Raw genomic sequence first — 57,671 nt, forward strand, 5'->3', positions numbered from 1 at the left:
CCGGTCCCGGCTTTCAGCCGCAGACCGAAGCGCTGATCGCGATCCGGCGCTTCGTGGATGATCTGGCTGGTGGCGGGTCTACCGCCGCGATCGTCTCTCATGTGCTCTCGCTCGGACAAAGGAAGGCCGCGTGACCGAAATCGTCGATGCCCATCATCATATCTGGCGTCAGGCCGACCTGCCCTGGCTGATCGGCCCGATGCAGCCGCGCATTTTTGGCCCCTACGAGCCGATCCGGCGCGACTACCCGATCCAGGAATATCTCGGCGACCTCGCAGGCTCCGGCGTGACGCGCTCGGTCTATGTGCAGACCAACTGGGCCAATGATCGGTTCGAGGACGAAACGGCCTGGGTGCAGGAAACCGCAAAGGACCACGGATGGCCCCACGCCATCGTCTCCTATGCCGATTTCAACGTCGACGACGTCCGCCCGCAACTCGATCGCTTAGCGCACTATCCGCTGGTGCGCGGCGTGCGCATGCAGTTGCACTGGCACGAAAACCCGCTCTATCGCTTTGCGGCCCGACCGGACCTCTGCGCTGATCCGAAAATCCGGCGCAATATTGCCCGGCTCGCCGATTATGGCTTCAGCTTCGATCTGCAGGTATTCGCACCGCAGATGGCCGACGCCGCCGGGCTCGCCGAAGCCTGTCCCGATGTGACCTTCATCCTGCAGCACGCCGGCATGCTGGAAGATCTTTCGCCAGAGGGGCGCACGGCCTGGCGTGCCGGCATGAGCCGGCTCGCGGCCTGCCCAAACGTCGTGTCAAAACTGTCCGGCCTCGGCACCTTCATCCACCGCAACGACCCCGCGCATGTATCCGATGTTCTCACCGAGACGGTCGCGATCTTCGGCGCCGAGCGCTGCCTGTTTGGCTCCAATTTTCCAATCGAAAAACTTTGGACCAGCTATCGCGAACTGGTCGATGCCTATCTCGCCGCAACCGCCTCGCTTCAAGCGGATCAGCGCGATGCCATTCTGCGAACGACCGCCTTGCGCGTCTACCGGCTTGACCGATGACGGCGCGCGGAACCGCCGATTAAGAGAATGTGGGAGGGAATACATGCCGCTTGAAATCAAGATCCTGGACTATGGGGATATCGAACTGGAATCGAGCTTTCTCGTGCTCGGCCGCGATTGCGGCCGCACCCGCCGTGTCCTGACGCTCGGCTTCCTGATCGTTGGCGGCCCCTATCCGGTCGTAGTCGACACCGGCTACCGCTCCAACCAGATCATGGAAACGCTGGGCATGCGCGGGCTTCAGTTCCACGAGAACATGATCGAGAACCAACTCGCGCGCCATGGCGTGCGCATGGGCGATGTCCGCTATGTCTGCCATACCCATCTGCATATCGACCACGCCGGCAAGGACGATCTGTTTCCCATGAACACCACGGTCGTGCTCAATCGCAAGGAGCTGGAATATTCCGTCTCCGGTTTGATGCATCCGCAATATCCGGCGCCCGACATCAAGCACTTGATCGACCGTCTGCACACCAAGAGCGCGCTGCGCTTCCTCGATCTCGAAGTGACCGGTCCGATCGAACTGATGCCGGGCGTCTATTGCGAGGCCGCCAACGCCCACACCGAAGGCTCGATGAACATCCACGTTCATACCGCCGACGGTATCGCCACCATCTGCGGCGACGTGATCTACGATATCAACGACCAGATCGTTACGCCCTTCAACGAGATTCACGATTCCGAGCCGCGCACCACAGGCAATCACGGCACCAGCAAGCGCGCCGAAAAGGCGGCGATCAAAAAACTCCTGAGCAACTCGCGCTATTTGCTCCCGGTCCACGACCGGCCAGCCAAGGTCGAAGGCGGCATGGTGGTCGGCCGGCTGCACGATCAGGTGCCCGGCCCGGTGGTTCAGAGCCTGCCCCAGCGCCACTGGTTTCCGGCCTGAGCGCTGAAAGGACCGAACGATGACGCACGTCACGCTGCGCCCGGAATTCGAGACTTTGATCGACCCCTACGCGCCGATCGGCCAGGTCGGCACCGGCTTCGAATTCACGGAAGGGCCGATATGGCACCCCATCCATCATTATCTATTGTTTTCGGACATGCCGGCCGACGTGCGCCGGCGATGGGATGCCAAGCGCGGCGTCGTCGAGGTCAAGCGCCCCTCGAACAAATGCAACGGCATGACCTACGACGCCGAGCTCAATTTGATCGTCTGCGAGCATGCGACCTCGTCCTTGATGCGCGAACGCCCCGACGGAAGGCGCGAGGTCATCGCCTCGCATTTCGAGAATCAGGAGCTCAACAGCCCGAACGATGTCTGCGTGCATTCGAGCGGCGCGATCTACTTCAGCGATCCCTGGTATGGCCGCATGCCGGTCTATGGCGTCGAACGGCCGCGCCAGCTCGGCTTCCAGGGCGTCTACCGCGTCCCATCAGGCGGCGGGCCACCAAAACTCATCGTCGATCGCCATCTGTTCGACCAGCCCAACGGGCTCTGCTTCTCGCCCGACGAGCGCTTTCTTTACGTCAACGACACCACGCAGGCGCTGATCCGAGTTTTCGACGTCGAAGCCGACGGCTCGCTCGCCAATGCGCGCGTCTTTGCCAGCGGCATCCGTTCCGAGCTCGAGCCCGGCCTGCCCGACGGCATGAAGTGCGATCAGCGCGGCAATCTCTGGGTCACGGCGCCCGGCGGCGTCTGGGTCTATTCGCCATCAGGCGAATTGCTCGGCAAGGTGCGCGTTCCCGAACTCGTCGCCAATCTCGCGTGGGGCGGGCCGGATTTTCGCACGCTCTATTTGACTGCGACACATTCGGTCTATGCGATCCCGGTCAAAGCCGGGCCGCGCCACGAACCCTATATGAGCGGCCGCGTTTCGACCGGCCACGATGCAGCCTCCTCCCCGCCTGCCGCACCTCAATTCGCCGGCGGCGACATGCAGCTCGATCCGCGGCGTTGCGCGATGATCATTCAGGATCTGCAGAATGACGTGATCATGGAGGGTGGCGCGTTCGCCGATTCCGGCTCGCCCGGCCATGCACGACAGCAGCGGGTGGTCGACAATGTCCGCCGCCTCTCAGAGGCCGCGCGGGCGCGCGGCGTCGTCATCATCCATGTCTGGTTCATCGTCGAGCCGGGCGCGCCCGGCGTCACGCTCAACGCGCCGCTGTTTGAAGGGCTGGTCGACAGCGGCGCGATGGTGCGCGGAAGCTGGGGCGCCGCGCCGGTGCCAGGGCTCGAGCCGCGCGCCGGCGATTTCGTCGTCGAGAAAATGCGCATGAGCGCCTGGGAAGGCACGAGGCTGGAGACCATCCTGAAAGCGACCGGCCGCGACATGATCATCAACACCGGCGCCTGGACCAACATGTCGATCGAGCACACCGCCCGCACCGGTGCGGACAAAGGTTACTTCATGATCGTCCCTGAAGACTGCTGCTCGACCATGAACGCCGACTGGCATAACGCTTCCATCAACTTCGCGATGCAGAACGTGGCCGTCGTCACCAACGCCGATGCGGTCATCAGGGGACTGGGATGAACAGAGCGCGGCCATGCCCAAGCTCTTTCACCTGAGCTGCTCGCCGCGGGCGGACTCGGAATCCTCCGCCGGCGCGCGGGTCTTTATTGACCGCTTCCGAGAAGCGCGGCCGGACTGGGACATCGACGTGATGAACCTGTGGCGGGATCACCTGCCGGAATTCGAAGGTTATGTACTGGAGGCCAAATATGCCCGCATCAACGGGCGGCCGTTCACGGATTCGCAGCGCGATGCCTTTGCGGTCACCGAGCGCATCGCGCTCCGCTTCGCGCTCGCCGACCGCGTGCTGATTTCGACGCCGATGTGGAATTTTGGTATTCCCTACAGGCTGAAACAATGGATCGACGTCATCACGCAGCCCGGGCTGGCGTTCCGCTACGATCCGGCACAAGGCTATCTGCCGCTGTTCAAGGACAGACCGACCGTCGTGATTCTGGCGAGCGGCAGCGATTTCATCACCGGCATGAATCGCGGCCGCATCGACATGGCGACGCCCTACTTGCGCGAGGCGCTCCGCTTCATCGGCGTCAGCGACGTGCGTTTCGTGCCGATCGGACCGACCACCGGGCCACTCGAACCGATCCGCACCGCACGCGAAGGTGCGCATCGACGGCTGGCCGAGATGGCCGTGCGATTCTAATCCGCAGGATTGGCGGAACCGGAACAATTGCGGCAATATGGCCCTTGCCCGACTGTGCCGAAGGAGAACCCCGTTGAAGTGCTACGAGCTACAGGGACCGAACGGAATCGATGGACTTGCCCTCGTCGACAAGCCCGTGCCGGAGCCTCGTGAAGACGAGGTGCTGGTTCGGCTCAAAGCGGCAACGCTAAACTATCGCGATCTGCTCACCGTGAAGGGCGGTTACGGGTCGCGTCAGAAGTTTCCGTTGGTGCCGGCCTCCGACGGAGCGGGCGTGGTCGAGCGGGTCGGCCCGGACGTGCGGGAATTCGCCGCCGGCGACCGCGTCATCGGCAGTTTCTTCGAAAGCTGGATCGGCGGCGAGCCCAGCGAAGCAAAGATGCGTAGAGCCCTCGGCGGCTCGGTCGACGGCGTCCTTAGCGAGTACAGGATCTTTCCGGAGCACGCGCTGGTCAGAACGCCGGAGCACCTCACCGACATCGAAGCCGCCGCACTGCCCTGCGCCGGGCTCACGGCCTGGAGCGCGGTCGTCAAGCTGGGCGGCATAAGACCCGGCCAGACCGTTCTGACGCAGGGCACCGGCGGGGTATCCCTGTTCGCACTTCAGTTTGCCAAGATGTGCGGTGCGCGCATCATCGCGACCTCATCCAGCGATGCGAAGATCGAACGCCTCAAGCAGCTCGGCGCCGACTTCACCTTGAACTACAGGGCGACACCCGACTGGGGCAAGAAAGCCCGCGAGTGGAGCGGCCACGGCGTCGATCTGGTCGTCGAGGTGGGCGGGGTCGGAACGCTGAACGAATCGATCAGGGCGACCAGAATCGGCGGCACGATCGCCTTTATCGGCGTGCTCGCGGGGCCGCCGCCGTCCGACCTGCGGCTGCCGTTGATGGTCATGCAGCAGCAGCGGCTGCAGGGCGTCACCGTCGGATCGGTCGAGGACCTCCAGGCGATGGTGGATGGCATCGCGGCAAGTCGCATGAAGCCGGTGATCGACAGGATTTTTTCGTTCGACCAGGCGAAACAGGCGTTTGCACATATGGAAAGCGGCGCGCATTTCGGGAAGGTAGCGATCGAGATAGGCTGAACACGACGGTTCCCGCTGCAATGGAGGGTTTTGAGCGCAATCCGGGATCGATAGACGTCCCAAGGGAAGGATACTCGGTGCTCATGGCCACAACTGGCAACACGGAGCATACAACTCCTGCTGGTTCCAGCAATTGCCTCCGTCACTATTAGGCTTTAAATACGTGCCATTCGCCTCGTCGAAAAACGGGTGCCGCCTGGCGCTCGCGAGAGCTTAACGGGATTTACAACCGAGCTGGGGTCGCCGCTTCACTAAGGGCTGGGGGCCGCCCCTGCGACGGCGAGACATATAGACCGGCTGTGAGCGAGGCTACCTGCGCGAGAACGATGCCGCCCGCGCGGAAGTCAGCGAGCAGCCGGATGGAAATAAACAATGACTAAAGACAAGAGCGAATTGCTGAGATCGCTGACCATCGATCGCAGCGCCGGCAAGCCGGAACGGGAACGGTCTGGTCGCCGCTGGCTGCCGATCTCGGCGGCCGTTGTCGCCGGCGTCGTCGTCGCATTCGCCGCCTTTGCCGCTTTTGAATTTTCCAGGCAAGACTCGCCCAAGGAGACCGCATCGCAGACCGCACAGCAGCCCGCCGCACAGCCGCAGACGCCACAGCCCCCTCAGCAGGTTGCAACGAATAACAAGGCGGCCGGCAATCTGGCGGCCTCCGGCTATGTGGTGGCGCGCCGCAAGGCAACCGTTGCGGCCGAGATCACCGGCAAAGTGGTCGAGGTCTTCATCGACGAAGGCATGACGGTGACCGAGGGCCAGATCGTCGCGCGGCTCGATAGCGTGCTTGCCGAAAAGGATTATGAGCTGGCCCGCTCGCGCGCCGAGACTGCTGACGCCGCGATCGCCGCGATCACGGCCGATCTGGAGGACGCGACCCGGATCATGTCGCGCGTACAAACGCTATCGCAGAAGAATTTTGCGACCGAGGCCGACCTGACCAAGGCGCAGGCCCGGGTCGGCGTGCTCAGCGCGCAATTGCGCCAGGCGCAGTCGCAATTCGAGACCGCCAAGATCGACGCCAAGCGCAGCGGCTCGATGCTCGACAAGCATCAGATCCGGGCGCCATTTGCCGGCGTCGTCATCGACCGCAGCGCCCAGCCGGGCGAGATGATTTCACCGATGTCGGTCGGCGGCTACACGCGCACCGGTATCTGCACGATCGTCGACATGGATTCGATCGAAATCGAAGTCGACGTCAACGAAGCCTTCATCGGCCGGGTCACCCCCGGAGGCGCCGTCAACGCGATGCTGGATGCCTATCCGGACTGGACCATTCCCGCCTCGGTGATCGCCATCGTGCCGACTGCGAACCGCGAGAAGGCCACGGTCAAGGTTCGCATCCGCTTCGACAAGAAGGACCCGCGCATTCTGCCCGACATGGCGGTGAAGGTGAACTTTCTGCGCGATGCCAAGGCAAATGGCGCCGCTGAAGCCACCGCCGCGAAATAGCCTACAGCCGGAAGCCTTAGAGGAGACAAGCGTGACAGCCGAGCATCCGATCGTTCGCCTTACCGGCGTAGCTAAGCGTTTCACCAAGGGGAAGGAGACGATCTCGATCTTCGATCATCTCGATCTTGCGATTCCCCGCGGCGATTTCATTGCCGTCATGGGACCGTCCGGTTCGGGCAAGACCACGCTGCTCAATCTGCTCGGGGGCATCGACCGCGCCGACGCCGGCGAGATTGCGGTCGCGGACCAGCGCATCGACGGCCTCTCCGAGGGCGAACTTGCCGCCTGGCGGGCCGCCAATATCGGCTTCATCTTCCAGTTCTATAATCTGATGCCGATGCTGACAGCGGCGCAGAACGTGGAGCTGCCGTTGCTGCTGACCAAATTGCGCAGCAAGGAGCGCGCCGAGCGCGTTCACACCGCGCTTTCCGTGGTCGGGCTCGCCGATCGCACCAAGCACCGTCCGCGGGAAATGTCGGGCGGCCAGCAGCAGCGCGTTGCGATTGCACGCGCCATCGTGTCGGACCCGAACCTGCTGCTGTGCGACGAACCGACCGGCGATCTCGATCGGCAATCCGCCGACGAGATCCTTACGATCCTGCAACTGCTCAATGGCGAACTCGGCAAGACCATCGTGATGGTGACGCACGATCCTGCGGCGGCAAACTACGCCAAGCGCGTGCTGCATCTCGACAAGGGCCGGTTCGTCGAACGGGAGCTTGCGGCGTGAACGACTTCGACCTGGTCCGGAAAAACCTGTTCCGCCGCAAACTGCGCGCGGTGCTGATGATCGTGTCGATCCTGATCGCCTTCATGATCTTCGGCGTGCTCGCCGGATTCTACCGCGCCTTCACGGCCGGCGAGGATGCCGCCGCCGCTGATAGGATGATCACCGTCAACAAGATCAACTTTACCCAGCCGATGCCGATCGCCTACTTCACTCGCGTGCGCGCGGTGGAAGGGGTACGGCAGGTGACCTTCGCCAACTGGTTCGGCGGCTATTATCAGGACCCGAAGAACTTCATCATGGCGCTCGCGATCGAGCCGAACACCTATTTCGACGTGTATCGCAGCGAATTCGAAGTCCCGCCCGAACAGCTTCAGGCCTTCATGCGTGACCGCGGCAGCGCGGTGGTCGGCGAAAGCCTGGCGCAGAAGTGGGGCTGGAAGATCGGTGATCGCATTCCTCTCAATAGCAACATCTTCAGCCAGAAGAGCGGCGGCCACACTTGGGATCTCACCATTGCCGGCATCGTCAAGGGCAAGGCCGAGCACGTCGACACCAACTTTCTCCTGTTCCAGTACCCCTATTTCGACGAAACCCGCAGTTTCGGCAAGGACACCATCGGCTGGATGATCCTGCAGACCACTTCGCCCGAAAACAACGATCGCGTGGCAAAGGCGATCGACGCGATGTTCGCCAATTCCACCGCAGAGACCTCGACCGACACCGAAAAGGCATTCGGCAAGGCGTTCGCGGCGCAGTTCGGCAATATCGCCCTGATCGTGCTGCTGGTGGTTGGCGCCGCCTTCGTCACGATCCTGATGATCGTCGGCAATACCATGGCGCTGTCGATCCGGGAGCGAACGCGTGAGATCGGCGTGCTGAAGACGCTCGGCTTTTCGGGCCCGCGGATCCTCACGATGGTGCTCGGCGAATCCGTGTTGCTGGCGCTGCTCGGCGGCATTCCCGGACTGGCGATCGCGGCGCTGATCGCGATGGCGCTCCGCAACAGCCTGGCCAACGTCGCGCCCGCCTTTTCGGTATCGTCGACCATCGTCCTGCAGGGGTTGGCGCTGATGATCGCGCTGGGGCTGATCACGGGCATCATTCCCGCGCTCAACGCCATGCGGCTCAAAATTGCAACCGCGCTCGGACGGGGATAAGCATGCGCTCGCTTTGGCTTCAAGTCGCGGCGGTCACCGCCATCAATCTCAAAAGCATTGGACAGCGGCGCTGGCTGTCGCTTTCGACCGTGATCGCGATCGCGCTGGTGGTGATCGTGCTGCTCGCATTCCTGGCGATGGCCAACGGCTTCCAGCGCACCATCGCAGGCTCCGGAGCCGATGACATCGCGATCGTGCTGCGGGCCGGCTCGCAGGCCGAAATCAACAGCACGGTGAGCCGCGATCAGGTGCGGCTGATCGAGGACGGGCCCGGCATCGCGCGCGGCAACGACGGCAAGCCCCTGATCTCGCCGGAACTCTATCTTGTGGTCGACGGCATCAAGCGTTCGACCAAAACCAAGGCCAATCTGCCGCTGCGCGGGATCGGCGAACAGGGCAGCGAGTTGCGCAAGGGCATCACCATCACCGCCGGCCGCATGTTCAATCGCGGCAGCAATGAGGTGGTGGTCGGCAAAGCCCTGCTGCGCGAGTTCGAAGGGCTGGACCTCGGCTCTACCGTATCGTTCGGCGCCACGCGCTGGAACGTCGTCGGCGTGTTCGAGTCCGGCGGCAGCGTGTTCGAATCCGAGATCTGGGCCGATCTCAACGTGGTGCAGAGCCTGTTCAACCGCAACAACATCGTCCAGACCGTGCGCGCACGCCTCACCGGGCCGGCCGCACTGGATGAGCTCAAAAGCTATAGCGACAACGATCCGCGGTTGAAGCTCGATGTCAAATCCGAAGCAGCCTACTTTGCCGAACAGGCGTCGCAGACCTCCGATCTGATTCAGAAGCTCGGCTGGCCGCTCGCGATCGCGATGGCGCTGGGGGCGGTCGCCGGCGCGCTCAACACCATGTATTCGTCGGTCGCAGCGCGCGCGACGGAAATCGCAACGCTGCGCGCCATCGGCTTCGGCGGCTTCCCCGCTTTTGTCGGGACGCTGGCCGAATCGCTGTTGCTCGCCGTCATCGGCGGCCTGTTAGGGGCTGCCGCCACCTACCTGATTTTCGATGGCGTCACGGCTTCGACCCTTGGCGGCAACTTCACGCAGGTGGTGTTCGACTTCAAGCTCAGCCCCTGGCTGATCGCCGAGGGTGTGGCGCTTGCGCTGATCGTAGGCCTGATCGGCGGACTGTTTCCGGCACTGCGGGCTGCGCGATTGCCGATCGTCGAAGGCCTGTATGCGAACTGAGCTTGCTATTCTTCCACGCGCGATGCCGGCAAACACGTTTCGCGGGGCTTTCCGATCGGGCACGCCGTCGATGACTATCCAACACGCTGGCCCGCGCGCCAACCCATTTCCCAGAAATCTGCCTCGAGCCGGGTAGCTTCCTTGAACATTGCGATCAACTCGGCCTCGCGGGTCGGCGTAACGTAGCGACCGGCGAGATCATCCAGGTGCGCCCGCGCCTTCGCCGCGACCTCCTGATATGGCGCACCGGCATACTCGGCGATCCAGACATGATAGGGATTCGTCGCGGCGGTTGCATTGGGCTTTGAGGCGAGCCGCGTCGCGATCTCCGCGTAGCCGATCACGCAAGGAGCCAGCGCGACCTTGAGCGCCAGCAGATCGCCTCGCATCCCCGCGTCGAGCACGTAGCGTGTATAGGCCAGCATCTCGACCGCCGGAGGGGCCCGTTCGAGATCGTCCGGCGACAGGCCCCAGCCGGCGCAAAGCTTCACATGCAGATTCATCTCGACGTCGAGGATCGCCGAGAGGCCCGCCGCCGCTTCACGCATGTCGGCGAGCCCAGGCGACTTGTAGACGGCGAGCGCGTAGGCGCGGGCAAACTCGATCAGGAACAGGTAGTCCTGAACGAGGTAGTGACGAAACGCCGCCTCAGTGAGCGAGCCGTCCGCCAGCCCTTCCGTGAAGGGATGTTCGGTGTAGGCCCGCCACTCCGCGGACGCTTCTGTCTTTAGGCGCTCAAAGAAACTCACGATCTCTCGCCGGGCCCGCCTTCCAGAGTATCTACCCGTTACTACCAATAGTCGCTCGATATGGGCTTGGCCACTGCAGTCTCTGTGACAATTCAAAGATAGCTGTTCCGGCCGTCACTTCGCCATTGCGGATAGCACGAAGATCGCCCTAAAGTTGCATGGAACTTCAACTTGAGGTATCAGCTAATGTCTGAATTTCAGGTCACGGGAAGCAACGCCGACGCGCTCTTTACGCTCAAGATTCGCCGCGGCGATGGCATGGCTCTGGTCGCCATGGATTGGAAGGACGATGAGCCGCCGCTCGATTTTGTCGGCTTCGCAATCGAATACAAGGAGCCGGACGGCACGAGGTTCTTTAGCTTGAAGAACCGGATCGCGTTTCCCGGCACGGACGGAAAGACCAATCCAAATCGGCTGACCACGATGCAATCGCCCATACAGAAATTTCGCTGGGTGCATTTTCCTCGAAACGCCGAATTGGCGGGAGAATTCGTCTACCGGGTCACCCCGGTTTTCATGAACAAGCAGGACGAGCTCAGTTTTGGCGAGCCGCAGGAGGCGGCCATTGAACTGCGCCGTGAAACCTATCCGGATCAGCTCAATGTCACTTACACGCGCGGGTTCGTATTGTCGCAAGCATTCGTCGACAGGTATGAGACGATTTCCAAGCTCCTGCCTGCAAAAGCCAAAGACGGTCTCAAGTTCAAACCCACCCATCCCAAGAAGGATGAGGCGCTCGCCTGGATGGGCTTTGAAGCCCGCCACGCAATTCTCGAGGTTCTGGATCAGGCGATCGAGGATGAAGACGCTGAGGTTCGGGTTGTTGCATACGATCTAAGCGAAATTGAAGTGGTGTCCCGATTGGAGAAGCTGGGCTCTCGCCTGAAAATCATCATCGACAATGCGGGCGAACACGGACCTGCGGAATCGGGAGAGTCGCAGGCCGCAAAGCGACTGATGAAAACAGCCGGAGAAGACAACGTGAAGCGCCAGAAAATGGGCGCGCTCCAACATAACAAGACGATCGTTGTCAATGGACCAAATCTGAAGAAAGCCGTCTGCGGCTCGACGAATTTCTCGTGGCGCGGGTTCTATGTTCAATCCAACAACGCCGTCATCCTGACCGGCGAGTCCGCCATCAAGCCCTTTCTTGATGCGTTCGAGAGTTACTGGGATAACGACAAGGCTTCTGACTTCGGTGCCACCAGATCAGCCGAGTGGAGCAGTCTTGGGTTCGACAATATCGACGCAGAAATTGCCTTCTCTCCGCATATCAGCGACAACGCACTGCTCGACAGCATTGCGGAAGACATGCAGTCGGCGGAATCGAGCGTGCTGTTCTCCCTGGCATTTCTGTATCAAACAGAAGGACCTATTCGCGAGGCGGTCAAGAAACTGGCCAAGGCCGAAGGTATCTTTCTCTACGGCATCTCCGACAAAAAAGTCGGAGGCCTGGATTTTCAAAAGCCGGATGGCAAGGTCAAGCCGGTCTTTCCAGCGGCACTTTCGAAAAACGTGCCAGAGCCCTTCAAGTCCGAGCCAAAAGGAGGCGGGGGAAATCGAATGCACCACAAGTTCGTGGTGATTGATTTCGACAAACCGACCGCGCGAGTTTACTTCGGCTCCTACAATTTTTCGCCTCCGGCCGACACATCGAATGGCGAGAATCTTCTTTTGATAAAGGACCGGCGTATTGCCGTGTCCTATATGATCGAAGCGCTCAGAATCTTCGATCACTACCATTTCCGTGTTGCGCAAACCGAAGCCAGGACGGCCAGAAAGAAACTGCAACTGGCCAAGCCGCCGCAAAAGCGCGGCGAGAAGGCGTGGTGGAGCGAGTATTATACTGACGAACGAAAGATTCGTGACCGCAAATTATTCTCGTAACATTCGCCATGCTGAGAGCATCTTGCGCTCGATTTCAGCCCGAACTGGACGGCCGGCGGAAGCGAGCGCTGCCGCGCGAGCGAACGACGCAAGCGCGTATAGCGGAGCGAACGAGCGCGCAGCACACTTATCGTCGTCCCTGCGAACGCAGGGACCCATACCGCGTGATCTCTCGATTTGGCAGCATGGCAGACGACTTTCGCAAAACCTCCGCCGGTGGTTATGGGTCCCTGCGTTCGCAGGGACGACGCCGAGAGCGCGGAGCATCGCGGATAAGTCGCTGCTTCATATGGCGTAACTTGCCTATTCTCCCTTGAGGCCCGCCGCCCGGATCACCTCGCCCCATTTGCGGGTCTCGTCGTCGATGAATTTGCCGAACTCGGCGGCGGTGCCGGGTCGCGCCTCCAGTCCCTGGGCGAGCAGCTTCTGCTTCACTTCGGGGTCGGCAAGCGCGCGATTGATCTCTTGCTGCATCCGCTCGACGATCGGCTGCGGCGTGGCTGATGGCGCCATGAAACCGAACCAGCCCGAAGCAACCACGTTTGGAAAGCCCTGCTCGCGCAAGGTCGGAGCCGCGGGATAGATGTCGCTGCGGGCCGCGGAAGCCACGCCGAGCACGCGAAAATCGCCGCTCTGGATATGCGGCAACGCTGTGCTGATCGCGGTCAGGGTGGCGTCGACGCGGCCGGCGAGCAACTCGGTGTAGGCCATCGCATCGCCGCGGTACTGGACATTGAGGCCCTTGACTCCGGCGTCCCTCAGCAGCAGTTCAGCCGCGAGATGCGGCTGCGAGCCGGCGCCCGGAGAGGCGAAGGTCAGGCCGTCGGGCTGTGCCTTGCCGTAGGCGATCAGCTCCTGCAGATTCTTGAAGCTCGCCTTGGCGTTGACGATCAGAAAGAGCGGCGCCATGACGGCCATCGCCGCCGGCTGCAGATCCTTGCGCTCGTATTTCAGTTTTCCGTACAGGGCTTCGGCGGTGGCAAAGGGTGCGGCCGCGTAGAGGAAAGTGTATCCGTCCGGCGCCGCGCGTGCGACCAGTTCGTTGGCAATGCGCGTGCCCGCCCCCGGCTCGTTCTCGACGATGAACTGCTGGCCAAAGCTGCGCCCGAGCTGCTCGGCCAGGATACGCAACGAGATATCGTTTGCCCCGCCGGCCCCGTAGGGTGACACCAGGCGCACGAGCCGCGACGGCCAATCGCTCTCGGCAAACGCAGGAAAGCCTGGAGCGGCCGAGAAGCAGGCGGCGATGGTCCCCAGCAGGGTTCGGCGTGTGACTTTCATGGATGCCTCTTGGGAATAAAGGGCCGCGTGAAAAGCGCTGCAGCCCGGCGCGTCCGTCCCATTTTTATCGAGCCGCGTTGGCGCGATCGCATTGCTGGATCGCTTGGCCCTTCGTCTTATCGAGACCGCAACGATAGAGACGCGCCTTCTATCGAACAATGTGTATTTTTTGACCAATTGATAAGCGTAGCCTATGAATGCGGAAAGCGGCGAAAGCTCGGAGGCGCGGCATGGCGATGGACGTTACACTGCGGCAGTTGCGCGCCTATGTGGCCGTGCTGGAGGCCGCGAGCTTTTCGGAAGCCGCCAAGGCCATGCACCTGTCGCAGGCCGCGCTCTCAGGATTGATCAAGGAACTGGAGAGCCGCGTCGGCGTCCGCCTGCTGGACCGCACGACCCGCAAGGTTTCTGCCTCTAGCGTCGGCGAGACCTTTGCACCGATGGCCCGGCGCGTGCTCTCGAACCTGGACGAGGCGCTCGACAACCTGACCAATCTCAAAGAGCTGCGCCGTGGACTGGTGCGCGTCGCGGCGCCCGAAACGCTATCCTGCACGCTGCTGCCGGAGCTCATCGCCGGCTACAACGACAGCCATCCGGGCGTTGACGTCCGCTTCGACGATGTGCCGATCCAGGAGGTGCTGGGGGGCCTACAGAACGGCTCTACCGACATCGGCTTCGGACCGGCCGGCGTTGTTCCGGATTATCAGGTGGAAGCGCATGTGATTTGCGCCGACCCGCTCTTTGTAGCGTTGCGCGGCGACGATCCGCTGGCAAAAGCCAAGTCGGTCAGTTGGAAGGATTTGCGCGAGCGGCCGCTGCTCAATTACATGCCCAACATCGCCATCAACGTGTTGAGCAACGTGCCGCCCCGGCATCACCCCAGGGAATTGGTGCCGGTGCACCGGGTGAACACCGCGCTGTCGATGCTGCGGGTGAGACAGGGCGCCGTGATCTGCCCCTCGATGGCGGAGCCGCTGGTACGCGGCTTCGGACTGACTTTCCTGCCGCTGCTGCAGCCGGCCGTCAAATGGAAGATCGCGATGTTCGTACGAAACAGCGCATCACTCTCGCCGGCGGTCGAGAGCTTTCGCGACTTCACGCTCGCTTTCAGCCCGAACTGGGCGGCCGGCGGAAGCGAGCGCCGCCGCGCGAGTGAGCGGCGCAAGCGCGTTTAGCGAACGAGCGCGCAGCACACTCAGTGTCGTCCCTGCCTAGTGCGCAATTGCGCACGGGGCGCAGGGACCCATAACCACCGGCGGAAGTTTTACGAGAGGTGTCTGCCACGCTGCCATATCGAGAGACCACGCGGTATCGCGATGAGCGCAGTGCGCTCACGCGGGGGTCCCTGCGTTCGCAGGGACGACGTCGAGAGAGCGCAGAGCATCGCGGGTAAGTCGCTGCTTCGCACGGACAAATTGGTGAAATCGTAGATCGGACGCCTCGAGTGGGCGTGCCTGCAATGAACATCCAACGATTGTATTGCCCTAATGACAAACCGGGCACGCGGCAGTAGCCTACCCCAAAATATAAAACGCACGGGAGGAGTTGCATGCCAGACGCAGCGGTCGCAGCACGTTCTTCTGAATCGACGAACAGCGGTACGACGCAACAGGTCGATGTCGCCGTGGTCGGCGCCGGATTTGCCGGCCTCTATCTCCTGCATCGCTTACGCAAGGCCGGCTTCTCGGCTGTCGTGATCGAGGAAGCCGGCGACGTCGGCGGCACCTGGTACTGGAACCGCTATCCCGGCGCACGCTGCGACATCCAGACCATCGACTACAGCTACACGTTCGATCCGAAGCTGGAGAGCGCGTGGCAATGGTCGGAGAAATACGCGACCCAGCCTGAAATCCTGCGCTACCTCGGCTTCGTCGCCGACCGATACGACCTGCGCCGCGATATCCGCTTTCGCACCAAGGTCACGGCGGCGAAGTGGGATCAGACGGAGGAGCGCTGGCGGCTCACGACAGACAATGGCGCGAGCATTTCCTGCCGCTACTACATCATGGCGACCGGCTGTCTCTCCGCACCAAAACCGCCGGAGATCGACGGCGTCAAGGACTTCAAGGGCGAGATCTATTTCACCGGCCGCTGGCCGCATGACGAGGTCAAGCTCGCCGGCAAGCGCATCGCGGTCATCGGCACCGGATCATCGGGCATCCAGTCGATCCCGTTGATTGCGGAGCAGGCTGAGCATCTCACCGTGTTCCAGCGCACCCCGAACTTCGCCCTGCCCGCCCATAATGGTGCTGCGCCGGCGGACCGCCTCGCTATGTTCGAAGGCGACCGCGCCGGTTACCGCGAACGGGCGCGCTGGTCGCTCGCAGGCGTCCCCTATCCGCAACAGATGGCGGTGAGCTGGCAATTGAGTGACGCCGAGCGGCGCGAGCGTTTCGAGCAGGCATGGGCCACCGGCGATCTCGTCTACATCCTGACGCAGCTTTGGGCCGACCAGGGCGTCGACGTTGACGGCAACGCACTGCTCGCCGACCTGATCCGTGAGAAAATCCGCGACATCGTCACGGACCCGGAGATGGCCGAAGCGCTGACCCCGCACGACCATCCGTTCGGCGCCAAGCGCCCCTGCCTCGATACCAACTACTACGCCACCTACAACCGCCCCAACGTCACGCTGGTGAACCTGCGGCAGGAGCCGATCACAGAGATCACGGCCACCGGCATCACGACCGACAAGCGCACGTTCGATGTCGACTTGATTGTGTTCGCCACCGGCTTTGACGCCATGACCGGCGCCATCACGGCGGTGCATCCGATCACGGGCCGCGATGGCAAATCGCTGTCCGACGTCTGGGCCAACGGCCCACAGACCTATCTCGGGCTCACCGTCGCGGGCTTCCCCAATCTGTTCATGATCACGGGCCCGGGCAGCCCGTCGGTGCTGTCGAACATGGCGGTCTCGATCGAGCAGCATGTCGACTGGGTCGTCGACCGGCTGGCGGCGATGCGCGAGGCCGGCTTCACGACGATTGACGCGACCGAGACGGCGCAGGCCGGCTGGGCGCAGCACATGGCGGACTGCTCAATGCTCACGCTGCATCGGCTCGCCAATACCTGGTACACGGGCGCCAACGTTCCCGGCAAGGCGCAGGGCGTGATGCCGTATACCGGCGGCGTCGGCCCCTATCGCAGCATCTGCAACGAGGTCGTCGGCCGCGGCATGCTCGGCTTCAGGCTGAAGGGTCCGAACGTTTCAGAGCAATGCAACGACGGCGAAGTCGTTCGCCTGCAGCCGGACGTGCGGCTGGTGCTGGGTATGCTGGCGGAAATGAACCTGCCGCAAATCGAATCACTTGGAGCGCAGGGCGCGCGCGACTTCCTCACCGAATTCAACAAGGGCCGTCCCGCCGGGCGCCCGGTCGGCGAGGTTGGCGACGGCGTGCTGCACGGTGCCGATGGTCTGTTGCCCTACCGCCTCTATCGGCCGGCAACGCCGGGGCCGCACCCTATCGTGGTTTATTTCCACGGCGGCGGATGGGTGATCGGCGACGAGCAATCCGACGATCCGTTCTGCCGCGACATCTGCCGTCGCAGCGGGATGATCGTCGTCAGCGTCGGCTACCGCCACGCGCCCGAGCATCGCTTCCCGGCGGCGGCCGAGGATGGCTATGCGGCGACGCGCTGGATCGCCGAGCATGCGGCCGAGCTTGGCGGACGGCCCGGCCCGGTGCTGGTTGCAGGCTGGAGCGCCGGCGCCAACATTGCTGCCGTCACTTGCCAGCTCGCGCGCGACCGCGGCGGGCCTGAGATCGCGGGCCAGCTCCTGGTGTGCCCGGTCACCGATTGCAGGTTCGACCGTCCGTCCTACACCGACAATGCGACCGGATATTTCCTGACGCGATCGCTGATGTTCTGGTTCTGGGACATCTATTGTTCGCCCGCCGATCGCACCGATCCGCGCGTATCGCCGTTGCGCGGCAATCTGACGAACCTGCCCCCGGCGTTCGTGGCAACCTGCGAGTTCGATCCGCTGCGCGATGAGGGTATCGAATATGCCCAGGCGCTGGCTGCCGCAGGCGTCCCGGTCGAGCAACTTCAGGCGCGTGGCCACATCCACACGTCCTTGATGATGGTGGATGTCGTGATCACCGGCGTCAGCGGACGCGCGAAGATGGCTGAAGCGCTGCGCGGCTTTGCGGGACTGCCTCGGAAGCTGGAAGAGAGTGGCGAGGACGTCTCGCCGATCGCGGTCAACGCTGCGGCAGAGTAAGCCGCGAGGCAACAATAACCGAGCGGCTCGACGTGCAAGTCTGGCCGATCGGTTGTTGACAGCCCCCCGCGCGTATCACTCCGCGGCCGAGACGCAGCAGGTCGCCGATAGCCGAGCGCCTCACGCGCCGGAGTCGTCATCGATCTGCGCGTGCAATTGAGCGACATAGGGATCCTCGATCCCCAACGCCTGTAGCTGCGCCGCCAGTTGCACCAGATATTCCCTGTTGGTACCGAGGACACCTTTCCCGCCGGCAATCATGTTCGCGGTCTCGGCGAGCGGCAGTTCGCCGACATAGCTCGGGTGCGCGGGGTTCGAGACAAAGGCGAGCGCCGAGATCGGCCCCTGCGGCGTGGTCATCGGCACCATCGCCGGCGCATAGCCGCCGCGCAACATCTCGCGGCGCCACAGGATAGCCGACTCCGCATGCACGGAATCTGCCGCGATGCGAAACGCCAATCCGCGGCAGCATCCCTCGCCCGGCTCCAGCGAAAGCATCAAGGCCGGATGGCTGGGCGATCCGCGCCCGAGATTGATCTTCAGCGTGAAGCGACGCTGATAGTTTTCGACGTCGGCGAGGCGCACTTCGGCGAAATGGAATCCGGGGTCCCACATCAGCGAGCCGTAGGAATAGATCCAGAGGTCGTCGCCCGCCTTGTGATCGCCGAGCACCGCAAGCCGGGACGCCTCGATTGCTTCGTCCGGCAGCCGCCAGCCCGCCGGCCATCCTGCGGCCCGCGCACGCTGCTCCCACATCGAAAACATTTCCGGCGTCAGCCGCAGCAGCGATTTTTCCGGGTGTGTCACCCGCGCTCGAAGATCCGGCAGGTGAATGAATGCGTCCGCGGTCAAGGCCGGCACCCCCTTTGCAGAAGCCTCGTCGTTGCCCAATGTGCCATCATCGGGCCTTGAGAGCCAATTCAAACCGCGAGGTCTTCGCACGTCTTTATGTCATGATCTGACCAATATTTTTTGAGGTAAGACGGTGCTGAGGCATTCGTCGCTGAGGCTTCAGATAGCTATCGCGCGGATCGCCGAACCTACCTGTCACGACTTATTCATTTCGCTGGCCTCAGCCACTCGAAACACCCGCCGATAGTGCGACCGAACGACTTCATCGCATTCGCAGGCCCGCGTCCGCAACTGGCTGATATCGACGATGTGGAGCCGCCCCCGGCTGTAGGAGATCAATCCGGCGCTCTGCAATGCGCCGGCCACGGTCGTCACGCTCGTGCGCCTGACTCCCATCATCCCGGCAAAGAACTCCTGCGTCAGCGGCAGATCGGGACCGGCGAGGTCGTACATGCGCGACAGCCATTTGCAGGTGCGCGCTTCGATATCATGGACGGCATTGCAGGCAGCCGTTTGTTGCACCTGTGAAAGAAAGAATTGCTCGTACTTCATCAGCATCGCTTTGAAATCCGGCAGTTCGCCGGCAAGCGCGCGGAGCCGGTCCGAGCCGATGATCGATGCCTTGCCGCTCATCTGAACCGTCACGCGGTTGAGCATCATCTTGTGATCGAGCGCCTGGCTCGCGCCGAACACGCCATCGCAACCGATCATGGCGGTCTCGATTTCGCAGCCATCGGCCAACTCGACGACGCAGGAGATGATGCCTGAATGCGGGAAATAAACCCGCTGGAGCTGTTGGTGAGGCTCGGCAAGCACTTCTGTGGCGTTCAGGTCAACCACTGATAAGTAAGGCGCAAGCCGCGCGAAGGTCGCTGGTGCAAGCCGGCCAAGCAGCAGGTTGACAGAGTGGGGCATCTATCGTGCTCTTGCCTGGCAACGGCGCCAGTCCCCCAGTCACCGGCGCTTTACGGGGCCGGCGATGATCGACACATTGCGCCGTAGCGGCGATTTTTCAAGCCAAAATTTCGTCAACCGGAAGGGCTTTCTCGGTGCGGTGCTATACTTGAAAAAGCCCAACGGCTTAGCGCCAGGGTTCTTCCTGGGTCGCTGAAATTCGCCTAGAACGGCCATCGACGGGCTGATGTCGATCGATCGCGGCAGCCTCTACAAACATCACAAAAACCAAGGCAAATTTGATGCGCGACCAGTTCTCGAATACCCAAGTGATCCGCAAACCGGCCGTCACCTCCAAAGGCGGCATCGTTGCCGCGCAATCGAGCCGGGCGGCGGAAGTCGGCGCCGAGGTGCTGGCTGCCGGCGGTGACTGCGTCGATGCTGTCATCGCGACGACGTTTGCGCTTGGCGTGCTGGAGCCCTGGATGAGCGGACCCGGCGGCGGCGGCGCGATGGTGCTCTACCGCGCGCGCGAAGACCGCTATGAGGTGATCGACTACGGCATGCGTGCGCCGTTAAGCCTGCGGCCAGCGGATTATCCGCTGACCGGCGGTGGCGCGGCTTCCGATATTTTTCCATGGCCGCGGGTGAAGGACGACCGCAACATTCGTGGCCCCGGCTCGATCGCCGTCCCCGGCGTGGTCGCTGGCATGGAAGAAGCGCATCGCCGCCACGCCAAATTGCCGTGGAAGGAGTTGCTGGCGCCGAGCGTCGAGCTCGCCGGCGAAGGCCTCCTGGTCGACTGGTGGACGACGCTGATGATTTCGAGCGCAGCGGCGGACCTCCGGCGTTATCCCGCGAGCGCCGCGGCCTATCTGCAGGACGGGCTGCCGCCGAATCCGCAATGGGGCATCAAGTCGGTGGTTCGCATGCCGCAGGACCCGCTCAAGGCCACGATGGCGCAGCTCGCCAGCGCCGGCCCGCGCGACTTCTACGAAGGCGATCTGGCGAAGAGTCTCGCCGCCGACATCCAGGCCGCCGGCGGCGCGCTGTCGGTGGAAGACCTCGCGCCGTTTCGCGCGCATCTGCGTGAGCCGCTGGCGATCTCGTATCGTGGCGGCAAGGTGTTCGCGACGCCAGAGCTCACCGCCGGCCCCACGCTGGCGCGCACGCTCGGCCTGCTGCAGGAAAATCTCAAGCCGGCGCGCAGCGGACCGGATGCGGCGGCCTACCTCGCCTATGCATCGGCGCTGCAATCAGCCTATCGCGAGCGCCTGAAGGACATGGGCGACGAAGACGGCAGGCGCGCGCTCGGTGCGGAAGCGCTGGCGCCGGCTTGCACCACGCATTTTTCTGCGGTCGATCGCGACGGCAACATGGCGGCGGTGACGCAGACCCTGCTGTCGACGTTCGGGTCCAAATTCGTATCCAGCCAGACCGGCATCACCATGAACAACGGCATCATGTGGTTCGATCCGACGCCGGGCACGCCGAATTCGCTGGCGCCGGGAAAACGCTGCCTCACCAATTACACGCCGGTGCTGGCGCAGGCGGCCGATGGCCGCCGCGTTGCGGTCGGCGCTTCCGGCGGGCGGCGCATCCTGCCGGCGGTGACGCAGCTTCTGTCATTCGTGATGGATTACGGCATGGACCTCGACGCCGCGATCCATCAGCCGCGCATCGACGCGAGCGAAGGCGCAGTCGTGATCGGCGACAAACGTCTGCCTCAGGCTGCGCGCGAGGCGCTCGGCGCGCGCTTCGATTACGAGGAAGCGCGCATCCAAGCCCTGCCGATGAAGTTCGCCTGCCCCAGCATTGTGCTGCGCGACGGCGAAATCAACAGCGGCGCCACCGAGCCGTTCCACGCCTGGAGCGAGGCGGTGGCGGAGGGCTGAAGCTGCATCTGAAGAAAATGCGGCACGCGTGCCGCACTTTCACTTGCTCGGCGATGATCGGCGTGATGGCGCCGTTTCGCTTCTCTATCGCGTCTGCGGCTCGATCGTTACGGTGCAGTCGCCGCCTTGCATTGCGACCACGATCTGTCCATCGGATGCACCCAATGCAATCGGGTTCGTTGACCCTCCGCCGCCCGGCGCACGAACGGTGACGCTGATCGAATCCTGCGGCGCGGTCGAACCAACGGTTGTGGGCGAGACTTCGGTGACATTGCCCGCAGTATCCCGGCTCATGATACGGCAAGGCGCTCCGCCGGCCTGGGCCATCGCGTCGGCTGCACGTCCACTGCCGGTCTCGCCGCCCGCGGCGCGAATGCGCGATGCGTCACGCGGGATCTGGCTTACGATCCGCTGCGTGCGAGGCTCGACGATCACGATTTCCTCTTCGGTTGTGAAGTAGTCATAACCGCGGTACTGCGGCTCGATCGAGATGATTGCGGCCGGCAGCCGTTGGACCCGCACGTGCCGCGGGATTCGCTCGCCCACCCGGATCGAGACGTTGAGATTGCGCTGAGGCGGCGCCAGCCGCTCACGGGTCAGCGTCTCGGAAATGCGCACCTGCTTGTCGGTCGAGATCCCGGACTGCTGGCTCTGCGTCTGGCTGGTCTGGGTCTGCGTGCGCGTGGTTTCGCTCGCAGTGCCCGGCCGATCCTTGCTCTGCTGAGCGGCATCCTTTGAGGGTTCGCCCCGCTGATCGCGGCCGGGCTCTTTCTGGGTGGTGGTCGTGCCCTCGCGCTCCCTCTTCTGCGTGGCGGCCGTTCCCTCGCGCTCCTTCTGCGACGCCGCGGTTCCCGCCTTGCTCTTCTCGGTCTCGGCGGCGGACTTGCCGCTGTCGCGCTTCATCTCGGCGCCGCCCTTGGCGTCCTTACCTTCTCGACCTCCTTGGCGTGCGTCCTGCGCGCGCGCTGCCGGTCTTGCGTCTTCACCGCGTCCACGCTTGCTGTCATCGCTCGCAGCCGTCGGACGATCGGCCCCAGGTGTCGCAGCCTTGCCCCTTTCCCCGGCCTGCCGGGAACCGGTTCCCCTTTCTTCGCGACCCATCGCGCCTTGAGCCTTCTGCTCCGCGCCGCGTTCTTGCGATGCAGCACCCTTGCCGGCAGCACCCGGCTGCATCTGCTTCGGCTCCTCGCTCCTTCCGCCGGGGGCTTGACCATACGACAGACCCGGCGCCAGCATCAGGCAAATAATTCCCGTCGACAACAATAGCTGCTTGCGCATGTTGACCTCCTCGAATTTGGCCCTGCGCAAGCGAACGTTCGCCGGGGATGGAAGGTTCCGTCCAAGACGAGTGCAATGCCTCTTTGGTCGATCGAAGGTCTGCGGCCGCGCCGCTAGATTCCGAGCCGGTCCCGCACCCGCCCCGCCACGACGGCTGCGGTGACGCCGAGCGGCCAGAACGCATGCAGCGCCATCGGCCTGATGTCCGAGACCGGCATGTCGATCTCAGCGGTTCTGCCACCGATCAAGCGGCGCGCCAGTTGCTGTCCCATCGCGGTCGAGAGCGCGACGCCGCGGCCATTGCAGCCGAGCGAGATCAAAAGATTTTCAGCCGGCTCATGCACATGGGGATAGTGATCGGGCGTGATCGCGAGACGGCTGTTCCAGCCATGGGTCCAACTCACGCCTTTTATCTGCGGCCAAAGCCGTTCCGCGTAGCGCATGAGATAGGCGACGTCGGCAGGCTTCCTGATCCAGCGCATCGGTCCGCGGCCGCCCATCAGCAGGCGATTATGCTGATCGATGCGGTAATAGACCGTGATGTGACCGCTCTCATACAGAACGGACCGCGTCGGCATGATCGTGCGCGCGACTTCTTCGGATAGCGGCGCTGTGGCCGCGATCGAGGAGAAGACCGGCACGATGCTGCGGCGCAGGCCCGGCCAGAGATCACCGGTAAAACCGTTGGTCGCCAGCAGCACTTTTTCCGCACGCACAATCCCGCGCGGCGTCGCGATGCGCCAGTCGGCGCCTTCACGGGACAAGGAAAGCGCCGCCGTTTCGCCATGCACGGCAGCGCCGGCCGCGATCGCCGCGCGCGCCAGCCCGCGCGCATAGCTCAGCGGATGCAGATCACCACCGCGATTGTCCAGCATGGCGCAGAGATAGCGGTCGGTGCCGGTGATCTCGCGCATCTGCTCGCGGTTCAGAAGTTTTACCGGCATGCCGCGGCGGATGCATTGCCTGGCGGTGGTTTCGATTCCTGCCGCGCTTGCTTCATTGTAGGCCGCGCGCAGCGTGCCGTTCTGCCGCGCTTCGCAGGGAATCTGGTAGCGGCGGATCAGGTCGAAGGTGTAGTTGGTGGTGCCGTAGGCAAACGCGATCATGCGGCCGCCGAGCTCGGCGCCGAAATCGGCCTCGATCTGGTCAGGGTCGTGCTTGAGGCCCGGATTGACCTGGCCGCCATTGTTGCCCGATGCGCCCCAGCCCGGCTGTTGCGCCTCCAGCACGATCGCCTCCACGCCCTGCTCGGCCAGATGCAGCGCCGTGGACAGCCCGGTGAAGCCGCCGCCGATGATCGCGACCGCAACATTCTTGTCCGCATCGAGCGGCGGTGTCGGCGTCGGCGCCACCGCAGTATCGGCATAGAGGCTTGGTGGCAGCGGCAGAGTTGCAGGCCCATTCATGGATCGTAACCGGGTGCTTAGAGCGGATGCAGCACGCGCCGCAGAAAGTCCTGCGTACGCGCATGCTGCGGCTGGTTGAGGACGGATTTCGCCGGCCCCTGCTCGACGATCACGCCGCCGTCGATGAACAGCACCCGATCCGCGACGTCCCTAGCAAATCCCATCTCATGGGTGACGACGACCATGGTCATGCCATCATCGGCAAGCTTGCGCATCACCGAGAGTACGTCGCCAACCAGTTCCGGATCGAGCGCCGAGGTCGGCTCGTCAAACAATATCGCCTTCGGCTCCATCGCCAGCGCACGCGCAATCGCGACGCGCTGCTGCTGTCCGCCGGACAGTTGCGGCGGATAGGTCTCGATCTTGTCGGAAAGCCCGACCTGCGCCAGTAGCGCGCGGCCACGCTCCAGCGCCGCGGCGCGCGGCTCCTTCTTCACATAGATCGGCCCTTCAATAACGTTCTCCAGCGCGGTGCGGTGCGGAAACAGGTTGAAGCGCTGGAACACCATCGAGACCTGGGTCCGCACCGCGACGATCGAGGGCGCATTGCGATCGACCTTTGCTCCTTCGACCAGGATGTCGCCGCTGTCATAGCTTTCCAGCCCGTTGATACAGCGCAGGATGGTGGATTTGCCGGAACCCGAGGGGCCGACGATGCAGACCACCTCGCCCTTCTCGACGGAAGCCGTGATGCCCTTCAGCACCTCGACCTTGCCAAAACTCTTGTGAACGTTGGTAAGTTCGATCATTTCTGGCCCGCCCGCTTTTCGAAGTGACGGACCAAAAGGATGAGCGGAATGCTCATGGTCAGATACATCAGCGCAACCAGCGTGAACACGCTGGTGTTCTTGAAGGTCGAGGACGCGATCAGCTTGCCCTGCAGGGCGAGTTCGGCGACCGTGATGGTCGAAGCCTGCGAGGAATCCTTCAGCATCATGATCATGATGTTGCCGTAGGGCGGCAGCACGATCTTGACCGCCTGCGGCAGCACCACGCGGCGCATGGTCTGCCACCAGCCCATGCCGATTGCCTGCGCCGCCTCGATCTGTCCCTTGTCGATGGCCTCGATGCCGGCGCGGAAATTCTCGGCCTGGTAGGCCGAATAGGCGATGCCTAGCCCCAAGATCGCGGCCTGCAGCGCCGTCAGCGTGAGGCCGAGTTCCGGCATCACGAAGTAGAGATAGAACAGCAGCACGATGATCGGGATGCCGCGGATCACGTTGATCAGCCCCGCGCTGAACCCCGTGAGAACACCTACGCCGGATACCCGCATCAGCGCCCAGACGAGGCCGAGCGTGGTCGACAGCAAGAGCGAACCGATCGTGACGATAATCGTCAGCGCCACGCCGCTCATCAAAATCGGCAGGAACTCGACCGTGTCGCGCCAGAACGCCTGCATCAGGTACCCTGCACCTTCAGGCCCCATTTATCGAGGATCTTTTCCACCGTCCCGTTCGCCTTCAGCTTCGCCAGCGACGCGTTGATCTTGGCGAGCAACTCGGTGTCGCCCTTGCGCACGCCGATGCCGACCGAGCCTATGGTCGCAGGCTTGTAGCTCTCGACGATGCGCGCCTCGGGGAAACCGCCCTGCTTGAGGTTGTAAGCGAGGATCGGGTAGTCGGCGAAGCCGGCTTTCAGCCGTCCGGCATTCACGTCGCGCAAAATATCCGGGATCGTGTCGTAGGCCTTGACCTCGCTAAACAGGCCCGACTTCTTCAGCGCGTCGACAAAGGCAGTCCCGACCTGCGCGCCGACCACCTCGCCCTTCAGATCGTCCTGCCTGGTGTAAGTCTTGCTGTCGCTCTTCGGCACCAGCAGTCCTTCGCCATAGCTGTAGAAAGGTTCGGAGAAATCGATCACTTCCTTGCGCGCCGGCGTAACGAACATCGCCGCCGAGATGATGTCGATCTTGTTTGACGTGAGCGAGGCGATCAGCGTCGAGAACTGCATCGGCTCGATCTGCACCTTAAAGCCGGCGTCCTTGCCGATCTCGGTGATGAGATCGACCATGATGCCCTGGATGCTGTTGGTCTTGGTGTCGAGGAAGGTGAAGGGCACGCCGGTCGGCGTCGAACCCACTTTCAACACCTGCTGCGCAGATGCCGGCACCGCGGCAGCAAGAACAAAAGCCGCCGTCGCGACCTGAACGAGACGTTTGAGAGCCATCGCACCACCTCCTGGATTGAATGCCGGTCCGAACTTTCGCTCGCCTTAGACCAAAGAGTTGCGGCGGACGCCGTTCAGGCCTATTTTCACCATTATGAAATTGTGGTCACATCTGCCGCGGCATTGCAAGCGATTTTCATGCACATGAAGGAAGCAGTTTGACGTGAGCGGTGGCAACAGAATGCGAAAACCGGCGCCCAAGGCCAAAGTGAAGGCCGGCAAGGCAAAGGGCAAGCCGAGGACGAAGGCCGCCGCCAGGCCGGCCGAGCCCGCGATGGACCTTGCGGTCGGCCGCCGTATTCGCGATCTGCGCCGCGAACACAGATTGTCGCTGGAGACGATCGCGGCGCGCACTGATCTGTCGATCGGCTTCCTCAGCCAGATCGAGCGCGGCCTGTCGTCGCCTTCGCTTCGCGTGCTGGCGACGCTGGCGGACGTGCTCGGCGTCGGCATCGCCGCGCTGTTCGGCTCGCGGCCAAGCGATGACGCCGCTTCCGGCGGCGTGGTGACGCGTCAGTTGCAGCGCGCCGAACTGAAACTGTGGCGCACCGGCATTTCCAAACAATTGCTGAGCCCGGCCGGAACGGAAAACCGCCTCAACCTGTTTCTCGTGCACATGGAGCCCGGCGGCAACACCGGCGACGAACTCTACACCCATGATGGTGAGGAAGCGGGGCTGGTACTGGAAGGCGAGATGACGCTCACGGTGGACACCGAAACCTGGACGCTCAAGCAAGGCGACAGTTTTCGTTTCGCCAGCCGCCGGCCGCATCGGTTTTCAAATCCTGCCGTCGACGCCAAGGCGGTGGTACTATGGGTGAATTGCGTGACGGCTGCGGGGTGAGAGGCACGCACACGCGCCGTCACACCGCCGTCATTGCGAGGAGCTCTTGCGACGAAGCAATCCATCTATCCCCACGCCGTGAGATGGATTGCTTCGCGGAGCCTGTCATCGGGCACGCATTTGCGCGACCCGTTGGCTCGCGATGACGGGGCAGGTGTTGCGCGACACTACCCAAACCGATGTTCGTACCGGCTCACGCTGAGCTCGCTCACGTCGATATCCGGCTTCCGTCCCGATATCAGGTCCGCCATCACCCGCCCCGAGCCGCAGGCCATGGTCCAGCCGAGCGTGCCGTGGCCGGTGTTGAGGTGCAAATTGCTGTAACCCGTCGCGCCGATCACCGGCGGTCCGTCCGGCGTCATCGGGCGCAGGCCGCTCCAGAACGTGGCCTTGCCGAGATCGCCGCCGCGAGGGAACATGTCGGTCAGCGAATGGTCGAGCGTCGCGCGCCGCGCCGCATCGAGCCGGTTGGAATAGCCCGAGATCTCAGCGGTGCCGCCGACGCGGATGCGATCACCCAGCCGCGTGATCGCGACCTTGTAGCTCTCGTCCATCACGGTCGAGACCGGCGCGCCGTCGGGATCGGTGACGGGGACCGTGATCGAATAGCCCTTCACCGGATAGACCGGAACGGAAATGGCGATCGGTTTCAGCAACCGCGGCGACCAGCTTCCCAGCGCCGCGACATAGGCATCGGCCTGCAGCAGGCCTGCACTGGTAACGACACCAGAGATCTTGCCGCCATCCGCGACCAGCCGCTCGATATCAGTATTGAACCTGAACTGCACGCCGAGCTTTGCGGCTTCCTTGGCGAGCGCCTGCGTAAACATGTGGCAATCGCCGGTTTCGTCCTGCGGCAGCCGTAGCCCGCCGACGAACTTGTCCTTCACGCCCGCGAGCGCCGGCTCCGCACCGATGCAGCCAGTGCGATCGAGCACTTCGTAGGGCACGCCATATTGTTTGAGCACCGCGATATCGTCACCGGTGCCATCGAGCTGCTTCTGCTTGCGAAAGAGCTGCAGCGTGCCGCGACTGCGCTCGTCATACTTGATGCCGATCTCGGCACGCAGCGCGCGCAAGCAGTCGCGGCTGTATTCGGCGATCGGAATCATCCGGCTCTTGTTGACGGCATAGCGCTCTGCCGTGCAGTTGCGCAGCATCTTCAGCCCCCAGATCCACATCACAGGATCGAGCTTGGGCCAGATCACCAGCGGGCCGTGCCGCATCAACAGCCATTTGATGGCCTTCACCGGCACGCCCGGCCCCGCCCAGGGCGAGGAATAGCCGGGCGACACCTCGCCGGCATTGGCAAAGCTGGTTTCCTGCGCAGGCGCAGCCTGACGGTCGACGACCGTTACCTCATGGCCGGCGCGCGCCAGATAATAGGCTGTCGTGACGCCGATGACGCCACTGCCGAGAACGATGACTTTCACGATCCCTCACGCATCCGCCGCGGCAAGGTCGCCGCGGCTTCTGGCGCCCTGCTCCGATTGAAATCGAAACAGGGGTCCAGGTTTTATCTTTGACGCGTTCTCTTCACGCGAACCGGGGTCCACTTCGCTTGAAAACGCTATGCCTTGCGAGCAAGGATCAGGCCACGCGCTTGATCGCGTCGCCGAGGATCGAAACCATGTCGTCGATATGGCTTTTCTCGACGATCAAGGGTGGCGACAGCGCGAAGGAGTCGCCGCTCATGCGCAGGTAAAGCCCACGATTGAAGCAGTCGACCATGACGTCATAGCCGCGCGCGCCAACCCCGTCCTTGCGCGGCGCGACTTCGACCGCGCCCATCAGGCCGATGTTGCGGATATCGACCACGTTCGGCAGGCCCTTCAGCGAATGCAACGCATCGCGCCAGTAGTCCGCCAGCGACGCGCCGCGGGTCAGCAGCCCCTCGTCCTTGTAGATGTCGAGCGTCGCCAGGCCCGCGGCGCAGGCGGTCGGATGCGCCGAATAGGTATAGCCGTGGAACAGCTCGATCGTGCCTTCCGGACCGTTCATCAGCCCGTCGTGGATCTTGCGGCTGGCAAACACCGCGCCGCAGGGAACGGTGCCGTTGGTGATGCCCTTGGCGGTCGTCATCATGTCAGGCGTGACGCCGAAATAATCCGCCGCGAACGGCGTGCCGAGGCGGCCGAAGCCGGTGATGACTTCATCGAAGATCAGGAGGATGCCGTGCTTGTCAGCGATTTCGCGCAAGCGCTTCAGGTAACCCTTCGGCGGCGGCAGCACCGCGGTCGAGCCCGGCACCGGTTCGACGATGACGGCGGCGATGGTATCGGCGCCATGCAGCGCCACCATCCGCTCGAGATCGTCGGCGAGCTCGGCGCCATGCTCCGGCATGTCCTTGGCGAAGGCGTTGCGGGCGAGATCATGGGTATGACGGATGTGGTCGACGCCAGGCAGATGGGCCGCAAACGCACGGCGGTTCGCCACCATGCCGCCGACCGACATGCCGCCGAAGCCGACGCCGTGATAGCCGCGCTCGCGGCCGATCAGGCGCGTCCGCGTTCCCTGCCCGATGGCGCGCTGGTAGGCGAGCGCGATCTTCAGCGCGGTATCGACCGACTCGGAACCGGAATTGGTGAAGAAGACGCGGTCGAGCCCCTTGGGCGCGATCTCGGCGAGCCGCTCGGCGAAATCGAACGCCAGCGGATGGCCCATGTTGAACGAGGGCGCGAAGTCGAGATTCATCAACTGCCGTTCGACCGCGGTGGCGATCTGGCGGCGGCCATGACCGGCATTGACGCACCAGAGGCCGGCCGAACCGTCGATCACCTTGCGGCCGTCGACGGTGGTGTAATGCATACCCTCGGCGGAGGCGAACAGGCGGGGCGCCTTCTTGAACTGCCGGTTGGCCGTGAACGGCATCCAGAACGAATCGGTCTGCAGGGTGTTCGGCTTCTGATGAAGGGTCACGGGTAGCTCCTTTGCTGGCAGCTCAAGCTGCCACCGGGCCACGCTCGGGAAGGCACAACAAGTCCTTTTCTTCGGTTCTGCAACCCATTGATTTTGCTAGCCCCATCGGGGCATATTTGTTCGATCCGAAACACTTGCAACAGGGATTTGTCGATGAGTGTCGATATCGGTGGGCGACTCCGCTTCGTTCGCGCCCGTCACAAGTTGTCGCAGCGTGAACTGGCGAAGCGTTCCGGCGTGACCAATTCGACGATCTCGCTGATCGAATCGAACCAGATGAACCCCTCGGTCGGCGCGCTCAAACGGATCCTCGATGGGCTGCCGATGGGGCTCGCCGAATTCTTCGCGATCGAACCGGAGCGGCCGCGCAAGGCCTTCTACCGGTCCGACGAATTGACCGAGATCGGCAAGCAGCCGATCTCCTACCGCCAGGTCGGCGACACCATGTTCGGCCGAAGCTTGCAAATTCTCAAGGAGCGCTACGAGCCGGGCAGCGACACCGGCCGGGTGCCGCTGACCCATGACGGCGAGGAAGGCGGCATCGTGGTGAGCGGCCGGCTCGAGGTAACCGTCGATGACGAGCGCCGCATCCTTGATCCCGGCGACGCCTATTATTTCGAGAGCCGGAGGCCGCACCGCTTTCGCTGCGTCGGCGCAAAAGCCTGCGAAGTGATCTCGGCCTGCACGCCGCCGACGTTTTGATGGGCGATCCTGTTCCTTCATTCAATGTTCGCGCGTGAGGAACACCTGGGCTAGCGGTTAACGGTTAACCCTGTCGGCAAACAGCCTGTACGTGGGGCGGGTTGTTACGTGGGCCGCCGCCAAGTTGCCTCATTAGACCGGAGAATTTTCACCAGCGCTAAACAAGCCGGAGGAGCATCATGCTGAGAATGATGTTGTTGGGCCTCCTCATCCCATTGGGTGTAGGCGTGCTGGCGGCAATGGAACTCAGAACTCCAGTGCGTAGTGCAGCAGTGGTCGTCCAGCCCCTTGCCGAGACAACCGTAGGCATGTCCGATTCACATATTTCCGATTCACATGCTGCGTTGGCGAAGGCCGATCGACTTGAATTTGCTGCTGCGAGCAGCGAGACGCCGGCGCAGCCTGCTCTGGAGCATGATCCGGACCCAGAGGGCCGCGTTAGCGAAAAGTCGGTACCGGTTCTCCCTCGCGACAAACGCGGAGATCGTGCTCAAATCACAGAGATCGTGCGGGATGACGATTCGAAGAAAAGTCATCATGCTCTCGTCGACGAACGCATTTCTCCGTCGGAAGGCATCAGTGTCGGTTCTTCGAAGCCCCCGAGGGTGATCAACCGCCATCGGCACGATCCCAAATCAAAGAAGATCACTACCGCCGCCCGTCCCAAGCCGAAGCCAAAGACAATCGATATCAAGCGAACTACCATTTCCGAGCGGCGAAAGGCCGCCAGCGACACCGAGCCCTGTCGGCTAAGCGCGTTTGGTGGCTTGCGCAAGGCTTTGAATTCAGCCGACTGCGAAATCTGATTCATTGGAACGGCTTCGGTGCCTCTAACCTGATGTTGTCTCCAGAACTTCGGGAAAATCGGATATCGCTCGTCATGAGTACATGCCCTATAGATGGGAGGACCAAATCTTCAGGAGAATAATAGCGTGCGCAAGGTCTGGATCGAGGCGGCGCTGAACGGCTCGTGGGGCCGCGCGCTCCAACCCGGCATTCCCGATACCGTTGAGACCATCATCGCCGAGGGCGTCGCCTGCGCGCGTGCCGGCGCCACCATCGTTCACGTCCATGCCTATGATGGCGGCGGCCCGCAGACCTACGACTGGCAGGTCTATGCCCGCATCATCGAAGGTATTCGCAACCAGGTCGATGTGCCGGTCTATCCCTCCTATCCGGCTTTCATAACCACAGGCAGCGACAGCAGCCCGCTCGCCGACGTCGCGGCCCGATTTACCGACCTCGAAGAGCTTGCCGCGCGCGGCCTCTTGGATTTTTCCGTCATCGACCCCGGCAGCGTCAATTTGAGCCTGACAAAAACGACAGCGACCGCGGCGCCCGGCGGCACCTACATGAATCCTGAATCCCAGATCCGGTATGCGCTCGATCTCGCGGCGCGCCACGGCCTGCATACCGACTTTGCGATCTACGAGCCCGGCTTCCTGCGTGCCGGCGCAGCACTGGCGCGCGTGGCCGGCGTCAAGGTGCCGATCTATCGTCTTATGTTCTGCAATCTGGTCGCGGTCGGCTTTCCGCCAAAGCCATATGCGCTCGCGGCCTACCACGCACTGCTGGAGGAGGAAGCGCCCGGCGCGCCCTGGATGATTGCGGGCGTGAGCGCCGATCTTCGCCCGCTGTTCACTGATACGATCGCACGCGGCGGCCATATCCGCGTCGGCCTCGAAGATGCCCCGCTGGGGACGCAGGCGACCAATCTCGAGCTGGTCGAAGAGGCCGTGCGGATGGTGCGCGACCTTGGCGCCGAGCCTGCTACTCCGGCCGAGATGCGGCAGGCGCTGGCCGCGTCCCCAGCCCAAACCCCCGCGAGTTGATTCGATCCCAAAGGCTGCTATTGCCCCTGCAATCAGGCACGCCGGCTCCCGGGAACAACATGCAGGTTCTGATGCCTCTCAGATCGGCGCGACAATATTCGCCGAACCGGCGCTGCGCTTGCGCAGGTTGCAAAAAAGCTGAATAGTTTGCGTCATCCGACGGAGAGATCGGAAGCGTGCGGCTGCGCGCATGCAGCCGCTTGTTGGAGCTTTTTCGCATGTCGAAGCTCACCGAGCACGGCGCGGGCCTGCTGTGGAAGCCGGAATTGATTTGGCTGAATGTCGTTTCCGACGCGATGGTCGCCGTCGCCTTCTTTACCACGGCTTTCGTCCTCGCGTTCTTCGTGTGGCGGCGCCACCGTGAGCTGATGTTCCGGGGCGTATTTTTGATATTCGCGATCTTCGTCGCGGTTTGCGGAGTGACACGCCTGCTGTCGATCTACACCATGTGGGCGCCGGCCTATGAAATCGAGGCCCTCACCAAAGCCTTCCTGGCGCTGATCTCGGTCCCGGTCACGGCAGCACTACTGCTGGCGCTGCCGCGGATCCTGGTGCTGCCCACACGCATTCAGCTTGCGAACGCCTATGCCGCACTCGAGGAGGAAGTCAGGCAACGCCGCGAGGCCGAGGCCATGGTCAAGCGTTTTGAGGAGAAAGAGACCACCGAATCCAAAGTCCTGCAAGCGCAGAAGATGGAAGCCATCGGCCAGCTCACCGGTGGCGTGGCGCACGACTTCAACAACATTCTGACCGTGATCACCGGCACCATCGAAATCCTCAGCGATGCCGTCAAGGATCGCCCACATCTCACTCAGATCACCGATCTGATGGGCGGGGCCGCAGCAAGAGGGGCCGAGCTGACGAAGCATTTGTTGGCCTTCGCCCGCCGGCAGCCGCTGCAGCCGCGCAATACCGACGTCAACGCGTTGATCATCGATGCAGCGCAGCTGCTGCGGCCGACCCTCGGCGAGCACATCGAGATTGAATCGATGCTGGCCCACGATTCCGCACCGGCTCTGATCGATCCCAGTCAGCTCTCGACCGCGATCCTGAACCTCGCCCTGAATGCGCGGGACGCCATGCCCAACGGCGGGAAGCTGACGTTGGAAACAAAGAACGTGGTGCTCGATGAAAATTACGCCCGCCTGAACAGCGAGGTGAGACCTGGCAACTATGTCATGATTGCCGTGAGTGACACCGGGGAAGGTATTCCGAGCAACCTGCTCGAAAAAGTGTTTGAACCGTTCTTTACCACCAAGGAGGCCGGGAAGGGATCGGGGCTCGGCCTCAGCATGGTGTACGGCTTCGCCAGACAGTCGAATGGACATATCAAGATCTACAGCGAAGTGGGCCACGGCACGAGCGTAAAGCTATACCTGCCGCAGGCCACGGGTAGCGGTCCGGAAGAGCCTGCCGGCGAAACTGGCGGATATGCGGGCGAACATAGCGACCAGACGATCTTGATTGTCGAGGACGATCCGCTGGTCCGCAAATATGTCCTGGCGCAAATCACCCGTTTCGGATTCCGCACGCTCGCCGCCGGCAATGCGGCCGAGGCGCTGGCCATCCTCGATGGACCGGAACGCATTGACCTGCTGTTCACCGACGTCATGCTCCCCGGGGGAGTGAACGGCCGCCAGCTCGCGACCGAGGCCGTCAAAAGGCGGCCAGAGCTCAAGGTGCTTTATACCTCTGGTTACGCTGAGAACGCCCTTGTACATCACGGCCGTCTCGATGCTGGCGTGCTGCTGCTGCCGAAGCCTTACCTCAGCGCAAGCCTGGCGCGGATGCTTCTAACCGCGTTGGCATCGTGAGTTCTTCTGAATGGACAGTCGTTCCTTGAGGAGTCACGAAGCCGAGGAGTCACGAAGCCGCGATGACCTGAACGGCAGCAAGCGCGGCTTCGCTGTCACTTCGCCAGCGCGCTTGACAGCACCAGTTCGAGCTCCTGCCTAACATCGTCGAGCGGCTGGGCGCTGCGCGCGGCGCGACACATCGCGACCGTTCCTTCTGTCGATGCGATGACGAGCGCGGCAAGCCGCCGGGCGCGCGCCGGCGCCACGCCCCCGCGCCGCAGCGCCGTGAACATGATCCGCTGCCAATCGGCGAAGATGCTGTCGGCGAGATCGAGCAGATGCTGCTGCGCGGCTTCATCAGACTCGCCATCCTTCTCGGTGGCATCGTTGACATATTGCTCAACCGCGACCGCAAGCACCGGACAGCCGGCCTGGAATTCCGTGCGCTCCAGTGTCCCGCGCCACAGCGCGATGAAGGCGCGCAGGCCCGCAACGGCCCCGCGTGTCTCTGTGAGATGCTGTAGCGGTCCGCTCACCTGTTTGCCCGCAAACACCAGCGCGTCCTCGATCAGTTGCTGCTTGCCGCGCGGAAAATGATGGCCGATCGAGCCGCGCGGCGTACCGGTATGGCGGACCACGTCGCGCATGCTGGTGGCGTTGACGCCACGCCTGCTCATCAGGTCGGCGGCGCCTGCCACCATTTTTGCGCGGGTATTGGACGACATCGGAACTCCCCTAGAGTCGCGTCATTGTAGAATATGACGCTTGACATAGCCAGCCCGGTCACACTATGCCAACTGTCATAACCGGTAGCGGGAGGCAACGATCGATGACGTTTATCCACGTGATGACGCCGCAGGGGCGGCTGACGTCCGACCAGCGGCGCCTATTGGCGAAGACGCTGACGGATGCCGTGCTGGTGCCGGAGGTCGGCAAACTCACGCCGGAGGCGCGCCGCGGCTATCAGGTGCATTTTGCGGAGCGTCCGCTCGACATGATCGCGCATGGCGGAGAGCTGCTTTGTGACAGACCGAGCGACGTCATGGTGCTCGACGTCGTGGTGATGGATTGCTGCTGGACGCGCGAAGATCGCGCCACCGTCATCCGCAACATCCACTCCGCGCTTGCGGAGGCCTGCGGGATGAAGGCGCCCTCGCCCGCCTGGTGGATCAATTTCCGCATCATCGAGGAAGGAAGCTGGGGCTCACGCGGCGGCGTGCTATCGTTCATCGACCTGCTCGACCACGGCGCATCGCACTTTTCGCCGGAGCGCGCCGCGGCGATCCGCACCGCGCTCGCCGTCAAATACGAGCGCTAGCGGACACCCCGCACCGCCATTTCCAGGACATTCAGGACCGAGAGGGTAGACCATGAGCGAAGGAAAGATCCGCACCGAGCCTCACGACCGCATTTTCAAGATCATCATCGACAACCCCGCCAAGAAGAACGCGTTCTCGCCGATCATGATGGAGCAATTGTCGGACGCCCTGACGGAACTGCACAACAATGACAGCTATTGGGTCGGCGTCATCTGCGCCGAAGGCAAGGATTTCACGGCCGGCCTCGACATGCCGAAATTCTTCGGCCCTACTGCCGAGAAGCGGAATATCAGGGAAGGCAATGTCGATGTGTTCGGCCTCGGCAAGCGCTGCAAGAAGCCGATCGTGTCAGCGGTGCAGGGCATCGTCTTCACCATCGGCATCGAACTGATGCTGGCGGGCGACATCGTCGTTGCCGCCGACGATGCCCGGTTCTGCCAGATGGAATCCAAGCGCGGCATTGCGCCGCTCGGCGGCGCGCATTTCCGCTTCCTGTCGCGCACCGGCTGGGGCAATGCGATGTATCATCTGTTCCTGTGTGATGAGTTCACGGCTTCGCGCGCCCGCGAGATCGGATTGGTCCAGGAAGTGGTGCCGGCAGGCCAGCAGATCGAACGCGCGATGGCGCTCGCCGCGATTATTGCCGGCAATGCGCCGCTCGGCATTCAGGTCACCAAGGAAGCGGCTCTGAGATATGTCGAGCAGGGCGAGCAGGCCGCCATCGCCTATATTCCGACCGTGCGCGAACGCGTGTTGAACAGCGCCGACGCAAAAGAAGGCATTCAATCCTTCATCGAGCGGCGCGCCGCGGTGTTTCAGGGACGATGAGGCGAACGTGAAAGCAGTTTCCGGAAAACAGGAAGAACTGGCGAACCTGCTCGCGCACGCGCGGCGCAACGTGAGCCAAGTGACCCTGCCCGATGATCTCGTACCTGAAACAGCCAACGTTGCCTACGCGGTCAACCAGTTCGTGGCAGAACGGCTAGGCTGGGAACCGCTGGGCTGGAAGATTGCCGGCACGACGGACGCCGTGCGCGGCAAGCTGCAACTGGACGGACCAATCTATGGCCGGACGTTCCGCCGCTTTGCCTGCACCTCTCCCATACGTTTCAAGGCGGCGGAATTGCTCGACCCGCTGATCGAATGCGAGTTCTTCGTCACGCTCGCGCGCGACCTGCCGCCGCGCGACGAGCCCTGGACTTTTCCCGAGACGATCGAGGCGATCGCCGAGGTTCACGCCGGCATCGAAGTGGCGGAATGCCGCTATCCGAGAAAGGCCCTGCCGCCGCTGCCTGCCATTCTCGCCGACGGCAGCGCGTCGGGACGCTATGTCTTTGGCGACAGAATCGAGAATTGGCGCGAGGGACTTGCGTCCATGCCGGTCCGGCTCGAGATCGACGGGGTCTTGCGGCGCGAGGGCGTGGGCGCCGACGTCATGGGCGATCCGCTGCGGCCATTGTGGTGGCTGGCCGAACAGCGCCGCCAATGGGGCGACGGGCTTCGCGCCGGCGAGACTGTTAGCACCGGCTCGATGACTGGCATGCTGCCGGTACGCGGCGGCCAGCATGTCCGCGCGCGGTTCGGCGAGGCGGCGACGATCGAGATCACGATCGATCTGTGACCTCATCCGGTCAAAATCGATTTCAGCGCGTCGCGCTGCTCGACGATGAAGTCGAAGAAGGCGGCGATGCGCGGCACGCGGCGGATATCGGGATGCGTCAACAGCCGCCAGCTTCGTGTCAGCTCCGGAACGGGGCCGAGCACGCGGACCAGATCCGGCTCCGCATCGCCGAGCGCCGTCGGCAGCGGCCCTAACCCTGCGCCGGATTTCACCGCGGAGACCAGGCCAAGCACGCTGTTGTTGCGCACCGGCATCCTGGCTTCAGGTGCGACGTCCTTTAGCCACTTCGCGGCGCGGTGATTGGCCAGTGTCTCGTCGAAGCCTACGAGAAAATGTTGTGACAAGTCCTCGACGCGCGCCGGCTTGCCATGGCGCTCGACATAGTCACGGCTGGCGTAGACGGCCCAGAACGAATCCGCGATCTTGCGGCCGATCAGCTCGTCATCGGTATCGCCGGAGCGGAAGGCTATGTCCACCTCCCCCTTCGACAGATCGAGATAGCGGTCGCTGGTAATGAATTCGACGCGCAGATGCGGATGGCGGGCATGGAATCGGTCGATCAGGCCCGACTGCGTCATGCGGATGACGATCGGCTCCGGACAGGTGACGCGGATCGCGCCCTTCATGTCCTGTTCGACATCGGTTGCCCGCCGCTGGAAATCCCCGACCGCGGCCTCGATGCGTTCGGCGAAAGGCAGCAGCGTGGTGCCGTATTCGGTCAGGCGATGGCCGCTCGCCTGCCGTGTCACCAGCGCCTGCCCGATCCGACGTTCGAGCTCTTCGAGCCGGCGATGCACGGTCGACTGGCTGGTGCCAAGTGCCTTGCCGGCGGCAATCGTGCTGCCATGGCGCGCAACGGCGAGAAAATATTTCAGGTCGTTCCAGTCGAACATGCGCCCATTATGCACTTTTGGAGCGGGCCCTAGCAATCTTGCGGCTCCCGCGGCACGGCTATGTCCCCTTAAGCTTTGCATCGAAACAACGCGGCGATTGGCCAACAAAGGAGCTATACATGCGCAGCCATCTCCTCCCGGGCATCGCCCTGCTCGCCGGTATCGGCATCAGCAATCCGGCGCTGGCGCAACAGCACGGCCCGGCAGCGCCCAATATCGCCAAGCCCAATATGGTGCTGCAGCAGATTGTCGATGGATTGCCCACTGACAACAAGCAAACCGTGCGGGTCATGACTGCAACGTTCAAGCCGGGCGACAAGACGGTCTATCACACCCACCGTTTTCCGGTGACGGTCTATGTGCTGGAAGGCGCCTTCACCCTCGAACTCGACGGCCGACCGCCGCTCACGGTCAAGGCCGGCGAAGCGATGGTCGAACCGCCAAAGGTGCCGATGACCGGCTATAACCGCAGCGCCACCGAGACGACCAAGGTCGTCATTTTCTATGTCAGCGCCAACGATACGCCGTTCCTGGACTTGCACTCGCACTAGGCGTGCCTGCCATTGCGGCGACAGCCACCATGCGGTCGAATTCATAACCTCCGATATTGCCGAGCGCGAGCGTCATCGGATTATCCTCCCCGAGAAAAAACTCAGGCTATGCCCAATCCTAAGAGCATCATGCCCTAGTCTTCGTCCGGCTCGCGCACGACCGGCGGTTCATTGTCATCGTCCTCTTCGTCCTCTTCATCCTCGTCCTCGTCGTCTTCTTCGGGATCCCGGGGCGGTATCGTGTCGTCCATGATCGCGAAGAGACTCCAGTCGATCAAGCTGGTGGGAAATTCCTCTGATGTGTGTGGGGTCATGTTGTTGCTCCTCGGGTGTTATACCTCCCCTTCGGCTCCGGTTTCCGCATCGAAATGCCATTAAGAGCCGGGCATCCGTTCAGGCGCTCTGGAACAAGCGGATAAGTGACTGGGCGGTTCCCTGGTTCCAAAAGGACATCTCCGCCGCGCCGTCAACGGATCGGAAAAACCCGGATGACAACTTCGAGCCGGACCTCAATCAGCCGGCCGGCGGCTTGTTAACCGCCAACTGAGCGTCGAAGGCACGCTTGTAGGCGGGCCGCGCTTCGCCGCGGGCCACATAGGCGGAGAGGTTCGGATATTCGTCCAGCAAACCCGACGCTCTCAACCTGAGCAGCACCGACACCATCATCAGGTCGCCCGCGCTGAACGCGCCATCGAGCCAGTCGGCATCGCCAAGGCGAGCGGAAAGCTGGCCCAGCCGGTCACGAACGCGATCCAGGACCAGAGGCATACGTTGTGCGGTCCAGGGCTTGTCGCCCTCAAAGATCCTGGCGGTCATAAGTTCAAGAATTGGCGGCTCCACCGTGCTGAGCGCGGCGAATATCCATGTGATCGCGCGCGCCCTTGCATTGGCATCGTCCGGCAACAGGCCCGCATGGTGCTCCGCGATATGGAACACGATCGCCCCCGTCTCGAACAAGCCGAGATCGCCTTCCTCATAGGTCGGAATCTGCCCGAAAGGATGCAGCGCCAGATGTGCGGGTTCCTTCATCGCTCCGAACGAAACAAGACGAACCTCGTAAGGTTGGCCCACTTCCTCCAGCGCCCAGCGAACGCGCGTATCACGCGCCAGTCCCTTGCCGCCATCGGGTGACCGGTCAAAGGCGGTAATGGTGATGGTCATCGTCAGGCTCCTCCCTGGAGAAAATCATAGGCTGCGGGGCTGGCAAGCTGTCAAGGCAAACTCACCGAGATTGATTGGCGGCGTATCTCAATGCGCTACGACCGCTGCGCTCGCACGCGTTTCAGAACGCCTGACCAGCGTCAGAAATCCACACGCTGCCGCGCGTGTGTGCGTATTCAGGTGGCAAAGCCGGTGCCCGCATTTGCGGAATGCCCGCGCGCCCGCATCAACAACAACAGCATCACCGCGATGTTCAGCGCGTTCCACGCCAGCCCATTGGCGAACGCGGCGGCGTAGGAGCCGGTGGCGTCGAAGATCGCGCCGGAAATCCACCCACCGAACGACATGCCGAACACGGAGGCGAAGATCACGATGCCGACGCGGGTTGCGGCCTCCGACGCCGGCATCGCCTCGCGCACGATGATTGCGTAGCTCGGCACGATGCCGCCCTGGAACAGGCCGAACATCGCGGAGATGATGTAGAGCGAGATCAGGCTGTCGAAGAACAAATAGAACAACAGCGCGGTGCCCTGCGCCACCGATCCGATCAGCAGCGTGCGGATGCCGCCGATCTTGTCGGCGAGGAAGCCCGAGCCGATCCGGCTGATGATCCCAAAACCCAGCATCAGCGACAGCATTTCGGCGCCCCGCGCCACGCCATAGCCGAGATCGCCGCAATAGGCGACGATGTGAACCTGCGGCATCGACATCGCCACGCAGCAGGCGATGCCGGCCAGCGACAGGATCGCCGTCAGCGCATTGGTGGAGAGCCGCAAGTCGACGCGCGGCGGCGCCGCGTTCTCGTGATCGCGCTGCGCTCCCGCCCCCATCAGCATGCGCAGGCCAACCAGCGCCAGCGTCATCGCCACCGCCGTGAAGATGCCGATCGCGATGTGGCTGGTGCGCCAGCCCATCTGCTCCATGCCGAAATTTACCAGCGGCGGCCAGATCGCACCGCCGATGTAGTTGCCGCTGGCGGCGATGGCGACCGCCAGCCCGCGGTAGCGGTCGAACCAGTGCGAGGCCTCCGCCATCAGCGGGCCGAAGGTCGCCGACGAAGAGAGCCCGATCGCAAAATGCACCAGGATGAATTGCCAGATCGAGGATGACATGCCGGCTACGACATAGCCGAGGCCGAGAATGCCGATGCCGAGACCGATCGCCGTGACGATGCCGTAGCGGTCGGTGATCTTGCCGGTCAGCACCCCGCCGGAACCAAACCCGAGCATCACCATGGTGAAGGCCAGAGAGGCGGCGCCCCGGCTCGCCCCGAACTCCGCCTGCACGACGGGAAGCGCGACCACCACCGACCACATGCCGACACTGCCGAGCGAACCGATCAGCACGGCCACGGCAAGCCGGGTCCATGCCCGACGCGAATCGGGAACGAACAGGTCGGAATCTCGAGTGAGTTCAGAAGAAATTGCCACGGCGGACGCAAGTTCGTGGTCTATTCGCCTAAGGTCAAGCCACAATGGCGCGATATTGGGCATGCATATGTGGAGGGACGACCTCCGCCGTCATTCCCGATGTGCAATTGCACATCGAGGATGCGCGCCCTGGCGCAGGCCAGTAGCGAAATGGATTCTCTGATGTGCAACTGCACATCAAAGCTCGTGCTTCGCACGCCCCGGAATGACAGAGAGAACGAGCTGCCATCTTGGCGAAATCGATAGCGGGCACTAAATTGTCGCCATGTTCGTTCGCTTGACGAGGCCTGTGCGCGCCAAGGCGGGGTGGTTTGTCGCCCTGCTCTATCTGTTTTGCGTGCTCGCGCCGGGTGTTGCGCTCGCGCTCGGCGACGCCGCATCCTGCCTGATGGTCAGGCTGCAGCCGGTCGCTGCCGCGCATGTACATGCGGCTGCCGCGTCGCAAGGGCATGATGAGATACATCAACATCACGCCGATGCGGACAACGCCACGCAGGAGCACGCCAAGCATCAGCATGACGGCAAGGGCTCGCCGGGACCCTGCTGCGCCATGCTCTGCCTTTCCGCGATCGCGGCCGATCTGCCGGCCATCGCAAAACCCTCGCAGCCGGTTTCGACCTGCGCTTCCGAGAATTTCCAGCGCCTGCCGGGCAAAGCGCCCCCTCTGCTCTACCGCCCTCCCATCGCCTGACCTGACGTAACGACACCGGCAGCCGCGCTTGCGACTGCGCGCGCATGCCGTGGTCCGTCAGAGCGTTCAACCATGCCTGCGCAGCTTGCGGCGTCTTGTGCCATTGCGCAGCGCATCTCCGAAAAACACGAGAAAGAACATCGAATGAAAATCACTGTGACAATCCTGCTGGCGCTAACCGCGCTTTCAGCCCTGCCGCGCCTGGCGCACAGCCATGACCAGCACGCCCACCAAAGCTATGCGGCGGGCGAGCCCGGCGACCCCAAAAAGCCTTCCCGCACCATCGAGGTCGGGATGAGCGAGATGGCCTACGCGCCCGCCAGCATCGAGGTGAAGCGCGGCGAACAGATCCGCTTTGTGATCCGCAACACCGGCGAGGATGACCACGAATTCCTGCTCGCCACCACGGCAGAAAATCTGAAACACGCCAAGGCGATGATGGAGAACCCGCACATGGAACATGACGAACCGAACGGTGTTCGGCTTGCACCGAAGAAGTCGGCCGAGATCGTCTGGAAGTTCACCAAGTCAGGCACGTTCGAATATTCGTGCCTGATCCCCGGCCACCGCGAGGCCGGCATGGTCGGCCAGATCCTGGTGAAATAGGTCCCGGTGAAATGAGCCACAGCTAAAAGCGACGGCGGCATGCCGGTAAAAGTTTCCTGTTTTCGTCGCCCCTGATCCACTACAACCGGGCCCAATCCGAAAGCTGGGAAACGAGACCGCCGTGCGAAGGATCGAAAATCAGACGTTCCTGCTGCTGCTTGCCGCCGTCACGCTGGCGTTCGCCTGGGTGCTGTACCCGTTCTATGGCGCCGTTCTCTGGGCGATCGTCGTGGCGGTGATCTTTGCGCCGGTTCATCGCAGGCTGCTCGCGGCGACGAACGGCCGGCGAAGCCTTGCTGCCGCGATCACCGTTCTGATCATCATTGCGATGGTCATCCTGCCGCTGGCGATGATCGCGACGTCGCTGGCCCAGGAAGCATCGAGCCTGTTCGCGAAGATAAAGTCCGGCGAGTACGATTTCGGCAGCTACCTGCAGCGGATCGTCGAGGCCCTGCCGGCATGGGCGACCGGGCTGATCGAGCGGCTCAACCTGACCGATTTTTCAGCCCTGCGCGAAAAGCTCGCATCCGGCCTGATGCAGGGCGGGCAGGCTCTCGCCCCGCAGGCGCTCAACATCGGGATGAATACGTTCGACTTCGTGATCGGGCTCGGCATCATGCTGTACCTGCTGTTCTTCCTGCTGCGCGACGGCAGGGCACTGGCGGAACGAATCAAGGAGGCCGTTCCGCTGCAGCGCGCTCAAAAGGCAGCGCTGTTCGCCAGATTCGCCGACGTCCTTCGGGCGACCGTCAAGGGGGGCGTCCTGGTTGCCTTCATTCAAGGGGCGCTCGGCGGCATCGCGTTCTGGTTCCTCGGAATCCACGCAGCCCTGCTATGGGCCGTGCTGATGGCGTTCCTGTCGCTGGTCCCGGCCGTTGGCGCGGCGCTGGTCTGGCTTCCGGTTGCGATCTACTTCCTAGCGACCGGCGCCATATGGCAGGGCATCGGGCTGATCCTCTACGGCGTGCTCGTCATCGGCCTGGTGGACAATTTGCTGCGTCCATTCCTGGTCGGCAAGGACACCAAGCTGCCGGACTACGTGGTGCTGATCTCCACGCTCGGCGGCATCGACGTCTTCGGCCTGAACGGTTTTGTCATCGGCCCGCTGATCGCCGCGATGTTCATGGTAAGTTGGGAGATCTTTTCCGCATCGCGGCGAACGCGGCAGGATAGCGGTTAGGCGCTACGCGTCATCGGTTTGCGACCCGCATTAAAAGTGCTTTCTCCGGCGGACCATCCGATTTCAAGCCAGGCGTTCCCAGCGCGAACGCGGTCACGAGCAGCAGAATGCTCGCGCAGATAATATGCAGATAGAAGTGATCCATCGCCACTAACACGCAAAGGTGCTACCCGTTCCCGGGAACCGGTGGTTGAGGCCCGATTTATTGCGCCCGGATCCAACCAATCCCGCGAACCTACCCCAATTCAAAGCTGGTGACGCCGAACACCCGTTCCAGCCGCAGCGGCGGAATCGCGCCGGTGTACATGCGGGCCGTCTCGAACACCGGCGTTAATCCCAAATCCTGCGCAAGCGCGACGGCGTCGCGGTTGATGCCGGGCACGTCCAGAAAAATCTCGCCGCCGCCCACCTTGGCGAGCAAGGCGGACAGCACCGTTTCGGCGGTGGAACGGTCATCGGCCACCAGCGGGCCGATCTTAAAACCTTTCCGGCACGGACGGATCACACCCCAGCCGGCAAGCGTTCCATCCCGCGCCAGCGCGCAACCGGCATGCCCGGGCGCGCCGATCCAGGCCCGCAGGAACCCAGATCGCGACGCCGGAAACACCGTCGCATCATCCGCCTCCACCGCCGCCAGCGGGACTTCGCTCAGCGCAACAACACCGGCGCGCGGCGCATCCGGCGCCGCGACCGTGCCGCCATAGCGGACGTTGGCGTAAGCGAGCCTAAACCCGGACTTTCTGTAAATGTCCTGCTGCGCCACCACGCCATCGAGCCCGATCACGCGCGGGCCCGCATGCGCGATGGCAGCATTCCATATGCGCAGGCCGTAGCCGCGGCCGCGCAAGTCCGGCCGCACGATGTAGAAGCCGAGAAAGGCAAAGCGCGCATCATAATTGACGCAAGAGACGGTCGCCGCCGGCGCGCCATCGAGCTCACCGATGAAGAAGCCTTTTGGATCGACAGAAGCAAAGCAGTTGTCATCGGCGAGGCCAGGATTCCAGCCCTCGGCCGCGGCCCAGTCGATGGCGAGCGAGATTTCGTCCGGCCGCATCGGCCGTATTGTGAAGGTGTTCATGACGATCCTCGAATATGCGTCTCCAGCCGTCATTGCGAGGAGCAAAGCGACGAAGCAATCCATCTATCCTCGCGCGCGGAAAGATGGATTGCTTCGCTCCGCTCGCAATGACGCCGTTGCGCAATGCCTGCGCCCTCAACTTGCAATGCGGCTGCACTGTGGGCAGTCCAGAAATGGCACACATCTTGGCGCAGAATATGATTGCGCCGTGCGGATTGTTTAGCGAAAATTAATCATGCTGGCTGGCGAGGCTGCGTTGTTGGAGGTTTCAAACATGTACCGATCATCGCTCACGCTGGCCTTTGTGGTCCTGTACTCGGCGGCCGGCGCGGCCAGCGACCTGTCATCCGTTTACGTGGCGCCGGGCGGAATCTACGCGCCTTCAGCGGACGTCTATGTGCGTCCGGGATCGACCCATCATCGGCCTTACGCGGAACCCGGTTACGGATATCGGCCCTCTTACGGAGCGCCGGCCCCCGTATACCGCGCACCGGCGGCAGTGTATGGCGAATACGGACCGGCCTATGCCGACCGCGCGCCCGCCTATCCCGAGCGTTACTACGCTCAGGATCGCTACTACGCGCAGGAACGCGACTATACATTGGAATATGCGCCGAGGCCGCCTCTGCCCGTGCCCTACCGTGCGCGGGCGCGATGCGACGACGGCTATGGAAGGTGGGCCTACTGCGATTAAAGCACGTAGGTAGGATGGGTGGAGCGCAGCGATACTCATCACCCTCTGCGCACGCTGATTGATGGGTTTCGCTTTCGCTCTACCCATCCTACGCGGCCGCGGAACGCGCTCGACAGTGCTATTCCGCCGGCGCGAGGTGTCCGGTCGAACGTGTGGCGGCAGTCTCGCGCCTCCGGACACGAGCGCGGCGCTTGCGCCACCAGATCACGACGCCGGTCACCGACAGCGCCGCGACCACCAGTCCCATGATCGAAATCAGGATGCGGCCGGGCAGGCCGACGATGCGGCCGGAATGCAGCGGGAATTGCGCCTGCACGAAGATATCAGCCGCGGTGCCGACCCACGGCAGTCGCGCGCCGATCGGGCGTCCGTCCTCGCTGTCGTAATAAAGCTGCGCCGGGCCGACGCCGCCTGCACCGTGATCATCGCCGGGGTGGAAGAAGGCCGCGGCATATACGCCGTGGGCCGGGCCATAATTGATTGAGCCGACCGGCGTGGTCCATCCGCGGCTCTTGCCGTCGGCCGCCGCACGCGCCGCGATTTCCGCAAAGGTGACCTTCGGTTCGATCGGATCGTCAAGATGCCGGTACGGACGCTGCTCATACGGCGTCGGGGTGTAGTCCGACACCGTCTTCATCAGGGGCGAGAACACCTCGAAATATAGGTTGAGCGAGAACGCCGTAAAAGCGATCACGAACAGCAGCGCCCAAGTCCACAGGCTGAGGGCGCGGTGGATATCGAAGTTGATGCGATAGGCACTGCCCGAGGTCTTGATCTTCCAGGCCGCCGCCCAACGCGCCCAGAAGCCACGGCCGAGCTCGCGCTCAACGGCAGGCGCCCGCTCTGCCCCGGCGCGGCGACGCGACGGCAGCGTCAGGTAGAAACCGACGAAGCAATCGATGGTCCAGATGATGGCGATGACGCCAAGTACGCGCATGCCCCAGCGATCGCTGCCCCAGAACTCCGGAATATGCATGGTGTAGTGCAGCTTGTAGAGGAACGAGACGAAGTTCTCGCGCGTCACCGGCCACACCGCGCCCCAGTAGCGCCGCCCGAGTTCCGCACCGGTGTTGGGATCGAGGAATATCTGATTGTAATCGAGGTTGAACCGCTTGCCGGTCGCGGGGTCGATCCGCGGCAGCACGAAGAACCACAGCGAGTGGCCTTGTTCCGGCGTCATGAACATGTGGATGACGCGCGCGCGCGGATCGCGCTGCTCGATCAGCTTGACAAGATCGACGGAAGGAATCGCGGAACCGCTGCTGGTCACGTCGAACAAATTTTTGTTGAGCAGGTCATCGAGCTCGTGATCCCACGAGATGATCGCGCCGGTGATTCCCGAAAAGAACAGAAAGCCGGCGGTGAGAAGGCCGGCCCAGCGATGCAGTCGCCCGAAGATCGATTTCATGGCTTTCGCCCGTGCTGTTGGGGTTGCCTCAATTATCAAACATCGTCACCGCCGATCGACCGACCGGCGGTGACGTATCCGTCGCTGTGTGTCGCGGCCTATTCACCATCGATAGGTCAGCTTCGCGATCGCCTTGCGGCCTTCGGCGTAGAAGCAGCTCGTGTAGCCGTAGCAGGCCGCGACATAGCGGGTGTCGGCGATGTTGGTGACGTTCAGCGCCAGGCGGTAGTTATCCTTGGTGTAGGCGAGCAACGCATCGACCGCCGTCGACGCCGACACCTTGAAGGTGTTGGCGTCGTCGCCGAAGGTCGAGCCGACATAGCGAATGCCGCCACCGACCTGCACGCCGGCAAGCGGCCCGTCCTGCACCGTGTAGTCGCTCCACAGCGAGAACCGATTGAGCGGCACCGTGGTCGGCGCCTTGCCGACATTCACGGGATCCTGCGTGACCACGGCGTCGATGTAGGAGTAAGCGCCGCGGATATTGAAACCTTCCACCAGCGTCGCGGTGCCTTCGAGTTCGACGCCGCGCGATTTCACCTGCCCGGTCTGCTCGGGAACGTATGCCGGGGGCGCCCCGAAGGTGACGACATTGGCCCGCGTCAGGTCGAAGGCCGCCAGCGTGATCAGCGCATTGATCCCGACCGGCTGGTACTTTACGCCGACTTCATACTGGACGCCGGTTTCCGGCTTCAGCAGTTCGCCCGCGGCGTTGACGTTGAGCACCGGCAGGAACGATTCGGCGTAGCTGAAATACGGCGCGATCCCGTTGTCGAAATTGTACATCACGGCCGCACGGCCGGTGAATGCCGAAGCGTCCGTCGTGGCGGAAGTCCTGTTGAGGTGATTGTCGAGGTCGGTCGTGGCAAAATCCTGCCGGCCGCCCAGCAGGAACGAGAGCCGGCCGAGCTTGATCTGGTCCTGCGCGTAGATCCCCATCTGCGACTGCTTGACGCCCTTGTCGTCGTATGGGCCGTCATTGGTCCATGTGTTGGTATAGACAGGCGCAAACACGTTGATCTTGCCGGTGCTGTACCCTGAAGCTGCGTCCCGGAACGAGGTGTTGCGATAGTCGATGCCGAACAAAGTGGTGTGGCTCAAAATGCCGGTGACGAACTTACCCTGGAGCTGGTTATCGACCGCGAAGGAGTTGATGGTCGATGCGCCGCCGGCGCCGGCGCGCGACATCAGACCTGCGGCTTCGTCGGCCGGCGAGGCGTAGCTCAGACCGTAGAAGCTCTGCTGTTCATTGTGCATCCACGAATAGCGCAGGTTCTGCCGGAACGTGATGGCTTCGTTGATATCGTGCGAGAGCAGGTAGCCGACTGATGCCTGTTCGGTGTCAAACTGGTTGAAGTTCGGCTCACCGCCGAAAAAGGTATTCCGGATGAAGCGGCCGCTATTGGCAAACGCGGTGCCTGATGCCGGCAGGAACTGCAGGCCCCAACCGGTTGTGTCCTTTTGATAATTGGCCAGCAGCGTGATGGTGGTGTCGTCGTTCGGCTTGAACGTCACCGCCGGCGCGATGAAAACGCGGTTGTCCTTGGTGAAATCGACCTGGGTTTCGCCGTCGCGGACAACACCGGTCAGGCGCCACAACACGGTGCCTTCCTTGTTGGCGGGGCCGCCAACGTCAAACTGGCCCTGGTAGCGATTGAAGCTGCCGCCCGACACCGACATCTCGCCGAACTGGTAGGCCGTGGGCAGCTTGCTGACATAGTTGAGAATGCCGCCGGTGCCGCTGCCGCCATACATCACCGAGGACGGCCCCTTCAGCACTTCGAGTCGCTCGGCACCGTAGGCCTCGAGGCCGAGGAAGTGCACGTATTGGCTGCTGGGCAGCCGGAGGCCGTCGAGATAGAGGCCCAGCATGGTCATGTCGAAGCCGCGGATCTGCAAGCCCCCGAAGCGCGTGTCGGAGCCGCCATTGACGTCGCCGCTGACGCCCGCGGTATAGCGCAGCGCGGCACCGACAGATTCCGCACCCTGGTTCTTGATCTGATCGGTGGTGACGACGGAAATCGACTGCGGGGTTTCGATGATCGGCGTGTCGGTCTTGGTTGCGCTGCCGGTGCGGGTCGCGACGAAGCCGCGCACCGGACCATTGGCGCGCTCGCCGGCGCCTGGGCCCACTGCGGCCGCAGCCGGTGCCGCTTGCGGCGTGTTGGCTGCGCGATTGGCGCGCGCGGCGCGCGTGGTCGCAGCGCGGCGGGAGGGCCGGGCTGCGGCTGGGCGCGCCTGCTGCGGCGGCGCGTCCACGGTGACCGCAGGAAGTGATGACTGCGCCAGCGCGGTACCAGTCTGCAGGGAGAGGGTAAGTCCGCTGACTGCCCCGAGGCAGATCATTCGCATCAGTTGAAGTCGAGTGGCGGAAAGCGAAGAAAATCCAGTTAGTGTCACCCTGCGATACCCCGAGGCCTGCCGGCTTGGCCGGTATGATTTTTTTGAGGCCTCGCTCTAACGCAGGCTTCTTCGGAGTACGATAGGTGGTTGCTAGAATTGCTCCAGATTGCGCGGTTCCTGCTCACGCACTGCGAGTGATTCTTTTCGCAGATCGAAGTTCTAGTTTATCGATGACAGCAGTTGCGATTTGCGGACCGTTAATGCAAAATACGCGCTGCTGCGGTCGCGCGAATGCCGGACTACGTGGTGCTGATTTCAACGCTCGGCGGCATCGAAGTCTTCGCCTGAGCGTTCCTTCTCGATGAAAAAGGAGCGCTCCGACTACCCCTTAGGGCGCGATCGACTTCGCGCGGCAGACGTGATGGTCACGAGTGCAGCGGCCTGATGTTTTGGTTCACGCGGAAGAAATTCGTCGGGTCGTATTTGGCTTTCAAGGTGACGAGACGATCGTAATTGTCACCGTAGGTGGCCTTGAGTCTGTTGTCATCTCCATCGTCCATCATGAAGTTTACATAGCCGCCCTCAGCCGAGTAAGGATGCACGGCCTCCCAATAGCCTTTGGTCCAGCGGGTGATTTCGCCCGCCTTTTGCGGATTGGGATCGATGCCGGCGATGACCATCGACCAGGTCGCGTCGCGCGTGTTCCAGGCGGTGTCTCCCTTGCCGATGCGACGGACAGCACCGTCGATCGGATAAAGATGCATGAGCGAGAGGGTGCTCGGCAGTTTCTGCGCCTGAGTGACATGGGCATCAATCGCTTCGTCAGTCAGTTCTTTCACGAAATCGCCGCGCCAGTACCATTGCAGACCCTTCGGGAAGAACGGGTCGAACATGGACTGGAGGGTTGGATAGGGCATTTCGCCCATCCAGTTGAAGAGCGGTGGGGGCAGCGTTCCGAGTAACTTGGCCATGACGGCCTGACCGTCTTCCGTCGGGCCATTGTGGCAAGCGATGATGGCGCAGGCGCGCTTGCCCTGATGCTCCGCTGGGAACGGGTCCATCGGTGGAACGGTCTTCAGGCCGACAAAGGCCCCAAGCTCCTCGGGAGCACCGGGCAGAAAATCCCTATACCTCTGCATAACCGTCCGGGCATTTTCGAGATCCCAGAAGACTGGACCGGCGTAGACCATGTTCACCGGATGAGCCTGGAACAGGAAGCTTGTCACGATGCCGAAATTGCCGCCGCCACCGCGCAAGCCCCAGTAGAGGTCAGCATTCTCTGACTTGTTGGCGGTGACAATGCGACCGTCGGCAAGCACGACATCCGCCTCAAGCAGATTGTCGCTGGTGAGGCCATACTTGCGGGTGAGGTACCCAGTGCCGCCGCCAAGCGTGAGGCCGGCAATACCGGTCGTCGAGACGATGCCGGCCGGCACGGCGAGCCCGTAGGCATGCGTAGCGTGGTCGACATCGCCTTGCGTGCAGCCGGGACCGACGCGGACGGTGCAGGCGGTGGGATTGACCCGCACGCCTTTCATCATCGACATGTCGATCATCAGCCCGTCGTCGACACTACCAAGGCCCGGCCCGTTGTGACCGCCTCCGCGGATCGCGACCTTGAGATCATTCTGCCTCGCAAAATTGACGGCAGTGACAACGTCAGCGACGTCGGTGCATCGCGCAATCATCTCAGGGCTCTTATCGATCATCCCGTTGTAGAGGCTGCGCACGGCATCATAGTCGACGTCTGTTCGCCTAATGACGGGGCCGCGCATGTTGCCGATGAAGGTTTCAGTGGCCATGGCTTGCATGATCTCCTCCTCTTTCACACAATGATCGGCCAGTTCGGCTAGGTGGACTTAAGTGGGACTTACGCCGTCCCAGCTCCAATCGCTTGAGAGCCAACTGAATGCTGTGCCGGCGCGAACGACATGGCCAATCCCGGGGAACGGGAGATGGTAGGTGGAGACCATCACCTTCTCGCTCGCACATCGGTCGAGGAAGGCTCGGCGTGTCTTCGCGCCTTGGTCGAGATCCAAGTCGAACCCGACGCGCCAGTCGGGGCGCTGCAAGCTGACGGCGCGGTGCCCAACAACGTCTGCCGTACAGAGAAGCTGGCTGGAACCGGACGCGATCTGCACCGAGGTGTGCCCCGGCGTGTGCCCGGGCGTCGCTATCGCCGTGATGCCCGGGACCACCTCGCCGTCCGGCCTCACAGTCCGGATGCGATCCTTGATCGCCGCGAGCGTTTTCATGTTCTGGCTATAGATGCCGCCCCAACGAGCATGATTTTCCAACGGATGCTGGGGCTGCATCCAGAAGTTCAATTCCGCTTCGCCGATCACATACTCGGCGTTTGGAAAGGTCCGCTCGGTGTCAGTCGCGTCAGCGACCCCCCATAGGTGATCCGGATGGGCATGCGTGATCAGGACTGTGTCGACCTCGTCCGGCTTGATGTCGGCGGCCGCGAGGTTCTGCAGTAGACGGCCAGCAGTCGGCTGTGGCTTTATCTTTCCGCGGGAGCCTGCGTCGATGAGCACAAGGCGCTCACCCGTATTCACCGCCAAGACATTCAATTGGAGCGTAGATTTGTCCGTCGGCTGGAAGTCTGACATAAGGACGGCGTCGCGTTCCGCTTTAGTCGCTTCTGGCCACAGCGCCTCCGCTGGAAAAGCAATTGTGCCGTCGCTCACGACCGTGAGTTGGAACTGTCCGAGACTGAACCGGTAGAATCCTGGCACCTGACTTTTTGAGACTGGTGCGCGAGCATGGGCACCACCTCCACTCCATGCCCCACCAACGAGGCCAACCACTGCGCTTCCGGTACCTGCAAGGAAATAACGACGATCAAGCGACATCTTCTCCTCCCTTGAAACGGTGTTTGACCGCGGGACGGCAGAGATCGCAAACGATAGGGGCCGCTCCGCAAGCGGCAGTACGGCTTCAACCTACTTGGCTGTTATGCTTTTAGCTTAGCACGAGTGTTTGTAGCTTAGCACGATGGTGCTCAGATTAAACCCGCTTCGCTACTCGCTCTGATCAATTCTTCATCACTGCTTCAACGGTCGACGGGACTCAATTTGACCGGAGCGGACCTCCGCAAAAACTCCGTCTACATTCACATCACGTTTCTTGCTGGCGGCGGGCCCGTTGCAATAACGCGAGCGCCCCAAGCGCAGGACCGATGCCAAGGCGCTCGGCCTCTGCCAGCAGGTCGCCAAGCTCGCATGTCGCCCCCTGTCCGGTGCGGCACCGGCCATGCGCACCAGCAGCGCGTCCATATCGGACGAAGAAGTCGGCCCAAGGTAATGGCTCTGGCAGCGTAAAGTCCTCCAGTGCCGCGCTGTAGCGCTCCGCGCCGTCCCAATCATGAGAGTGCAGCGATGCGTCGATCGCGTATCGGAAGAACCACAAATGATTGTGGCCGACAGCGCCCTTGCGGAGGATCTCCTCTCCTTCCGCCAGCGCCGCAAGACTTTCAACCGGATCCTCGCTTGTCACCGCGATGTGGCCGAGAATCCACGGACCCACAAAGCCGACCCCGGTCTCACGGCTGATCGTCAAGGCACGGTGCAGCAGGTCCATCGCCTTCGCGCTGTTCGCCTCTGCGCGAGCGACCATGGCCAGATCGTTGAGGCTGACCGCCTCGAACCTCCTTGCGCCAAGCTGCCGAGCGAGGACCAGCGCCCGCTCGGCATGCATCTTCACATGGGCAAACTCGCCGGTGGTGCGAAACACGTTGCACGCCGCGTAATGGGCGATGATTTCCGCACGGTGATGCCCGACCCGCGCCGCCAGTTCGACTGCCATCTGGCTCGTCGCGATCGCATCGGAAAATTCGTTGAGGTACACCAGCGTATGCGCGACCATGCTGAGATTGGCGACTTCGATGCGCCCTGCGCCGGACACTCGCGACAGTTCCACGCACCGACTGAAGTGCCGATGGGCGCTGGCCATCCGGCCGCGCGCGTACTCGGCATCGCCCAAGCCACCAAGCGCACGCGCCTCGATCTCTGGCGAACGGGCAGTTCGGGCGCAGTCGAGCGCCCGCTCATGCTCCTGCAAGCACTCGACGAGCCTTCCGAGGGGGAAGCAGAGATTGCCCCGCAGGTGGTGGATCCGCGCGCGCTCCGCCGCGAGGTCGTCGGTTGCCGCCGCGGTCGCGGCCTTGTCCAGCATCGCAAAGGCCTCGTCGAAACGATCCGTCACGCGCAGGCCGGCAGCGAGCCCAAGCCAGGCTCTACACCGCTCGATGTCAACATCGGCGACTGCCAAGGCCTGCTCGAAAGCGGCAATCGATTCTGAGATTGAACCGAGGTCATGCAGAATTTCGCCTCGGAGCAAGTGCAGCGCGCTCAGATCGCTCCGTTTCCTGGCCAAGGCCACCCCGCGTTCGACAAGACGCAGGGCCCGTTCGGTCCGATACTCCGCTGCCTGCGCGCGTGCCGCTTCCAGGTAGGCCCGTGGAGCGTCACCGTCATCGCCTCGATCGAGATGCTGTGCGCACAACATCAGGTCACGGCTCCTGAACCAATCTGCCGCCCGCCGGTGCAACTCGCGGCGCCGGCTCCTGAGCAGCGTGTCGTAGACGCCCTCCTGAATCAGCGCGTGGGCGAAAAGAAAGTGATCGCCCTGCGGGCGCACCAGGAGATGCCGCACCAGGTCGGCGCAATTCCAGCCGGGCTGGTCGAGCAGAGCTGCCAACGCTTCGGCAGTAAAGCGCTGGCCGAGAACTGAGGCTGCTTGCAACGCCCGCTTGTCGGGCGACGCAAGCCGATCCAGGCGCGCCTGTACCAAGCTCCGGATCGACCCCGGCACGCTGCCCTCGGCGCTTTCCTCGGCATGCCGCAACAGTTGCTCCAGAAACAGCGGATTGCCGTCGGCCCGTTCGACGCAACGCTGGGCGAGCTCGCCTAGTGCGTCGAAATAGGCCTCGGCGAGCCCGTTGGCTTCGCTCGGCTGAAGTGGGCCAAGGTCAATCGTCACGATCGGCTGGCCGGCGATCGTCGGACCCCAGGCCTCATGGAGCGGGTCGCGCTCGAGCCGCGAGGTCATGACCAGAAGCGCCGGACATCCAGCGACCGTCTCGGCGAGGTTCGCCAGATGATCGAGAGTCATCTGATCAGCCCAGTGCAGGTCCTCAATCGCCAGCAGCCGAGGACGACGGGCGCTCGCGCGGGTGACGAGTTCGGCGACGGTCGCCCGCTTGCCGCGGTTGCGGGCGGGATTGTCCATCGCATCATAGAGCGTACGCAGCTCGGTCGATTGTGGCACGTCAAGGAGATCGTTCAGGTACACCCGCCGCTCGTTGGTGAGCATGCCATCCTCGATGGCCTTCTCAGCCGCTACCTCGATCTCTTCATGGCTGCTCTGGCCCGTCAGACCGAGCAGGCTGCGAACCAGCGAGCGGATTGCGTCCTGACCGGAGCCTATTCCAAAGTCGAGCACCAGCCCACTGTGACAGGCGAAGTTCTCCCCTTCGGCCTTTGCTTGGAACTGTTCGAGCAGGCGGGTTTTGCCGATGCCAGCCTCCCCGCGGATGTAGATGGCGCGGCCGCATTTCGTGTCGCGGCACTGGGCCAGCGCCGCTTCGAGCTGCCGCAGTTCGCGGGTCCGTCCGACAAAGGATTGGCGGCCCGAGCGGGCCGGCTCACGAAAGGCGCGCAGTCGCCACGCCCTGACCGGCTTTGCGAACCCTTTGATGGCGAGCTCACCGATCTCGGAGCATTCGACCCGTTCGGCGAGCGCACGGTAGACTGAATCCGAAATGAAGATCTCGCCCGTGGGCGCCTTATCCTTCAGGCGTGCGGCTAGGTTCACGGACTCGCCGGTGACCGTGTATTCAACATGACGCGCGCTGCCGGTGCCGCTGGCCATAACCTCGCCACTGGCAATGCCGATGTGCACGCCAATAGGGCGGCCGAGATCGGCCGCAAGCATGGGCATGCGCCGCCCGATATCGAGGGCAGCCCGGACACATCGCTCAGGATCGTTACCATAGGCGACCGGAGCACCGAAGACCGCCATCACACAATCGCCGATGTGCTTGTCGACAGTCCCACCGTGATCGACGACGCTTGCGTCGGCAAGATCGAAGAAGCTTCCGAGGAGGGCATGGACTTCTTCAGCGTCGAGTTCGTCGGCGAGCTTCGTTGAACCAGCGAGATCGGCGAAGAGCACCGTCACCTGCCGCCGCTCAGCCTCCGGCAGAGGCGAAGCCACCCGCGATATCGAGGCCGGTGCGCCCGGGTCAAGAGAAAGCGTCGGCGCGGCGCCACTACGCAGCGCTGCGATCGCGGCAAGCAGCTTGCGGCGGTGGCCCACCGAAGTGACGCCAATCCCGATCAGGTCGTCGGCCGTCAGGTCGGCAAGTACCTCGGCATCAATGTCGTTCTCGCGGAACGCCTGTTCGTATTGCCCCAGCCCCAGACCGTGCAGCCAAGCCGCAACTTTCATGGGCGCCTCCTGGCCGGATTCCTCCGCAGAGCACTTTCAGCCTAGTCCAAAATCTCAGATGGCGCTGCGAAATGTTAGCGCAGCCAAGGTGGCACCGGACCCGGCACATTCACGAGTCCTGCGCCCTCTTCTCTTTGGGCGAAACGAATATTGCAAAGCCCGGACGAAACGCGCCGCGGGAATGCGGAGGTGTGTCGTCATTCCGGGGCGCGCGCAGCGCGAGCCCGGAATCCATCAAGCCGCAGAGCAGGTGGTGAAATGGATTCCGGGCCTGCGCCAAGAGGCGCATCCCGGAATGACGAAGCAGAGAGAGCGGAATGACGCCCCAACCCTCCCCCGTTAACCCTTTGCTAACCATACACCGGGCAAAAATTGCCGGGTGAAGTCGAGTGTCGTCGGCCGCGTAGAACGGGAGGAACCCCGTGGACGCCAGTGCGGTACCTCACTTTCGGACCGGCGGCCCTTCGGCCGCCGCGCAGACGTTTGGCGCCCGCGGGCGTCAATCGCGGGGGGAAGCGGCTACCATGGTCGATGTCACGGCGGGTCAGGGCGGCGCAGGCCCAAGCGGCGGATTTCCAAGCCTCAGCGAAATCGGCGATATCCTAAAGCGCGGCGATCTGGCGCTGGCACTCGGCGTTCTCGTCATCCTGGTGGTGCTGATCCTGCCGCTGCCGGCGATCGTGCTGGATCTGTTTCTGGCGATCTCGATCACGGTGTCGATCCTGATCCTGATGACCTCGCTGTTCATCCAGGCGCCGCTGGAATTCTCGTCGTTTCCGACCGTGCTGCTGATCTCGACCATGCTGCGGCTGTCGCTGAACATGGCCTCGACCCGGCTGATCCTGTCGCACGGCCATGAAGGGACGGCCGCGGCCGGCCACGTCATCGAAGCCTTCGGCAATTTCGTGATGGGCGGTAATTTCGTGATCGGAATTATCGTGTTCGCGATCCTGGTGATCGTGAACTTCGTCGTCATCACCAAGGGTTCGGGGCGCATCGCCGAAGTCGCTGCGCGCTTCCAACTGGATTCGATGCCCGGCAAGCAGATGGCGATCGATGCTGATCTTTCCGCCGGCCTGATCGACGAAGCGACCGCCAAGGCACGCCGCAAGGCGCTGGAGGACGAAAGCGGCTTCTTCGGCGCCATGGACGGCGCCTCGAAATTCGTCCGCGGCGACGCCATCGCAGGCCTCCTGATCGTCTTCATCAACGTCATCGGCGGCATCATCATCGGCGTCGCCCAGCAGGGCATGAGCTTTGGCGACGCCGCCCGCACCTACACCATTCTGACGGTCGGCGACGGCCTGGTCACGCAGGTACCGGCGCTCATCGTCTCGACCGCCGCGGGCCTTCTGGTGTCGAAGGCCGGCATCACCGGCGCCGCCGACAAGGCGCTGATGAAGCAGCTGAGCGGCTATCCGCAGGCGCTCGGCATGTCGGCCGGCGTGATGCTGGTGCTGGCGCTGCTGCCGGGCATTCCGATGCTTCCGTTCCTCATGCTCGGCGGCGGCGCCGCGGCGCTGGCCTGGAAGTCGCGCAACCACAATCGCGCCACCAAGGCGGCGGAGGCCGCAGCCGCAGCCGCGCCCGATCTCGCAGCCGCAGCCGCCCAGGCCACGGCGGAAGAGCCGATCGCCAACGCGCTCAAGATCGACGATCTCAAGATCGAGCTCGGCTATGCGCTGTTGCCGCTGGTCAACGGCCCCGACGGCACCGACCGCCTGACCGAGCAGATCAAGGCG

Annotated in this window: 50 protein-coding genes (2 of these 50 only partly in view); 28 read left to right on the forward strand and 22 right to left on the reverse strand. The window is 63.0% G+C overall.

Annotated elements, in window-relative coordinates; translation table 11 throughout:
* The 10 genes from GWE18_RS16395 to GWE18_RS16440 form a co-directional block, all read left to right on the forward strand.
* Positions 1-134: the final stretch of a VWA domain-containing protein gene (locus tag GWE18_RS16395; RefSeq protein WP_275186729.1), read on the forward strand. The gene continues 985 nt to the left of window position 1, outside the view; only the last 134 of its 1,119 coding nucleotides appear in the window; its start codon lies beyond the left edge, outside the window; its stop codon occupies positions 132-134.
* Positions 131-1,021 (forward strand): amidohydrolase family protein, encoded by an 891-nt coding sequence (locus GWE18_RS16400; protein WP_275186730.1) that lies wholly within the window; start codon positions 131-133, stop codon positions 1,019-1,021. The genes GWE18_RS16395 and GWE18_RS16400 overlap by 4 nt, the downstream gene beginning before the upstream one ends.
* A 43-nt stretch (positions 1,022-1,064) precedes the next feature.
* On the forward strand, positions 1,065-1,913 hold the full coding sequence (locus GWE18_RS16405) for an MBL fold metallo-hydrolase (RefSeq protein ID WP_275186731.1): 849 nt from the start codon (positions 1,065-1,067) through the stop codon (positions 1,911-1,913).
* Positions 1,914-1,932: 19 nt separating this feature from the next.
* Positions 1,933-3,510: an isochorismatase family protein gene (locus tag GWE18_RS16410; protein WP_275186732.1), complete on the forward strand. Its 1,578-nt coding sequence runs from the start codon at positions 1,933-1,935 to the stop codon at positions 3,508-3,510.
* A 13-nt stretch (positions 3,511-3,523) separates the two neighbouring features.
* The gene (locus tag GWE18_RS16415) at positions 3,524-4,150 is read left to right on the forward strand and encodes an NAD(P)H-dependent oxidoreductase (protein WP_275186733.1); all 627 of its coding nucleotides are present in this window, start codon (positions 3,524-3,526) and stop codon (positions 4,148-4,150) included.
* 73 nt (positions 4,151-4,223) lie between these two features.
* Positions 4,224-5,237, forward strand: a complete 1,014-nt coding sequence (locus tag GWE18_RS16420) for an NAD(P)-dependent alcohol dehydrogenase (protein WP_275186734.1) — start codon at positions 4,224-4,226, stop codon at positions 5,235-5,237.
* A gap of 372 nt (positions 5,238-5,609) precedes the next feature.
* Entirely contained in the window at positions 5,610-6,689 is a 1,080-nt protein-coding gene (locus tag GWE18_RS16425) for an efflux RND transporter periplasmic adaptor subunit (protein WP_275186735.1), read from the forward strand.
* Between the two features lie 31 nt (positions 6,690-6,720).
* Positions 6,721-7,419, forward strand: coding sequence for an ABC transporter ATP-binding protein (locus GWE18_RS16430; protein WP_275186736.1), 699 nt, complete (start codon positions 6,721-6,723; stop codon positions 7,417-7,419).
* Positions 7,416-8,576, forward strand: coding sequence for an ABC transporter permease (locus GWE18_RS16435; protein WP_275186737.1), 1,161 nt, complete (start codon positions 7,416-7,418; stop codon positions 8,574-8,576). The genes GWE18_RS16430 and GWE18_RS16435 overlap by 4 nt, the downstream gene beginning before the upstream one ends.
* A 2-nt stretch (positions 8,577-8,578) precedes the next feature.
* Positions 8,579-9,769, forward strand: coding sequence for an ABC transporter permease (locus GWE18_RS16440; RefSeq protein ID WP_275186738.1), 1,191 nt, complete (start codon positions 8,579-8,581; stop codon positions 9,767-9,769).
* A 74-nt stretch (positions 9,770-9,843) separates the two neighbouring features.
* Here the strand turns inward: GWE18_RS16440 and tenA are convergent, their stop codons facing one another.
* Entirely contained in the window at positions 9,844-10,518 is a 675-nt protein-coding gene (tenA, locus tag GWE18_RS16445; RefSeq protein WP_275186739.1) for a thiaminase II, read from the reverse strand.
* Positions 10,519-10,704: 186 nt separating this feature from the next.
* On the opposite strand from tenA, the gene GWE18_RS16450 reads away from it, so the two are divergent.
* Entirely contained in the window at positions 10,705-12,405 is a 1,701-nt protein-coding gene (locus GWE18_RS16450) for a phospholipase D-like domain-containing protein (protein WP_275186740.1), read from the forward strand.
* 303 nt (positions 12,406-12,708) lie between these two features.
* Here GWE18_RS16450 and GWE18_RS16455 read toward each other — a convergent pair whose 3' ends face one another.
* Positions 12,709-13,686: a tripartite tricarboxylate transporter substrate binding protein gene (locus GWE18_RS16455; protein ID WP_275186741.1), complete on the reverse strand. Its 978-nt coding sequence runs from the start codon at positions 13,684-13,686 to the stop codon at positions 12,709-12,711.
* A gap of 230 nt (positions 13,687-13,916) precedes the next feature.
* Between GWE18_RS16455 and GWE18_RS16460 the strand changes: the two genes are divergently transcribed.
* Positions 13,917-14,861 (forward strand): LysR family transcriptional regulator, encoded by a 945-nt coding sequence (locus GWE18_RS16460; protein ID WP_275186742.1) that lies wholly within the window; start codon positions 13,917-13,919, stop codon positions 14,859-14,861.
* Between the two features lie 374 nt (positions 14,862-15,235).
* Positions 15,236-17,914: an alpha/beta hydrolase fold domain-containing protein gene (locus GWE18_RS16465; protein WP_275186743.1), complete on the forward strand. Its 2,679-nt coding sequence runs from the start codon at positions 15,236-15,238 to the stop codon at positions 17,912-17,914.
* A 120-nt stretch (positions 17,915-18,034) separates the two neighbouring features.
* On the opposite strand, the gene GWE18_RS16470 is transcribed toward GWE18_RS16465, so the two are convergent.
* Both GWE18_RS16470 and GWE18_RS16475 read right to left on the reverse strand, forming a co-directional pair.
* Positions 18,035-18,766, reverse strand: coding sequence for a gamma-glutamylcyclotransferase (locus tag GWE18_RS16470; protein WP_275186744.1), 732 nt, complete (start codon positions 18,764-18,766; stop codon positions 18,035-18,037).
* A gap of 195 nt (positions 18,767-18,961) precedes the next feature.
* On the reverse strand, positions 18,962-19,681 hold the full coding sequence (locus GWE18_RS16475) for a Crp/Fnr family transcriptional regulator (protein WP_275186745.1): 720 nt from the start codon (positions 19,679-19,681) through the stop codon (positions 18,962-18,964).
* 281 nt (positions 19,682-19,962) lie between these two features.
* Here GWE18_RS16475 and GWE18_RS16480 point away from each other — a divergent pair, with 281 nt between their 5' ends.
* Positions 19,963-21,555: a gamma-glutamyltransferase gene (locus GWE18_RS16480; RefSeq protein ID WP_275186746.1), complete on the forward strand. Its 1,593-nt coding sequence runs from the start codon at positions 19,963-19,965 to the stop codon at positions 21,553-21,555.
* An 84-nt stretch (positions 21,556-21,639) separates the two neighbouring features.
* On the opposite strand, the gene GWE18_RS16485 is transcribed toward GWE18_RS16480, so the two are convergent.
* From GWE18_RS16485 to GWE18_RS16505, 5 genes are all read right to left on the reverse strand, one after another.
* A complete protein-coding gene (locus GWE18_RS16485) occupies positions 21,640-22,833 on the reverse strand; it encodes a DUF1236 domain-containing protein (protein WP_275186747.1) in 1,194 nt (397 codons plus the stop codon).
* Between the two features lie 113 nt (positions 22,834-22,946).
* Positions 22,947-24,239: an FAD-binding oxidoreductase gene (locus GWE18_RS16490; protein WP_275186748.1), complete on the reverse strand. Its 1,293-nt coding sequence runs from the start codon at positions 24,237-24,239 to the stop codon at positions 22,947-22,949.
* Between the two features lie 17 nt (positions 24,240-24,256).
* A complete protein-coding gene (locus GWE18_RS16495; protein ID WP_275186749.1) occupies positions 24,257-24,988 on the reverse strand; it encodes an amino acid ABC transporter ATP-binding protein in 732 nt (243 codons plus the stop codon).
* Positions 24,985-25,638, reverse strand: coding sequence for an amino acid ABC transporter permease (locus GWE18_RS16500; RefSeq protein WP_275186750.1), 654 nt, complete (start codon positions 25,636-25,638; stop codon positions 24,985-24,987). The genes GWE18_RS16495 and GWE18_RS16500 overlap by 4 nt, the downstream gene beginning before the upstream one ends.
* The gene (locus tag GWE18_RS16505; protein ID WP_275186751.1) at positions 25,638-26,405 is read right to left on the reverse strand and encodes an ABC transporter substrate-binding protein; all 768 of its coding nucleotides are present in this window, start codon (positions 26,403-26,405) and stop codon (positions 25,638-25,640) included. Before GWE18_RS16505 ends, GWE18_RS16500 begins: the two co-directional genes overlap by 1 nt.
* A 181-nt stretch (positions 26,406-26,586) precedes the next feature.
* Between GWE18_RS16505 and GWE18_RS16510 the strand changes: the two genes are divergently transcribed.
* Positions 26,587-27,249 carry a cupin domain-containing protein gene (locus GWE18_RS16510; protein WP_275186752.1) on the forward strand — a complete coding sequence of 221 codons (663 nt, stop codon included), beginning with the start codon at positions 26,587-26,589 and terminating at the stop codon, positions 27,247-27,249.
* 167 nt (positions 27,250-27,416) lie between these two features.
* Here the strand turns inward: GWE18_RS16510 and GWE18_RS16515 are convergent, their stop codons facing one another.
* On the reverse strand, positions 27,417-28,682 hold the full coding sequence (locus GWE18_RS16515; protein ID WP_275186753.1) for a D-amino acid dehydrogenase: 1,266 nt from the start codon (positions 28,680-28,682) through the stop codon (positions 27,417-27,419).
* Between the two features lie 157 nt (positions 28,683-28,839).
* Positions 28,840-30,168, reverse strand: a complete 1,329-nt coding sequence (locus GWE18_RS16520) for an aspartate aminotransferase family protein (RefSeq protein WP_275186754.1) — start codon at positions 30,166-30,168, stop codon at positions 28,840-28,842.
* A gap of 153 nt (positions 30,169-30,321) precedes the next feature.
* On the opposite strand from GWE18_RS16520, the gene GWE18_RS16525 reads away from it, so the two are divergent.
* From GWE18_RS16525 to GWE18_RS16540, 4 genes are all read left to right on the forward strand, one after another.
* Positions 30,322-30,870: a cupin domain-containing protein gene (locus tag GWE18_RS16525; RefSeq protein WP_275186755.1), complete on the forward strand. Its 549-nt coding sequence runs from the start codon at positions 30,322-30,324 to the stop codon at positions 30,868-30,870.
* A gap of 179 nt (positions 30,871-31,049) precedes the next feature.
* Positions 31,050-31,676, forward strand: coding sequence for a hypothetical protein (locus tag GWE18_RS16530; RefSeq protein ID WP_275186756.1), 627 nt, complete (start codon positions 31,050-31,052; stop codon positions 31,674-31,676).
* Between the two features lie 126 nt (positions 31,677-31,802).
* Positions 31,803-32,702 (forward strand): 3-keto-5-aminohexanoate cleavage protein, encoded by a 900-nt coding sequence (locus GWE18_RS16535; RefSeq protein ID WP_275186757.1) that lies wholly within the window; start codon positions 31,803-31,805, stop codon positions 32,700-32,702.
* A 218-nt stretch (positions 32,703-32,920) separates the two neighbouring features.
* Entirely contained in the window at positions 32,921-34,516 is a 1,596-nt protein-coding gene (locus tag GWE18_RS16540; RefSeq protein WP_275186758.1) for an ATP-binding protein, read from the forward strand.
* A 95-nt stretch (positions 34,517-34,611) separates the two neighbouring features.
* On the opposite strand, the gene GWE18_RS16545 is transcribed toward GWE18_RS16540, so the two are convergent.
* Positions 34,612-35,223 (reverse strand): helix-turn-helix domain-containing protein, encoded by a 612-nt coding sequence (locus GWE18_RS16545; protein WP_275186759.1) that lies wholly within the window; start codon positions 35,221-35,223, stop codon positions 34,612-34,614.
* A 104-nt stretch (positions 35,224-35,327) separates the two neighbouring features.
* Here GWE18_RS16545 and GWE18_RS16550 point away from each other — a divergent pair, with 104 nt between their 5' ends.
* Genes GWE18_RS16550 through GWE18_RS16560 form a run of 3 tightly spaced genes read left to right on the forward strand, consistent with a single transcriptional unit; the run spans position 35,328 to position 37,438 of the window.
* Positions 35,328-35,816 (forward strand): tautomerase enzyme, encoded by a 489-nt coding sequence (locus GWE18_RS16550; protein WP_275186760.1) that lies wholly within the window; start codon positions 35,328-35,330, stop codon positions 35,814-35,816.
* A gap of 52 nt (positions 35,817-35,868) precedes the next feature.
* Entirely contained in the window at positions 35,869-36,645 is a 777-nt protein-coding gene (locus GWE18_RS16555) for a crotonase/enoyl-CoA hydratase family protein (RefSeq protein ID WP_275186761.1), read from the forward strand.
* Between the two features lie 7 nt (positions 36,646-36,652).
* Positions 36,653-37,438 carry a hydratase gene (locus GWE18_RS16560; protein ID WP_275186762.1) on the forward strand — a complete coding sequence of 262 codons (786 nt, stop codon included), beginning with the start codon at positions 36,653-36,655 and terminating at the stop codon, positions 37,436-37,438.
* A gap of 2 nt (positions 37,439-37,440) precedes the next feature.
* On the opposite strand, the gene GWE18_RS16565 is transcribed toward GWE18_RS16560, so the two are convergent.
* A complete protein-coding gene (locus GWE18_RS16565) occupies positions 37,441-38,331 on the reverse strand; it encodes a LysR family transcriptional regulator (protein ID WP_275186763.1) in 891 nt (296 codons plus the stop codon).
* Between the two features lie 119 nt (positions 38,332-38,450).
* Between GWE18_RS16565 and GWE18_RS16570 the strand changes: the two genes are divergently transcribed.
* The gene (locus tag GWE18_RS16570; RefSeq protein ID WP_275186764.1) at positions 38,451-38,882 is read left to right on the forward strand and encodes a cupin domain-containing protein; all 432 of its coding nucleotides are present in this window, start codon (positions 38,451-38,453) and stop codon (positions 38,880-38,882) included.
* Between the two features lie 134 nt (positions 38,883-39,016).
* Here GWE18_RS16570 and GWE18_RS16575 read toward each other — a convergent pair whose 3' ends face one another.
* From GWE18_RS16575 to GWE18_RS16585, 3 genes are all read right to left on the reverse strand, one after another.
* Positions 39,017-39,196, reverse strand: a complete 180-nt coding sequence (locus GWE18_RS16575; RefSeq protein WP_275186765.1) for a hypothetical protein — start codon at positions 39,194-39,196, stop codon at positions 39,017-39,019.
* A 199-nt stretch (positions 39,197-39,395) separates the two neighbouring features.
* A complete protein-coding gene (locus GWE18_RS16580; RefSeq protein ID WP_275186766.1) occupies positions 39,396-40,043 on the reverse strand; it encodes a glutathione S-transferase family protein in 648 nt (215 codons plus the stop codon).
* Between the two features lie 176 nt (positions 40,044-40,219).
* Complete coding sequence (locus GWE18_RS16585) at positions 40,220-41,473, reverse strand: MFS transporter (protein ID WP_275186767.1); 1,254 nt, start codon at positions 41,471-41,473, stop codon at positions 40,220-40,222.
* A gap of 265 nt (positions 41,474-41,738) precedes the next feature.
* Here GWE18_RS16585 and GWE18_RS16590 point away from each other — a divergent pair, with 265 nt between their 5' ends.
* From GWE18_RS16590 to GWE18_RS16600, 3 genes are all read left to right on the forward strand, one after another.
* Positions 41,739-42,164: a hypothetical protein gene (locus tag GWE18_RS16590; protein WP_275186768.1), complete on the forward strand. Its 426-nt coding sequence runs from the start codon at positions 41,739-41,741 to the stop codon at positions 42,162-42,164.
* A 144-nt stretch (positions 42,165-42,308) separates the two neighbouring features.
* A complete protein-coding gene (locus GWE18_RS16595) occupies positions 42,309-42,770 on the forward strand; it encodes a cupredoxin family protein (RefSeq protein ID WP_275186769.1) in 462 nt (153 codons plus the stop codon).
* Positions 42,771-42,891: 121 nt separating this feature from the next.
* On the forward strand, positions 42,892-43,950 hold the full coding sequence (locus tag GWE18_RS16600; protein ID WP_275186770.1) for an AI-2E family transporter: 1,059 nt from the start codon (positions 42,892-42,894) through the stop codon (positions 43,948-43,950).
* A 235-nt stretch (positions 43,951-44,185) separates the two neighbouring features.
* Here GWE18_RS16600 and GWE18_RS16605 read toward each other — a convergent pair whose 3' ends face one another.
* Entirely contained in the window at positions 44,186-45,028 is an 843-nt protein-coding gene (locus GWE18_RS16605; RefSeq protein ID WP_275186771.1) for a GNAT family N-acetyltransferase, read from the reverse strand.
* 274 nt (positions 45,029-45,302) lie between these two features.
* Between GWE18_RS16605 and GWE18_RS16610 the strand changes: the two genes are divergently transcribed.
* Positions 45,303-45,722, forward strand: coding sequence for a hypothetical protein (locus GWE18_RS16610; protein WP_275186772.1), 420 nt, complete (start codon positions 45,303-45,305; stop codon positions 45,720-45,722).
* Positions 45,723-45,840: 118 nt separating this feature from the next.
* Here GWE18_RS16610 and fsrB read toward each other — a convergent pair whose 3' ends face one another.
* The 5 genes from fsrB to GWE18_RS16635 all read right to left on the reverse strand — a co-directional run bounded on the left by fsrB (position 45,841) and on the right by GWE18_RS16635 (position 55,929).
* Positions 45,841-47,130, reverse strand: coding sequence for a siderophore utilization protein FsrB (gene fsrB, locus GWE18_RS16615; RefSeq protein WP_275186773.1), 1,290 nt, complete (start codon positions 47,128-47,130; stop codon positions 45,841-45,843).
* A 102-nt stretch (positions 47,131-47,232) separates the two neighbouring features.
* Positions 47,233-49,227 carry a TonB-dependent siderophore receptor gene (locus GWE18_RS16620; protein WP_275186800.1) on the reverse strand — a complete coding sequence of 665 codons (1,995 nt, stop codon included), beginning with the start codon at positions 49,225-49,227 and terminating at the stop codon, positions 47,233-47,235.
* A 671-nt stretch (positions 49,228-49,898) separates the two neighbouring features.
* Positions 49,899-51,284 carry an FAD-binding oxidoreductase gene (locus GWE18_RS16625; RefSeq protein ID WP_275186774.1) on the reverse strand — a complete coding sequence of 462 codons (1,386 nt, stop codon included), beginning with the start codon at positions 51,282-51,284 and terminating at the stop codon, positions 49,899-49,901.
* A gap of 48 nt (positions 51,285-51,332) precedes the next feature.
* A complete protein-coding gene (locus GWE18_RS16630; protein ID WP_275186775.1) occupies positions 51,333-52,331 on the reverse strand; it encodes an MBL fold metallo-hydrolase in 999 nt (332 codons plus the stop codon).
* Positions 52,332-52,596: 265 nt separating this feature from the next.
* On the reverse strand, positions 52,597-55,929 hold the full coding sequence (locus GWE18_RS16635) for an adenylate/guanylate cyclase domain-containing protein (protein ID WP_275186776.1): 3,333 nt from the start codon (positions 55,927-55,929) through the stop codon (positions 52,597-52,599).
* Positions 55,930-56,453: 524 nt separating this feature from the next.
* Between GWE18_RS16635 and flhA the strand changes: the two genes are divergently transcribed.
* On the forward strand, positions 56,454-57,671 hold the 5' portion of the coding sequence (flhA, locus tag GWE18_RS16640) for a flagellar biosynthesis protein FlhA (protein WP_275186777.1). 918 nt of this gene lie beyond the right edge of the window; the window shows 1,218 of its 2,136 coding nt (coding positions 1-1,218); the start codon lies at positions 56,454-56,456; the stop codon falls past the right edge of the window.

The sequence above is a fragment of the Bradyrhizobium sp. CSA112 genome (genome assembly GCF_029051645.1).
GTDB lineage: Bacteria > Pseudomonadota > Alphaproteobacteria > Rhizobiales > Xanthobacteraceae > Bradyrhizobium.

What these genes read in the sequence shown, in the direction of transcription:
- GWE18_RS16595 (WP_275186769.1), top strand. Translation starts at nt 42,309, where the DNA reads ATGAAAATCACTGTGACAATCCTGCTGGCGCTAACCGCGCTTTCAGCC.
- GWE18_RS16450 (WP_275186740.1), top strand. Translation starts at nt 10,705, where the DNA reads ATGTCTGAATTTCAGGTCACGGGAAGCAACGCCGACGCGCTCTTTACG.
- GWE18_RS16475 (WP_275186745.1), bottom strand. Translation starts at nt 19,681, where the DNA reads ATGCCCCACTCTGTCAACCTGCTGCTTGGCCGGCTTGCACCAGCGACC.
- GWE18_RS16460 (WP_275186742.1), top strand. Translation starts at nt 13,917, where the DNA reads ATGGCGATGGACGTTACACTGCGGCAGTTGCGCGCCTATGTGGCCGTG.
- GWE18_RS16550 (WP_275186760.1), top strand. Translation starts at nt 35,328, where the DNA reads ATGACGTTTATCCACGTGATGACGCCGCAGGGGCGGCTGACGTCCGAC.
- GWE18_RS16405 (WP_275186731.1), top strand. Translation starts at nt 1,065, where the DNA reads ATGCCGCTTGAAATCAAGATCCTGGACTATGGGGATATCGAACTGGAA.
- GWE18_RS16610 (WP_275186772.1), top strand. Translation starts at nt 45,303, where the DNA reads ATGTACCGATCATCGCTCACGCTGGCCTTTGTGGTCCTGTACTCGGCG.
- GWE18_RS16575 (WP_275186765.1), bottom strand. Translation starts at nt 39,196, where the DNA reads ATGACCCCACACACATCAGAGGAATTTCCCACCAGCTTGATCGACTGG.
- GWE18_RS16545 (WP_275186759.1), bottom strand. Translation starts at nt 35,223, where the DNA reads ATGTCGTCCAATACCCGCGCAAAAATGGTGGCAGGCGCCGCCGACCTG.
- GWE18_RS16485 (WP_275186747.1), bottom strand. Translation starts at nt 22,833, where the DNA reads ATGCGCAAGCAGCTATTGTTGTCGACGGGAATTATTTGCCTGATGCTG.
- GWE18_RS16425 (WP_275186735.1), top strand. Translation starts at nt 5,610, where the DNA reads ATGACTAAAGACAAGAGCGAATTGCTGAGATCGCTGACCATCGATCGC.
- GWE18_RS16415 (WP_275186733.1), top strand. Translation starts at nt 3,524, where the DNA reads ATGCCCAAGCTCTTTCACCTGAGCTGCTCGCCGCGGGCGGACTCGGAA.
- fsrB (WP_275186773.1), bottom strand. Translation starts at nt 47,130, where the DNA reads ATGAAATCGATCTTCGGGCGACTGCATCGCTGGGCCGGCCTTCTCACC.
- GWE18_RS16495 (WP_275186749.1), bottom strand. Translation starts at nt 24,988, where the DNA reads ATGATCGAACTTACCAACGTTCACAAGAGTTTTGGCAAGGTCGAGGTG.
- GWE18_RS16555 (WP_275186761.1), top strand. Translation starts at nt 35,869, where the DNA reads ATGAGCGAAGGAAAGATCCGCACCGAGCCTCACGACCGCATTTTCAAG.
- GWE18_RS16505 (WP_275186751.1), bottom strand. Translation starts at nt 26,405, where the DNA reads ATGGCTCTCAAACGTCTCGTTCAGGTCGCGACGGCGGCTTTTGTTCTT.
- GWE18_RS16455 (WP_275186741.1), bottom strand. Translation starts at nt 13,686, where the DNA reads ATGAAAGTCACACGCCGAACCCTGCTGGGGACCATCGCCGCCTGCTTC.
- GWE18_RS16530 (WP_275186756.1), top strand. Translation starts at nt 31,050, where the DNA reads ATGCTGAGAATGATGTTGTTGGGCCTCCTCATCCCATTGGGTGTAGGC.
- GWE18_RS16625 (WP_275186774.1), bottom strand. Translation starts at nt 51,284, where the DNA reads ATGCAAGCCATGGCCACTGAAACCTTCATCGGCAACATGCGCGGCCCC.
- GWE18_RS16565 (WP_275186763.1), bottom strand. Translation starts at nt 38,331, where the DNA reads ATGTTCGACTGGAACGACCTGAAATATTTTCTCGCCGTTGCGCGCCAT.
- GWE18_RS16590 (WP_275186768.1), top strand. Translation starts at nt 41,739, where the DNA reads ATGTTCGTTCGCTTGACGAGGCCTGTGCGCGCCAAGGCGGGGTGGTTT.
- GWE18_RS16540 (WP_275186758.1), top strand. Translation starts at nt 32,921, where the DNA reads ATGTCGAAGCTCACCGAGCACGGCGCGGGCCTGCTGTGGAAGCCGGAA.
- GWE18_RS16465 (WP_275186743.1), top strand. Translation starts at nt 15,236, where the DNA reads ATGCCAGACGCAGCGGTCGCAGCACGTTCTTCTGAATCGACGAACAGC.
- GWE18_RS16490 (WP_275186748.1), bottom strand. Translation starts at nt 24,239, where the DNA reads ATGAATGGGCCTGCAACTCTGCCGCTGCCACCAAGCCTCTATGCCGAT.
- GWE18_RS16510 (WP_275186752.1), top strand. Translation starts at nt 26,587, where the DNA reads ATGCGAAAACCGGCGCCCAAGGCCAAAGTGAAGGCCGGCAAGGCAAAG.
- GWE18_RS16635 (WP_275186776.1), bottom strand. Translation starts at nt 55,929, where the DNA reads ATGAAAGTTGCGGCTTGGCTGCACGGTCTGGGGCTGGGGCAATACGAA.
- GWE18_RS16630 (WP_275186775.1), bottom strand. Translation starts at nt 52,331, where the DNA reads ATGTCGCTTGATCGTCGTTATTTCCTTGCAGGTACCGGAAGCGCAGTG.
- GWE18_RS16480 (WP_275186746.1), top strand. Translation starts at nt 19,963, where the DNA reads ATGCGCGACCAGTTCTCGAATACCCAAGTGATCCGCAAACCGGCCGTC.
- GWE18_RS16410 (WP_275186732.1), top strand. Translation starts at nt 1,933, where the DNA reads ATGACGCACGTCACGCTGCGCCCGGAATTCGAGACTTTGATCGACCCC.
- GWE18_RS16500 (WP_275186750.1), bottom strand. Translation starts at nt 25,638, where the DNA reads ATGCAGGCGTTCTGGCGCGACACGGTCGAGTTCCTGCCGATTTTGATG.
- GWE18_RS16525 (WP_275186755.1), top strand. Translation starts at nt 30,322, where the DNA reads ATGAGTGTCGATATCGGTGGGCGACTCCGCTTCGTTCGCGCCCGTCAC.
- GWE18_RS16605 (WP_275186771.1), bottom strand. Translation starts at nt 45,028, where the DNA reads ATGAACACCTTCACAATACGGCCGATGCGGCCGGACGAAATCTCGCTC.
- GWE18_RS16580 (WP_275186766.1), bottom strand. Translation starts at nt 40,043, where the DNA reads ATGACCATCACCATTACCGCCTTTGACCGGTCACCCGATGGCGGCAAG.
- GWE18_RS16440 (WP_275186738.1), top strand. Translation starts at nt 8,579, where the DNA reads ATGCGCTCGCTTTGGCTTCAAGTCGCGGCGGTCACCGCCATCAATCTC.
- GWE18_RS16570 (WP_275186764.1), top strand. Translation starts at nt 38,451, where the DNA reads ATGCGCAGCCATCTCCTCCCGGGCATCGCCCTGCTCGCCGGTATCGGC.